Genomic DNA, 56,880 nt, shown 5'->3' with positions numbered 1-56,880 from the left:
GCATGGCAACTGTTTATTGTGTGCTGCGCCTTTGGCTGGGTTCAGAAAGGGTCGAAGCTTCGACGATTTCGCGAGGTTTACACGGAGATACCGCGTAAAAATGGGAAATCAGCTATTTCGGCAGGTGTGGCGCTGTACTGTTTTACCTGTGATAACGAGTTTGGCGCTGAAGTATATTCCGGGGCCACAACTGAAAAACAGGCGTGGGAAGTATTCAGACCAGCTCGTCTGATGTGTAAGCGCACCCCGATGCTGGTGGACGCGTTCGGGATTGAAGTTAATGCGTCCAACCTGAACCGGCCAGAAGATGGCGCGCGTTTTGAGCCGCTGATTGGTAACCCTGGGGACGGCGCTTCACCGCACTGTGCGATTGTTGACGAGTATCACGAACATCCCACAGATTCGCTCTACACCACTATGCTGACGGGTATGGGGGCGCGGCGACAACCACTAATGTGGGCGATCACGACGGCGGGTTACAACATTGAGGGTCCATGCTACGACAAACGGCGTGAAGTGATTGAGATGCTGAACGGCACAGTACCGAATGAGGAATTGTTCGGCGTGATATACACCGTCGACGAGGGGGATGACTGGACCGATCCTAAAGTGCTGGAAAAAGCTAACCCGAATATGGGCGTGTCGGTCTATCGTGACTTTCTCCTCAGCCAGCAACAGAGAGCTATTAATAACGCCCGTCAGGCTGGTGTATTTAAAACTAAACACCTCAACATCTGGGTTGCAGCCCGTGCCGCTTTCTACAACCTGGTTTCCTGGCAGAACTGTGAGGATAAGACACTTACGCTGGAGCAATTCGAAGGACAGCCATGTGTTCTGTCTTTCGACCTGGCACGCAAGCTGGATATGAACAGTATGGCGCGGTTGTTCACCAGGGAAATTGACGGCAAGACACATTACTACAGCGTTGCTCCCCGCTTCTGGGTTCCCTACGACGCAGTATTCAGCGTTGAAAAGAACGAAGATCGTCGTACTGCGGAGCGATTTCAGAAATGGGTTGAAATGGGACTGCTTACAGTTACTGATGGCGCTGAAGTTGATTACCGCTACATCCTTGAAGAGGCCAAGGCGGCAAACAAGCTCAACCCAGTCAGTGAGTCACCGATTGACCCGTTCGGCGCGACGGGGCTTTCACATGATCTGGCTGATGAAAGCCTTAATCCGATCACTATCGTTCAGAACTACACCAATATGTCTGATCCGACGAAGGAGCTGGAAGCCGCCATTGAGTCAGGCCGCTTTCATCACGACGGGAACCCGATTATGAGCTGGTGTATCAGCAACGTCGTCGGGAAGTATTTGCCCGGTAATGACGATGTGGTTAAACCCATCAAAGAGCAGAACGAAAACAAAATCGATGGCGCGGTTTCGCTGATTATGGCAATCGGACGGGCAATGTTGAATAGCCGGGCGAGTAATTCATCCGTTTACGACGAGGAAGATGTAGCATGCTAATGACGTTTTTAAGTTTTTTTATCGGCCTCGCCGGAGCCGCATTACTGTCTGCCGGTGCCTGGCTTATTTCACCTGCAGCCGGGCTTATTACTGGCGGTTCAATCTGCCTGCTGTGGTCATTTTTAATCGCGAAATCAATGTCTGCCAGCGTAATTAAATCAGGGGGTGAATAATGTTCATTCCCCAGATGTTTCGGGGTAAATCTCAGTCTGGTGGTAGTTTCTGGCAGGCGATGCTGGGTGGTGTGAGTTCCAGCCAGAGCAAGGCGGGGATCATTATCACTTCTGAAACCGCAATGGCGCTATCGGCGGTCCGCGCATGTGTAACACTTCTGGCAGAATCGGTGGCGCAGCTGCCGTGTGAACTTTACAGGCGAGGTGCTAACGGAGGCCGTGAACGGGCGACTGACCACCCTGTTTATGATCTGATTCATTCCCAGCCCAACAAAAAAGACACCTCGTTTGAATACTTTGAACAGCAGCAGGGCCTGCTCGGGCTGGAGGGAAATTGCTACTCGATCATCGACAGGGACGGGAAAGGGTATCCCCGCGAATTAATCCCGGTTAATCCCAAAAAGGTCATTGTCCTGAAAGGGCCTGACGGGATGCCCTATTATGAACTCCCCGAAATTGGCGAAACGTTGCCAATGCGCATGATTCATCATGTGAAGGTTTTCTCGCTGGATGGTTATATCGGCAGCTCTCCAATCCAGACGAACGCGGACGTTCTTGGGTTAAGCCTGGCGGTGGAAGAGCATGCTTCTCAGGTTTTTCGCCGTGGCTGTACGATGAGCGGCGTTATTGAGCGACCAAAAGAAGCCGCGACAATCAAAAGCCAGGATGCTATTGACCGACTGTTAGCAAAGTGGACGGACAGGTATTCCGGCGTCAGGAACGCCTTCTCTGTTGCATTGCTTCAGGAAGGGATGAGCTACAAACAGCTATCTCAGGATAATGAGAAAGCGCAGCTGTTGCAGTCCCGTCAATGGGGTGTGGAGGAAGTGTGTCGGCTCTATAAAATCCCGCCTCATATGGTGCAGATGCTGGCGAAAGCCACGAATAACAACATTGAGCACCAGGGGCTGCAGTTTGTGATGTACACGCTGTTGGCCTGGCTGAAGCGTCATGAAGGCGCATTAATGCGCGATCTGCTTTTACCCAGCGAGCGCAGTGATCTGTACATTGAATTCAATGTTTCTGGCCTGCTGCGCGGTGATCAGAAGTCACGCTATGAATCTTATGCACTAGGCCGCCAGTGGGGCTGGTTATCGGTTAACGACATTCGCCGCATGGAGAACCTTCCACCCATCGCCGGAGGGGACAAATACCTGACGCCTCTGAATATGGTCGACAGTAAACAAATCTTACCTGGCGATAACACGCCAACAGCAAAACAACTGGCAGAAATCAACTCTATTCTGTCCAGAAACTGAATATCACCCGCAGTGCGGGCTGACCTGGTAAACATCATGACAAAAAATTTAATTAATCTGCCGCATCTGGCGGCTATGGTCTTTGGTGTTCCACATTACGTGACACGACAGACAATGGATTCTGTAAAAGCTGTGCTGGTTCCCCGTATTCAGGGATTATCAGAAGAGGCTGGAATTCACATGACACAGGATCCTGATAACAATCAGGCGCCAGATTTGGTTCAACCAGCTGGTGGAATGGCTGTTATTCCTGTTCACGGCATTCTGGTTCCACGTCGTGGGCAAATTACTGCAATGTGTTCTGAACTTATCAGCTATGAGCGCATACGTAGCCAGGTGCATGCTGCATTAAATGACCCTTCCATCAGTGAAATTGTGCTGGATATAAATTCTGGTGGTGGTGCGGCGGTTGGATGCAAGGAACTGGCCGATTATATTTTCCAGTCACGTCAAACTAAGCCTATTACTGCAATTGTGAACTACAGCGCCTATTCTGCGGCTTACTTTATCGCTTCGGCCTGCAGCAAAATTGTAGTCAGCCAGACCAGTGGAGTCGGCTCGATTGGAGTGATCATGGAACACCTGGATACTTCCAGGATGGAAGAGCAAATGGGGTTAACATTCACCACGATTTTTCGGGGAGATAACAAAAATAACGGTACACAACATGAGCCGCTGAGTGAAGACGCTCGGGGAATGTTCCAGAGGATGATAGACGATATGTACGAGACGTTTATTACCTCCGTAGCGGAATACCGGAATCTTGCCCCTCAGACGGTGATTAACACGCAGGCCGGAATCTATTTCGGCGCTGATGCCATTTCTGCTGGTCTTGCCGATGAAGTTTCGGATCCTCAGTCCGCAATTAATGCCATTGCGGCAAAGTACAAACAACCTCAAAGAACCACTTCCATAAAGTTGCAGGCAGCAGCGATGGACCTGCAAACCAGAATGTAACCCGGCGCTAACGCGTCATTACCAGAAAGCAGCCTGTTGGCTGCTTTTTTTATGCCAAAAAGAGAGAAAACTATGCCACAGATTGAAGAATTACGTCGTCAGCGTGCGGGTATTAATGAACAGGTACAGGTCCTGGCCACGATTGAAACTACCGGTGGAACGCTGACAGCGGAGCAGTTAACCGAATTTGCCAGCCTGCAGCAGCAGTTCACGGATATCAGCGCCAAGATTGAGCGTCTGGAAGCGGCTGAACGTGCTGCAGCGCTTGTCGCCAAACCGGTTAAAGCCACACAGCAGGCTCCTGGTATCAGCATTAAGGCAGAGCCAAAGCAATATACCGGCGCAGGCATGACCCGTCTGGTGATGTCGATTGCGGCAGCACAGGGTAACGTCCAGGGCGCTGCAAAATTTGCAGCTGAAGAACTGAATGACCAGTCTGTCTCGATGGCCATCAATACTGCCGCCGCGTCAGGTGGCGTTCTTATTCCACAAAACCTCCACAGCGAGGTGATCGAGCTGCTGCGCGATCGCACTATCGTTCGTAAGCTGGGCGCGCGCTCCATTCCGCTGCCGAACGGCAATATGGCGCTGCCGCGTCTGGCCGGTGGTGCGACGGCGAGCTACACCGGGGAAGGCAAGGATGCGAAAGTATCAGAAGCCCGCTTTGATGATGTGAAACTCACTGCGAAAACCATGATTGCGATGGTGCCAATCTCCAACCAGTTGATTGGTCGTGCTGGCTACAACGTGGAGCAGCTGGTCCTGCAGGATATTCTGACCGCGATTTCTGTTCGTGAAGATAAAGCCTTTATGCGCGATGACGGTACCGGTGATACGCCTGTCGGTATGAAAGCGCGGGCAACTGAGTGGAACCGCCTGCTGCCGTGGGAAGCTGCTGCAGAGGTTAATCTGCAGACGATTGATACCTATCTCGACAGCATCATCCTGATGGCGATGGACGGCAACAGCAACATGATCAGCTGCGGCTGGGGTATGTCGAACCGTACCTACATGAAACTGTTCGGTCTGCGCGACGGTAACGGTAACAAGGTCTACCCGGAAATGGCCCAGGGGATCCTGAAGGGATTTCAGATTCAGCGTACCAGCGCTATCCCGGCAAACCTCGGTGACGCAGGCAAAGAGTCGGAAATTTACTTCGCTGACTTTAATGATGTGGTTATCGGTGAAGACGGCAACATGAAGGTGTCGTTCTCGCAGGAAGCCTCCTACCAGGACGGGGATGGCAATCTGGTTTCCGCATTCTCCCGTAACCAGTCGTTGATCCGTGTGGTGACGGAGCACGATATTGGCTTCCGTCATCCGGAAGGTCTTGTTCTCGGGACAAAAGTACTGTTTTAACCGGTCCTGCACGCTGTGCGACCACGATCGCACAGAGTAAAAGCACGTAATCCCCCAGGCCCGCAGCAGCGGGTTTTTTCTTTTCAGGAGCAAAACGATGACAACGAAAGCGGCAAAAGCAGCGGCAGCGGCGGCTGCTGCCGGGGATGTGAAAAAGCCGGATGAACTGACGCCGGAAAATACAGTGGACGGGAATGACGGTCAGAATACTGCAGCGGGTTCAGGTGATGCCGGTGTTGATCTGACCGGAAGTGAAACAAACGGGGCCACGGGCCTGAAGGGAGCAGAAGTGACGCGGAAAGCGGTTTTTTTCCTGGGACCCTATCATCGTTATTCACGCGGTGATACGGCCTGTTTTGATGCTGAGTACGCAGAAAAACTGGTTGAACGCCATATTGCGGTATGGCCAGAAGATGCGGAAAAGGCGCTGAGTCCCCGCAAGGGAGCCGATGACCATGATACTGACATTGGATGATGTGAAAACCCAGCTCCGTCTGGAGCCGGATTTCACGGAGCATGACGACATGCTCACTAAAATGGTGGCGGCAGCGCAGAAGAGTATTGAGCGTGACTACTACTGCAAACTGGTGGGAAGCGATGACGAACTGCAGGCGCTGCCGGAAGGGGTACGCGGTTTTGTGGCGGATGAAGATATCCAGCTGGCCATGCAGTATCTGGTCGGGGATGCGTATCTGAATGGTTTCACTGGTCAGTGGCTGGAGACGGCTGCGGTCCGGCACCTTCTTTTCCCGTTGCAGGAGAACACGGTATGAGCCTGAAGCCGGAAGAAATGACCTGCCGTCTTTCGATTGGGTATATGCAATCCGGCCGGGGGCCGCTGGGTGAACATCTGCCGGAACAACTGGTCGCGACCGGGAAAGCCTGGGCGAAGCGCGAGCTGGTATCGGGCAGAAAGGTCCGCACACTGGATCAACAGCAGGTTGTTGAAACGTGTCTTTTTACCACTCATCCGAACCTGAATATTGATATCGACTGGAAAATAACGACGTCTGACCGGGTTTATACCGTTCGTAACGTCGAACGTCTTGCGGACCGCATCATCATCACAGGGGAGGCAGACGCACGTCATGATCGAGCTGGCATTAAAGACAGCACTTGAACGCCTGACCGGGCTGGATGTTTATCCTCTGCTCCTGCCTGATGAGCTGCAGGAGGGGATTACTTACCAGTGTATTTCCGATCCGGAGCTGTACGCCGGACTGTTGCGCACAGGCCTGATTGCGGGGCGCTTCCAGATAGCGATTCATCTGCTTAATGACTACACCCGTCTGTTACAGCTGGATAAGAAAATCAGCGCGGAATGGACCGCTATCGTGCATGGCCAACTGGAGGGCTTTCCCGTACAGAATGTGGTCCGGGGGGGAATACAGCAGAGTAAATTGGTACTGACCAGCGGCAATATTCAGTACCGGCTCGTCCGGGATTTTACCTTTCACTACCGGGAAGCTTCACCATGATCACTATGGACGTAAAAGGGCTGGACGAGCTGGAGCGGCAGCTTACCGCGCTCGGTGAAAAGGTCGGCATGAAGGTGTTACGTGATGCAGGGCGTGAGGCGCTGAAAGTGGTTGAAGAAGACATGAAACAACATGCCGGCTTCGACGATGCGTCCTCTGCAGAGCATATGCGTGATTCCATCAAAATTCGTTCATCCCCCCGGAAAGGTCGCGGAAATACGGTGGTCATCCTTCGGGTTGGCCCCAGCAAAAAGCATTACATGAAAGCGCTGGCCCAGGAGTTCGGTACGGTGAAACAGGTTGCCGATCCGTTCATCCGTCCGGCGCTGGATTACAACGTCCGGCAGGTTCTGCGCATTCTGACCGTAGAAATCCGCAATGGCATTCAGAACAGGTAGCAACCGCTGCCCACGATTTAAGAGAGAATCATTATGGCTGATGAAAATAACACGCCAAAATCATCCCCTGAGTACGCAATGCTTCCTGCCGGGACGGTGGTGAAGTTTGGGGAGGTAGGAGCCGCTGTAGCGGCGTTGAAACCGCTGATTAACTGCAAGGCGCTGGGCGCGACAGGTCAGACGGGAGGATTTGTCGACTGTACCACCCTGCTGGACAAGAGTAAGCAGTCGGTGTCAGACCTGCCTGAAGGTCCGGAGAAATCGCTGGGATTCATTGACGACCCGGAAAACGAAGATTTCACCGCGTTCCTCAATGCTGCAGAACAGCGTAAGACCGTTCAGTTTTATGTTGAGTTGCCGAACAAACGAACGGCTTCAATGATCCTTGCGCTTTCAGGCTGGCAGATGAACGAAATCACAGCGCCTGCCAGTGAAGTTATCCAGATTACGGTGCAGGGTAAGCAAAACAACATTAAATGGGGAATAGCCGCCCCGGCGCCAGATGCCGGAGCGTAATCCGTTTCCCGTAACACACCGCCTCCGGGCGTTTTTTTTTCGTCTGAAAAACAGGATACACCATGTCTGAATTTAGCCTCTCCGCACTGAAAAATGCACTGCTCAAAACGAAATCCACGCCTACTGAAACTGAAATTTTAGGCACAAAGGTTTACCTGCGTCGGCTGACGGCGGCTGAGCTTATTGATCATGAAGATGCACTCATCGAGGCGCAGGCCTCTGGCAATATCCGCAAGGTGGCCGAGCTGAACGTACAGATTGTTATCGACAGCCTGGTCCAGCCTGACGGCTCCACTATTAAAGCCAAAGACAAACCCACAGCCCAGGAGCTGCTGGCGGCACACGATAACCCTGCGCTTCTGGATGCCATCGACAGGGTTAAGAAGCATGCCCTCGGTAATCTGGAAGCCGCCGAAAAAAACTGAGTGACTCGCCCTGGCTGGAGCTGATTTTCTGGCTGGCCGACCGCTGGGGCGAGCCTGACCCGTCAAAAATTGCGGCGCTTCCGGCTGACACGCTTTTCCACTGGCGTGCTTTCTTCCTCAAACAGGGCATTTTCAAAAAGCCTTCGCCAGAAGGTTCTGACAATAACCCGCCCCCTGTTAAATCACCCGCAGCAGCGAACCAGAGTCTGGATGCGCAGTGTGCGGCAGTCATGAAGGTATTAATGTAATGGGTGACGTTGCCTCTCTTGCCGTTGGGCTGCATCTGAATGCAGCGAACTTTAAATCGCAGCTGATGAGCGCCTACGGCAGCGCTGAGAGTCAGTCACGCCAGTTTAACCGCAATGCCCAGGCTGATGCGAAAAAGACGGAGGATGCCTATAAGCGTGTTTCTGCTTCGGTATCAGGGCTGGCTGGCAGGCTGGCAGGTTTTGCCGGGGCGGGGTTATCGCTGGGCACCATTATCAGCACCACGCGGCAGTACAGCCAGTCGTTGTCGGATTTGCAGGCCATCACCGGTGCCACCAGTGTGCAGATGAAACTGTATGATCAGGCGGCGCAGGAAATGGGCCGCACAACGGAATACAGCGCATCACAGGCCGCCGAGGCCATTAAACTGATGGCTTCGGCAAAGCCTGAACTGCTGAGTACCTCTGCGGGGCTGACGGCGGCGACCAAAAGCGCGTTAACGCTGGCCCAGGCGGCAGGGACGACGCTTCCGGATGCCACCCGAACGCTGGCCCTGTCATTAAACCAGTTTGGGGCGGGAGCCAGTGAAGCCGACCGGTATATCAACGTGCTGGCTGCTGGCGCGAAACTTGGCTCGTCGGAGATAGCCGATACTGCTGCCGCGATTAAAAATGGCGGGGTGGCAGCGGCACAGGCTGGCGTGGGTTTTGAAACCCTCAATGCCGCCATACAGGTACTGGCAGAGCGCGAAGTGAAAGGTGGCGAAGCCGGGACCGCGCTGCGTAACGTGATCCTGAATCTGGAGAAGGGAACCGATAAAACCCTGAAGCCTTCTGTTGTCGGGCTGAGTCAGGCGCTGGAGAACCTTGCGGGAAAAAACCTGTCAACCAGGCAGGCCGTGAAGCTGTTCGGGGTGGAAAACCTCAGCGCAGCATCCATCCTGGTGCAGAACCGCGAGAAGGTGGAGTCGCTGACCGCCGCCCTGACCGGTACGCAGACCGCGCATGAGCAGGCCGAAATCAGGGTAAATAACCTCAACGGAGATCTTCTCAGCCTGACTTCGGCTTTTGAAGGTCTGATCATTAAGGTAGGACAGAGCGGAAACGGCCCGCTGCGCAGTGGTGTTCAGACCGTTACCGATGCCATTAATGGCCTGACGGATAATTTTAATACGGTCGCCAGCGTTGCGCTGTATACACTGATTCCTGTTCTGGCGACAAAACTGACGGCAGGTATCAGGGGGAACATCGGTGCCTGGGTTGAGCAGCAGCAGGCAGTCAGGGCCAGCGCGATGGCGCAGGCCGATATGGCGCGAAAAACGCTGGAAAGTACCGCCGCCACGCTGGCACAGAATAACGCAGAATTCGGGCGTTATCGGGAAATGGAGAAAAGCGCCAGACAATTTGGCCTTAACGTGAGTTACCAGAGCGAGTTTAACCGCTTAATCCGCCAGGAAACCGAGCAGACACTGCTTTCCACCCAGGCAAAGAGCCAGCTGAATGCAGCCAATAAACAGCTTTCCTTTTCAGCCCGCTCAGTCTCTGCAGCAGTAGGTATGGCCAGAGGGGCGCTGGCACTGGTGGGCGGTCCTGTGGGCGCAGCGATGCTCGCCGGTTCGGCGTTGCTCTATTTCCATAATCAGGCGAAAAATGCCCGTCAGTCAGCGATTGACCTGAAAAATGCTGTTGTTGAAACGAATGAAGAGCTAAAAAAACTGTCGCTTAACCAGCTCAACGTGAAGCAGCTGGACATTGATGAACAGTTTGAGAATCAGGTTATTCAGCGAAATAAACTGATTAAAGAAATTCAGGATGCGGAAAGCCGTATTGATGGATTGAGTGGCTTCGATCCGTTCGGACAACTTAAAGGCGTACAGAACGATAAAACCCGCTACAAAGGGGATCTGGATGCCGTTGAGCAGGGGTTAAAACTCCTCAAAGAACGGCAAAAAATTGTCAAAGAGGCCATAGAACACGCTAAATCAGGGAAAACCGATCCCACACCGAAGCCGGATAAACCAGGGAATGAAACAGGGAGCGATAAACCTGATACCCCCTGGACCGGGGAAGGCGGGGATACTGATAAGGGGCAAAAGTCGAAGGTTAGCCAGTACGAGCAACTGCGGCGTGAAATCGAAGCGGCGCATGCCTCCAGTCTCGGACGAATCAACCTGCAGGAGCAGGAAAGCGCCAGAAAACTTCTTGAAGCCGCCCGTGCTGACGGAGCCAGCGAGGCTGATATTCAGAAGACTTTGCTGCTGAATGCTGAAAACTATCAGAAACAGCGCCTCGAACTGGCAGAACAGTATGCGCCAGCCAGAGCAACTCTTACGAAAGAGCGTGAAGCGAGCCAGGAGCTGAAGTCTCTTTTTGATGGACGTTTTCTGGATGAAAAGGAATACCAGACGGCGAGAATCACGCTGGCACAAAGTACGACCCGCGAACTGTTACAGGCACAGGCAGCGGCAATGTCTGCCCCTCTGATTGATATCGCCGGGACGGTTGATCCGCTGGCAGAACTGCGCAATCAACTGGCCGAGCGTCAGTCACTGCTGCAGGCGTTTTACCAGAACGATGCGATCAATAAAGAGCAGTACGAACTGTTGAAGCAAAAGGCGGATAAGGATTCCGCGGATGCGCAGTACCAGACGGCGGTGGAGCTTTATAAGTCGCAGGGAAATCTGAACAGCCTCGCCATTGACCTGATGGAAACTACCCAGGAGCGAACCTCCAACATGCTGACCGGCATGCTGAACGGGACACAGACACTCCGGGACGGGATGATTGGGTTATTTTCCTCCCTGACACAGTCGGTGATTAAAAACCTTGTCGATATGGCAGCGCAGGCGCTGATTACCAACACCATCCTGAAATCCATCATGGGTATCGGCGGCAGTTTTTTTGGCGGTGCAGCTACCGCGAGTACCGGCACGGCCATCAGCAGTTTTGGCAGCAGTTTTAGCTTTAATGCGAAAGGCGGTGTTTATGACTCACCTTCATTAAGTGCCTACAGCAACGGCATCTATGACAGCCCGACCCTGTTTGCTTTTGCAAAGGGGGCAGGCGTGTTTGGTGAAGCTGGTCCGGAAGCCATTATGCCTCTGGCGAAAACGACTGACGGTACGCTGGGTGTCAGGGCGCTGGGTGACCCGGGTTCTTCTGGTGGTGGTATGAATGGGGGAATTGCTTATTCACCTGTGTATCACATTGCCATCCAGAATGACGGGCAAAACGGGGAGATAGGACCGCAGGCATCGCAGATGCTGGTCAAAATGATCGATACGCGTGTCATGAGTATCCTGAGAACTCAGGGACGTGATGGCGGCATGCTGGCGGGAGGATAAGTGAAAACCTTTCATTGGGCACCCAGGGAGGGGATGCAGTCTTCTGTTTCCCCTTCGGTAACAACCATAAAATTTGGGGATGGCTATGAGCAACGTCGCCCGACCGGACTCAACCATCAGTTAATTAACTTCCAGCCTGTTTTCCGTATAACGTCGGACAATTCCCGCACCGCACTTGAAGCGTTTCTGGCCGAGCACGGGGGGTATAAAGCCTTTCTGTGGCGACCGCCAAAATACAACCGCACGATTAAAGTTGTCTGCCGGGAGTGGTCTGTTACGGACAACGTCACGTATTCCGATTTTAGCTGTAAATTTGAGCAGGTCATTGCTTAAGGATCCTTATGCAGGATATTCCTCAGAACACCCTCAACGAAACCACGAAAACCGAACAGTCGGCCCGCATTGATTTGTGGGAAATCGACCTGACGGCCTTTGGTGACCAGCGTTACTATTTTTCAAATGAAGCGAACGAGAAGGGCGAGCCGGTCACCTGGCAGGGCCGGAAGTATGACGTTTACCCGATACAGGGAACCGGGTTCGACCTGGTAGGGAAAGGGACTACCGCCCGCCCGACGCTGGCGGTGTCGAACCTGTTTGGCATGGTTACGGGACTTGCGGCAGATATGCAGAGCCTCGTCGGGGCCACGGTGGTAAGGCATGTTGTGTACGCCCGTTTTCTCGATGCGGTGAACTTTACAGGCGGCAATCCGGAGGCCAACCCGGAACAGGAAGTGGTCAGCCGCTGGGTGATTGAACAGTTGTCTGAGCTGAAAGCCACCACGGCGACCTTCGTACTGGCCACACCGACCGAAACGGACGGCAGCGTGTTTCCGGCGCGGATCATGCTGGCTGATGTCTGCAACTGGACCTACCGTTCTGAGGAGTGTGGTTACATCGGGCCGCCTGTGGCGGATGAGTTTGATAAGCCCACGGCAGACCCGGCAAAAGATGCCTGCAGCAAATGCCGTACTGGCTGCGAGCTGCGTGATAACCTGCCGCGCATCGGCTGCTTCCTCTCGATTAACCGTCTTTTCTGATGGATACACCCATGAACAAAAATATCCTGGCGCATGCCGCTGCGTGTGCGCCGGCTGAATCGTGCGGCTATGTGGTGAAGACGTCTGCCGGGGAGCGGTATTTTCCCTGCCAGAATCTTTCCGCTGAACCGACAATGTATTTTCGCATGGATCCGGCAGATTACCTTCAGGCGCAGGTGGCGGGCGATGTGGTGGCCCTGGTCCACAGCCATCCCGATGGCCTGCCGAATCTCAGCGATGTTGATCGCCGCCTGCAGGTGCAGAGTGGCCTGCCGTGGTGGCTGGTCTGCGATGACCGGATATACAAATTTCGCTGCATGCCGTTCCTCACCGGGCGGGCATTTGAGCATGGCGTGACGGACTGTTACACCCTGTTCCGTGATGCGTACCATCTGGCGGGGATTGAGATGCCGGATTTTGCGCGGAGGGAGGACTGGTGGAAGCAGGGGGATAATCTGTATCTGGATAACCTGGAGGCGACAGGCTTTTACCGGGTGAATGCCGCAGAGGCACAGCCCGGAGACATTCTGATTTGTTGTTTTGGTTCATCGGTTGCCAACCATGCCGCGATTTACTGCGGCGACGGGGAACTGTTGCACCATATTCCTGACCAGCTCAGTAAACGCGAGAGGTATACCGACAAATGGCAACGCCGCACACACTCCATATGGCGACACCGGGCATGGCACGAGTCTGCCTTCACGGGGATTTACAACGATTTGGCCGCCGCTTCAGCCTCAGTATAAAAACGGGGGCCGAGGCCATTTACGCGCTGGCCATGCAGATACCGGGCTTCCGGCAGAAAATGAATGATGGCTGGTATCAGATACGCATTGCAGGCCTGGATGTGAATGAAACCAGCCTGTCAGCCCGTCTGCACGAGCCGCTGCCAGACGGTGCCATTATTCATATTGTCCCACGCATGGCTGGGGCTAAATCCGGTGGTCTGTTCCAGGTGGTGCTGGGAGCAGTGGCAATAGCCGCGTCCTTTTTTACAGCAGGAGCTTCACTGGCAGCCTGGGGAGCAGCGTTATCTGCCGGTGCTATTTCAGCATCTTCAGTCCTGTTTTCTATGGGAGCGGCCATGATGCTGGGGGGGGTAGCGCAGATGCTGACACCCCAGGCAAAAATCCCCTCATCCCGGCAGACCGACAACGGCAAACAGAACACTTATTTTTCGTCGCTGGACAATCTGGTGGCGCAGGGTAATGCCCTGCCGGTGTTGTACGGTGAAATGCTGGTCGGCTCCCGCACAATTTCCCAGGAAATCAGCACACGGGATGAAGGTGGTGGGGGGCAGGTGGTGATCATCGGTCGCTGACATTCTTGCAGCATATTTGTATTTGCAAAGAACCGCCTCCGGGCGGTTTTGTCGTTTCAGAGGGAACAGATTATGGGTAAGGGTGGTGGCAGCAGTAAAACGCCGCATGAGGCTCCTGACGACCTGAAATCCAGCCAGATGCTGACCGTTGTTGACGCGATCTGCGAGGGGCCGATTGAAGGTCCTGTGGACGGGCTGAAAAGTGTCAGAATTAACAAAACGCCAGTCCTCGACAGCGACGGTAATGCGATGGTTCACGGTGTCACTGTGGTTTATCGCGTGGGGGAGGATGAGCAGACCGCGATGGAGGGGTTCGAAGACTCCGGCGCTGAAACCCTGCTGGGTGTGGAGGTGAAGAAGTCAGAGCCAGTGACCCGCACCATTACCACCAAAACGCTGGACCGTCTGCGCTTTACCTTTGGTGTTCAGTCGCTGGTCAGCACCAGTACCAAAGGTGACCGCAACCCGACCAGCGTACAGATGCTGATCCAGTTTCGGCGGGATGGGCTGTGGCGAACGGAACGGGATATCACCATTACGGGGAAAACGACCACGCAGTTTCTGGCATCCGTGGTGATTGATGATTTACCGCCCCGGCCTTTTGAAGTCCGCATGCTGCGCCTCACTGATGACAGTACGACAGACCTGCTGCAGAACAAAACGGTGTGGTCAGGCTTTACCGAAATCATCGATGTGAAACAGTGCTACCCGAACACCGCCGTTATCGGGGTAAAAGTGGATGCGGAGCAGTTTGGCAGCCAGCAGGTCACGCGAAACTATCACCTGCGCGGGCGTATTGTGCCGGTACCATCGAATTACGATCCGTTAAAACAGACCTGTACGGGAATATGGGACGGGACGTTTAAACCCGCCTGGACAGATAATCCGGCCTGGTGTGTGCTGGATATGCTGACTCACCCGCGCTATGGCATGGGAAGCCGCATTGGTGTTGCCGATGTGGACAAGTGGGCGCTGTATGCCATTGCACAGTACTGTGATCAGCCTGTTCCTGACGGTTTTGGCGGGACAGAGCCGCGTATCACCTGCAATGCGTATCTGACGGACCAGCGTAAAGCATGGGATGTGCTGGGGGACTTCTGTTCCCTGATGCGCTGCATGCCGGTCTGGAACGGCAGCACCCTGACGTTTGTGCAGGACCGGCCCGCCGATAAAGTCTGGACCTATACACAAAGTAATGTGGTCATGCCCGCTGACGGTGCGCCATTCATCTACAGCTTCAGCGCACTGAAAGAGCGCCACAATGCTGCCGAGGTCCGTTACACCGACCCGAACAACGGCTGGGAAACGTCCACCGAACTGGTGGAAAACGACGCTGCCATCCGGCGCTACGGTCGCAACGTTCTGAAGATGGATGCATTCGCCTGTACCAGCCGTGGGCAGGCGCACCGCGCCGGACTGTGGGCCATCACCACTGAATTGCTGGAAACGCAGACGGTGGATTTTTCCGTAGGGGCTGAGGGGCTGCGACATGTTCCCGGAGATATCATTGAGATCTGCGACAGTGATTATGCCGGTGTGACCGTGGGCGGACGAATCCTGTCGGTCGACAGCCTTACGCGCACGCTCACGCTGGACCGTGAGGTGGAGATACCGCCAGGCGGCAATGTGGTGCTGAACCTGGTGGGCCGCGATGGTCAGCCTGTTACCGTCGCAGTTACCGCGCACCCCGCCCCGGACTCCGTGACCGTCAGCCAGTTACCCGATGGCGTGGCGGAGTACAGCGTGTGGGGGCTGAAACTGCCGGACCTGCGCCAGCGCCTGTTTCGCTGTGTGGCCATACGGGAAAACGATGACGGCACGTATGCCATTACCGCCGTACAGCATGTCCCGGAGAAAGCGAGCATCGTGGACAACGGGGCGACGTTTGATCCGTTACCGGACACCGGTATCACGAATACGCTGCCTGCCGTGCAGCACCTGACCACAGAGATTCTGGCAGAGGAGGGGCAGTATCAGGCGCGGGCGCGATGGGATACCCCGCGTGTGGTTAAGGGGGTTAACTTCTCCCTGCGCCTGACGGTGAAAGCGGAAGATAACAGCGACCGGCTGGCCAGCAGCCTGATCCTGACAAAAACGGATCATACTTTCCGTAACCTGACGCCGGGACGTTACACCCTGACGGTGCGGGCGGTGAACAGCCAGGGCCAGCAGGGCGATCCGGCCAGCACGGATTTCAGCATCGCCGCGCCGGCAGTACCGTCTTATGTTGAGCTGACTCCCGGCTATTTTCAGATAACCGCCACCCCGCGCCAGGCGGTATATGACCCCACGGTGCAGTATGAATTCTGGTTTACAGATACGCAGATTGCCGATACCCGCCAGGTGGAAACCGATGCGCGTTATCTCGGCACCGCGCTGTACTGGATTGCGGCCAGCAGCAGTATCAAACCCGGCAAGGATTATTACTTCTATATCCGGGCCGTGAACCAGGTCGGGAAATCGGCGTTCGTGGAGGCTAAAGGGCAGGCCAGCAACGATGCGGCGGGCTACCTGGATTTCTTCAAAGGGAAAATCACCGAAAGCCACCTGGGGAAAGAGCTGCTGGAGAAGGTGGAGCTGACGGAAGACAACGCCAGCAGGCTGGATCAGTTTTCGGAAGAATGGCAGGACGCGAACGGCAAATGGAATGCCATGTGGGGTGTGAAGATAGAGCAGACCAAAGACGGGAAGCACTATGTGGCTGGTCTGGGCCTGAGCATGGAAGACACGGAAGAAGGGAAGGTAAGCCAGTTCCTGGTGGCAGCAAACCGTATCGCGTTTATCGACCCGGCAAACGGCAATGAGACCCCGATGTTTGTGGCTCAGGGTAATCAGATATTTATGAACGAGGTGTTCCTCAAATATCTGACGGCTCCCACTATCACCAGTGGCGGGAACCCGCCGACCTTTATGCTGACACCTGACGGAAAACTGACTGCCCGTAATGCGGATATCAGCGGCCATATCAGTGCGAATTCTGGTGCTCTCAACAATGTGACGATTGAGGAAAACTGCACCATAAAGGGGACGCTCCGGGCCGAGCGTATTCTTGGGGATATTGTTAAGGCAGCGGGCAGGGAGTTTCCTTACTTCATAACCAGTAACGGTGAAAAACGGTATGCCAACGGGACACTGACAGTCGTGATTGAAGATGACCAGTCTTTTGACCGACAGATTTCCATTCCTGCGATTATCTTTCAGGGTGCAGCGTATGACAGCCAGACCAGTAATGACGTATGGGATGACTGTACACTGACTGTCAGGAAAAACGGGGTGGAGATATACAAGCAGACAAGCAGAGGTGTATCGGCCGTTTTTACGCGAACACTGGATATGCCTGCCGGGAGCGGACGGATGACGCTGAGTTTCAGCGTCAGTACACACGGTAACAGCAGCGGCTATCCATTTTCCCGAATCAGTGACCTGCTGGTTATTGTGACGAAAAAATCATCAGCCGGGATAACAATCAGTTAATGACAGAAACCGCCTCCGGGCGGTTTTTTTATGGAGGTAGTATGCCGGTACTCATATCAGGCATTCTCAGAGATGGCGCGGGAAAACCCGTACAGGACTGCACCATTCTGCTGAGCGCCAGGAAAACCAGCCCGACCGTTGTGGTTGAGGTGACCTCATCCTCGGTTACGGATGCGAATGGCCACTACAGCATTGAGGCTGAACCGGGTTATTACAGTGTGTCACTGCTGCGGGAAGGTTTTCCTCCCTCCGTGGCCGGTGATATTTACGTGGTCCCGACCGATGCGCCGGATACCCTGAATGCATTTCTCGATGCACCAAAGGATGCAGACCTGCGTCCGGAGGTGATGAAACGTTTTGAGGAAATGGTCAACCGCACGGCAGCGCTGTGCCAGGAGGCAGAGAAGGATCGGGAGCGTGCGGAAAACGCAGCACAGTCAGCGGAACAAAGTAAGGATTCAGCGGCATTGTCTGCAACGGCAGCGGCAGAGTCACAACGTCAGGCGGCACTCTCTGCAGATGCTGCTGATGTGTCTGCCCGCTCTGCTGATGATAATGCCCGACAGACCGCGCAGGACGTTCTGGCCAGTGCAGCGGATGCGGACAGTGCGGCAAAGTCTGCACAGACAGCGACGGAGCAGGCCGGTCAGGCTAAAACCGCCGCTGAGACGGCACAGAAAGCGCAGGAGGAAGCGGGAGTTTCGGCACAGTCTGCTGCGGGAAGTGCCGGCAGCGCAGCAGCGTCAGCACAAACAGCAGGTGAGCATGCCGGCAATGCAGCCGCATCTGAAACCTCAGCGCGTGAAAGCGCCCTCACAGCCACGCAGGCTGCAGAGCAGGGTGATAACAGCGCGGCAGCTGCGGCCCTGAGTGAAAAGCATGCCAGGGAGTCCAGCGAAAAGGCTGCTAAATCAGAGGCTGCGGCATCAGCCAGTGCAGAATCGGCATCTTCCAGTGATGCTTCAGCCCGGCAGTCAGCCGAAACGGCTGAGAAACAGAAAAATGCAGCCGCTGAGAGTGCCACCCGCGCAGAACAGGCCAGAGATGAGGCGCTGACATCCCGGAACGAGGCAGTGGAAGCCGCTGAAACAGCGGCGACAGACGCTGCAGAGAAAGCTGCCAGCAAGGTTTCGGAGCAACTGAAAGCTGCTGTAGCCGATGATACTCAGCGCGCAGAAGCCGCGATGGCTGGCGCTGAAAGAGCAGCTGAAGCCTCACAGGGATACCGTGATGAAGCGCGGGATATTGCTGAAGGTCTGAAGCTGGGAGACGCCAGCACAACGCAGAAAGGGCTTGTGCAGTTAAGCAGCGATGACGACAGCGACAGTGAAGCCCTTGCAGCGACACCGAAAGCCGTTAAAAAAGTCAAAGACCTGACGAACCTGAAAGCCCCTCTGGACAGTCCTGAACTGACGGGAACGCCAACCACTCCCACTCCACCACTGACTATTAACAACCAACAAATTGTTAATGCTGAGTTTGTTCACGCAGCTGTTGCAGCGCTTGTTGGCTCATCTCCTGAAGCCCTGGACACCCTGGCTGAGTTAGCTGATGCATTAGGCAATGATCCCAACTTTGCAACGACGATGCTCAATGCGTTAGCGGGTAAACAGCCGCTTAACGAAACGTTGACTAATCTGAGTGGGAAAGATGTAACGGGCCTGCTCCAATACCTTGGTTTAGTAGACACGATAAAACTTGCTGCCGGAGCGCTGCCGATAACAGGAGGTAATTTAAAGGGACAAATTACCTTTTCATTATCGCAACCCAGAAATGGTTCCAACCACCTAATATACAATGGTGACGATAAGGGAATACTGGCTTGCGGATATGGTTATTATCAGGGCAGATTTGATATTCATTTTTATGACGAAAAAGGCGCATGGGCATCAAATCCAGTAGCTATCTGGCCAAATGGGAATTGTCAGTTTGGAAATGTTTTTGATAATGGAAAGAGAGTTTATTCACCAAATAATCCCCCTCCTGACTCCTACCCTGTAGGTGCGCCAATTCCCTGGCCTTCAGACACGCCACCTGCTAACCATGCGATTATGCAGGGACAACCATTTGATAAGTCTGCCTATCCACTACTGGCTGTAGCTTATCCTTCTGGGATTATCCCTGATATGAGAGGGCAGACGATAAAGGGCAAACCTGATGGTCGTGCTGTATTGTCTCAGGAACTTGACGGTATTAAGTCACACGACCATGGTGCGACGGTCGCAGCTACCGACCTCGGAAACCGTGACACCACCGGATTTGATTACGGAAATAAAGAAACAACAGGTTTTGATTACGGTACAAAAACAACCGATGTTCAGGGTGCTCACGCGCACAATTACTCATTCCTGGCATGGCAAGCAGGTTGGGGATATCCAGCCGGAAACCAAAACATGGGGGCTGTCACGCAAACGACCTCCACTGACGGCGCTCATGCACACAACGTTTATATAGGTGCACATAGTCATATTGTTGGCATTGGGGCACATGCCCACTCTGTCTATATTGGCGCGCACAGCCACGGTGTGACTGTTTCTCCGTCAGGTCATGCTGAAAACACCGTAAAAAATACCGCATTTAACTATATTGTGAGACTTGCATAATGACTTTTAAAATGACTAACACCAATCGCACTATTACTATTTATAACCTGTCATCTTCTACTAATGAATTTATTGGTAAAGGTGATGGATATATCCCGGCGAACACGGGTTTGCCTGCATACAGTACTGATATTGCACCGCCAACTACAAAGGATGGATTTGCCGCTGTATTTAATTTTGATTCAGGTAAATGGTCACTCGTCGAAGACCATCGTGGGAAAGTTGTCTACAATATTCACACGGGGGAATCCACCACAATTAACCAGTTAGGTAAGTTGCCTGATGATGTCGTTTCTGTTGCTCCTGAAGGCCATTTTGTTAAATGGGACGGTAAAAAGTGGGTGCATGATGCTAACGCAGAAAAAATAGCGCAGATTACGCAGGCGACACAACAAAAAGAAAGCCTACTGGCTCTGGCCGCCTCAAAAATCGCTCCCTTACAGGACGCAGTTGATCTTGTTATTGCAACAGAAGCGGAAGCGGCACTTTTACTGGCATGGAAAAAATACCGTGTTTTACTTAACCGAATAAATCCAAATGATACACCTGATGTTAACTGGCCTGAGCAACCTGCAGAACGAAGTATAAGTGGTTAAATCATAGTTGAATGGTGGGCTTAGGGATGCTGAATCCTTCAGAAAGCAGCCCAAAATAGGCTGCATATTGTTTATACTTTGGTTCGATCAGATCTAAGCTGATATTTAATCTTCTTTATGAGGCAGTATTCTCGAATAAATAACAAATTAATTCTCTTGCTAAGTTTTTGTGTGCCAGAGAATGGGGTAACTGCCTTTTTTATATAATGGATTTGTTCTTCGTTAAAGGAGCAATAACCATTAATTTTTGTGCTTATTCTTTTGGCTAGACTATATGTCTGATGAACAGAGGGCGCTATAGTCTCTATTTCGCTCTTGCCTTTTTTATTAAGTAATTCATTGAAAACTCCCATGGCACATATTATATCATCGATATCTTTTTTTCGAGGTGCGTTAGTTATGCTATTTTTTCGTACTCGATATAAAACAAGAGTATCGGTCATACGTTTGATTTTTTTTGATAGAAGATATGTTTTGGGTATTAATGCTATATCTTCGTAATGTCTGCCAACTGGAAATCTTAACGTATTAAATATATATCTTTTGTAAACTCTTGCCCATGGGAACCATTCATTTTTTAAAAATGTTTCACGAAGATTACTTATTGAATCTATTGTCAAAGTCTCGTTTGTAGATACGATTGACACTTCTGTTACTTTTTCCTTGTTGTCGTCATAAAATCTATTCGCATTAAACTCAATTAAATCAATATCATTAAGCTTTAGCGTTGGGTTGATCTTTTCCCAGAATGTTGAATCCCAAAGATCATCACCATCTAAAAATGCTAAATACTTACCTGAACATACATCAATACCTGCATTTCTGGCTGCAGACACCCCTTGGTTTGTTTGGGTTATTAATTTAATCGATTTGTTTTTATTTTCACTTATGAATAATTCTATTTCTTTAAGGGAATTATCCGCCGACCCATCATTAATCACAATGATCTCAACACTATCATCTATTTGTGATGATACAGATTGCAAACATTCATAAATGTAATCTTGGCAGTTGTAGCAGGGGATTATGACGCTTAACAAGAAAGGGGTATCCATTAAATGCATCCTTGAGTTAAAAAATTAATCCAATTTAAACTTCTTACGAGGCTGATGACCTTCTTCGGCATTTTATTTTACCATGCTGGAGTAGGAAATCATCGTGTAATTGCATACAGTCCAAGAGGATTTCCAGTAACAACGGGCTGTTCTTGTCCAGTATGGCGACTTAATATGTTTAATCTGAAACCAGCCACATATCAGCCTCTTCAAACATTTCCTGAACAGTACGGCTTATCAGTTCCTTCTCATGCTTGCTGGCGTCAGTGTTGATCGCCGGCAGTGTCATCATCGGTTTAACCCGAACATCAGCATCGGGGAAGATCCGGTGAACCCTCTTAGTCAATTCTCCCAGAATGATATCTTTTGCTCCGGGCAAACCATCAAAATTCCTTTTGTCATAAACGAGTTCCACGAACATTTCTTGTAGCCTCTTTACTGTATGGATATGCAGTGTTTATGCTGTGTTTTTATCCGGTATTCAAGAGGGGTTAATTGATGCCACGACCCAGCGATATTGAAATGGCCTGGCATGCTTCGATACAGCAAGAACCTAATGGCCATAAGACCGTCACCACACAGCGGTTTGTCCAGGAACTGAGCAAGGTTAACTGGAACTGGACGATGAAGCAGGCTAACGAATGGATCGAGTGGTATGTGACAACATTCCGCGATGTATCAACGTATCAACGCAGGAAGGGGAGAACCGTACCTTTCAGCTTTTCAATCCAAACGGAGGACTATAGCCATGGGCTTCCTTTCACCTGCCAGTGATTACGTTGAAACAAGGATTTCCCTCGATCAACACCTAATCAGCCAGCCCGCAGCGACTTATTTCATGCGGGCATCGTGTTCACATTTCAGGGAAGGGATAATCCAGGGGGCACTACTTGTTGTGGACGCGTCGCTTTCAGCCTGTGATGGCTCGCTGCTGATATGCGCGATAGATGGGGAATTCAGGATCAAGCGATACCGAACTCACCCTCAGCCCCACCTGATAAATCTGGATAACGGGAGAAGAGAAGTGCTGCCAGAAGACGGTGATGGCTACAATTCTTCACACGCAATATTTGGTGTTATCACGTACATCATTAATGATGCCAGGAACGCGGAGTTTGATGACTGCCCAGTGATGTGAATAGCTGAAACTTTACGGTAAAGTCGATGTTTTGTGTCGGGGTTTTTCCCCAATTATTCCCCGTTGCTTCCCCGTTCATAAAACAGGCATAAAAAACCAGCCGTAACAGGCTGGTTCTTCGAGGATTTTTGGTCGGCACGAGAGGATTTGAACCTCCGACCCCCGACACCCCATGACGGCGCGTACACATTCGTAATGATCTGGTAGTAAAGCCAGATCTCGCCGTAAAGGTTTAAAAGACGTTTCCAGTTTTCCAGACTCGCTCAGCTTCGACCCTACCTAACTGTTTTTAATGCCTCCCATCACCGATATCCATCCCTTGCCATGTCATTATCTTCCCGACGATAATAAGGTACCGGCATACCGGTCTGATAAGCTGAAGCGACAATATCCCCGGCGTGACCGTAAACTTATATTATTTCTGGCAGGAGCCTCACTTGAAATACAAATGGCATTTATTCTGGGCAATCATCATTCTTTGCGTCATTGGAACCGGGGGGCTTGCCGCGATTGCGTATACCAGTCTCCCCCCTTCAGGCAGTAGTGTATTTATTGAAGTTACGAAAACCGTCTCCCTGTGTCTAGGTGGACTCGGTGTCATACTGCCGCTGTATATAAATGCTACAAATTCAGTGGAAAGCCGGATGGCAGAAAAAATCGAGAATACGTTTTGCCTGATTGAAAAATGGGATGACCCTCATCTGTTCTCAGCCAGAAAATTGACTCGGGAAATAAAAGAAGCTAGGTCATCATTAAGTGATGACGATCTGGTCAAAAGAATCAAAGAAGATGAGGAGCTCAAACAGTCGGTTATCTTGGTCTCAAACTATTTTGAACAGGTCCGTTTCTCTGTGGTGAATAACCGTATTGATGTCGTTCAGTTCAGATCAGTTCTGGGGCCAGTAATCACGGACATTATCACGCGTTTTGAACCTTATTTTAAATTGTTCGGAAATCTATATATGGATGATTTAAGGCAACTCAAAACGCTGATGAAGGGCTGATGCACTAACCCCACATCCGGCGCACAGCTTCCCGACATTATCTGTATATCATGGTTTCATTGTCGAAAGCATGTTTATCCTTTTGGGGTGGCAAACAGAATTTGGCTACCTGAACGGAGGTGATATGCTCACCTCCGTTAAATATAGGTGTTCCAATGAAAAAATGAAATGAATGACTATATTTTGCTCATAGCAGACGCTTACATCAATTATGGCTAAAAGGCTGGCATGAGGGTATGTTGACAGGCCACGGTGAAAGAAAAGTGGGTCGTTGTCTGTGGTCGCATTGAGCCTGGAGAATGAGCGGAAACATAAAAGCCCGCATATAAGCGGGCTTTTATGTCACTTGGGAGCCGCGGCTCCTTAGCGTATCCTTTTTTGTCTCCTCACCGTCTGGTCGGTGTCTTGCTGATACTGCTAACTTCATGTTTTTGCTAGTGCCGTCCTGGCACTGTCCAATCATGATTGGTGGGCTGGCGGGAGTTGAATCCACGGTTTTTTCAGAATTATGAGCGATTTAGTTCATTACTTCGACGGCCGTCTGCGCCAAAGCGGACATATTATTACTAATGTAAATCAACCAACCGGGGACAGATCACCTGGCCTTGCTATTTTTACAATGCGCTATGAATAGCTGTAACAAGCTCTTCAACAGAAACATTTTGTAAGCTTAGTGAAACTGCATTTTTACTCTGCATAATTAATGAATTATCTAGAGGAATTGATGTACCAAAAATTGCCACAAGGTCTTTTGCTGGCACATCACTCATCTGGATTGAGTAGTTTTGGGTTAAATCGAGGTCAAGGGTTGCACCATTGGCGCACATGGTGCGGCAAGGACCATTCGGTTCATAATAGATAGCAATACACCCGTTTGGACAAGATATAGAACAAGATGGATGGCCAGGAGCAGTACAAGTTGTCATTGTTGTTTCCTCATTAAGTGATGGTTCTTCTTTCAAGGTTAAGTTGAGAGAGTCGGGAGCTCAGCTAAAATAACTGTCTGAAAAGATATTAACGACCTCTTTTATATATTCAAGAGGTAGCAAGTATTGTTGAATTTATTGTTTTTATACCCCCCCCTCGCTCATTAAAAACCTTATGTGTGAAATCCAAAAAAAGTAACGTCATATCAAAACTCATGGTTCAGGAATGGAATGCTTTTCCATCAGAATAGGGGGGTGAAGTTATTATCTCTTACTAAATAAGACTCGGAAAAGTCTCATGGTTTAATTATGCAAGCCAAAGATAAAAGTTTGTATCCCTTTAATTAAATTGCCTATAGAGATTGATAATCTTCAAGCATTATTTACGGCTAGCTCATATGTTTTAATATAACCCTTCGTGATGAATTTTCATCACACCTATTAATGAAAAATTATTTTCGCGATAGTACTATAAGGTGATTGAGCGTAGCGGCTAACAATTAGCTGTATCATTCCTTATTTAGGTACTTGTCTGAGCATTACTCTTTAATAAGGTGGGGTTTTACAACAATTTTTCTATAATGCATTCAAGGGATGCGGTCTCGTGGCAAAGCTGATTTAGAAGTTAATGTCCGCGCCTCTCGCATAGCGGTCTCAGCGAATATAAAAACTTCACCATCGAGGTTTGCCAATAGCGGTAGCGTGTTGCATGTGCTGGCGTGAAAAACTTGGATTCTTGGCGAAAACTCTACCCCAAAACTAAAATCAAAATTTATATAATCAACGAGTTGTAAAAGGTAACTACTAGCGGTTTTTGAAAGTAAAAAGTATAATAATTTCCATTTTATCAAATGGTTACTATGATTTTAGCAATGTTATGCTGCGTCATATTGGCTGGATTAACTGTGAGCTCTGATTTTTCACATTCCCAACGGCACGTGTCACGGCGTGCCATATAAATTTATCAGCCGGCATGGAACCGTCGGTCGCAATTTCCGCAGCTTCTTTCCCTCCAATGTCCTGCCTCATCCACTCGCGAGCAGCATCTGGTGACAGTACCAACGGTCGCCTGTCGTGAATATCTACCAGTCCTTTATCGGCAGCAGCCGTCACTATCAGAAAACCTTCTGCTTCATCTCCACGTTCAAATGGTGTGCTGCCAATTGCCGCCATGAATATTGGCTGACCATCGGCTTGATGAATGAAGTAGGGTTGCTTCTTGTCACCTACCTTTTTCCACTCAAACCAGCCATCAGCAAAGCAAATTGCGCGACCATGTTGCCAGAGTGGTTTAAACATTCTGCTGTTAGCCGCAGTTTCAGAGCGTGCGTTAATTAGCGGTGGTTTATCCCACCACCCGGGGGCGTATCCCCAGATAACTGGATCAAGATGAAGTTTCTCGTCACGTTCGCTCAGCAGCAGAACTTTGGTGCCTGGCGCCACGTTGAATCGCCCGATCGGTTCAGGGTCATATGGGATATCACGTTCAGCTTCTTCAGCGAGCAGGGCGAGATAGTCCTCACGTGTCATTGACTGTGAAAAGCGTCCACACATAGAAACCTCCAGCCAACTGTCAGACTGAAAGTATAGGATATTGAGTAGAACGATAGGATTTGAAGCTCCACACCACCAATATTCCATTATGGCTTTTAGCTTCTCGAGGTTGCTAAATGGCAGATAGACCACTACCCATTTTTACTTTTTTGGGGGCAAATTTGGGGGCAAAATTGAGCTGGGGGCATGATTTGGGGCGTTAAAATGACCTATATTGTCCGATAAAGTCCACATAGTGGTTTTTTTAAGTTACTGATTTATAATTAAGTTACTGATTTTATGGTGAGTGTGATTTCTACCAAACAGTCTAACGCTGATTATGTGGCTGTGGGGATAAACATTTAATAAACCGGGCAAAGGGATAATCTCGCAGGCAATAAAAAAGCCGGAGGCGCTGATGCTTTCCGGCTTACTACGATATGAACGGAAGGCCGGAACAGGCGCAAGCACGCTCCGGCATCAAACAGATTACTTCAGTTCATCAACCATGGTGATGGCGCGACCAATATAATTGGCAGGCGTCATTGCTTTCAGGCGAGTTTTCTCTTCTTCCGGCAGCGCCAGACCGTCGATAAACTGCTTCATACCTTCGGCGTCAACGCGCTTACCGCGGGTCAGCTCTTTCAGCTTTTCGTACGGCTTCTCAATACCGTAGCGACGCATCACGGTCTGAATCGGCTCTGCCAGAACTTCCCAGTTATGATCCAGTTCATCCAGCAGATGATCGCGGTTCACTTCCAGTTTGCTCACGCCTTTCAGCGTGGACTGATACGCGATCAGCGCATAGCCAATGCCTACGCCCAGGTTACGCAGAACGGTAGAGTCAGTCAGGTCACGCTGCCAGCGGGAGACCGGCAGTTTGCTCGCCAGGTGCTGCAGAACCGCGTTAGACAGACCCAGGTTACCCTCGGAGTTTTCGAAATCGATGGGGTTAACTTTGTGCGGCATGGTGGAAGAGCCGATTTCACCCGCGATGGTTTTCTGTTTGAAATGGTTCAGCGCCACGTAACCCCAGACATCGCGGTCAAAGTCGATCAGGATGGTGTTGAAACGGGCGATGCAGTCAAACAGCTCGGCAATGTAGTCGTGCGGCTCAATCTGCGTGGTGTACGGGTTCCACTGGATGCCCAGCGAGGTGACAAACTCTTCGCTGAACTGATGCCAGTCAACTTCCGGGTAAGCAGCGATGTGGGCATTATAGTTACCGACTGCACCATTGATCTTACCAAGAATTTCAACCTGGTTGAGCTGACGATACTGACGCTCCATACGGTAAGCCACGTTAGCCATTTCTTTGCCTAGCGTAGACGGGGTGGCTGGCTGACCGTGGGTACGGGAGAGCAGAGGAATATCGCGATACTGAACAGACAGATCTTTCACCGCGTCGATAAGCTTACGCCAGTACGGCAGAACCACTTCGTCGCGTGCGGTTTTCAGCATCAGCGCGTGAGACAGGTTGTTGATGTCTTCTGAGGTACACGCAAAGTGGATAAATTCGGAAACGGCATGCAGTTCCGGGATATCCGCCACTTTCTCTTTCAGGAAATACTCAACTGCCTTCACATCATGGTTGGTCGTTCGCTCAATGGTTTTGATGCGCGCAGCATCTTCTTCATTGAAGTTAGCGACGATCGCATCAAGGAAACCGATTGCGTCGGCAGCAAAAGCAGGAACTTCCTTGATCGCTGCGTGCGCGGCCAGTTTTTGCAGCCAGCGTACTTCAACCTGTACACGGAATTTCAGCAAACCGTATTCGCTGAAAATCCCGCGCAGCGCGCTGACTTTATCGCCGTAGCGTCCATCGACAGGGGAAACGGCGGTCAGTGAGGATAATTCCATAGATCACAACTCCGGGGTTAAATGAGCAAGAATTTGTTTTGCCTGAGTCGTCAGGCGATTACGAGAAAACATGAGTTGCAGACGGCCTCCACCAACCTGATGCCAGAGCACGGCAGCACGGATGCCAGCCAGCAGCGAAGCGCGTACTTTAGCCTGTACCTGTGGGCTCTGAAGGATGGCCGGAGAACCCGTGACCTGAATACGCGGGCCGAGTGGGCTGATGACGTCAACATAAATGCCAGCCATCGCACTCATCAACGTTTCTGACTGCAAATCAAAATGGTCCAGCTGGCGCTGCAAGCCGCTAATACGGTCTCCCAGCGTGTCCATAGCGCCCTTAGCCGCTGACAGCTTACGCTCCAGCACCATCAGGCTTAGCGTATAGCGGGTGAGTTCCGCGTTCAGTCCCTGACGACTACTGGCGTTCAGCACGCCAAGCAGCGTTTCGAGGCCAAGGCGCAGGTTGGCTTCGCTGCCGCCAAACACGCCCAGCGTAGAGCTGGGATTCATGTCGATGACACTGTTCAGTGAAACGTGTAATGCATCGGCATCACAATGCCCCTGGTGCGCCAGTTCCTGCACCAGGCGTGCCGACTGACAAATGCCTGCCAGGGCGAGGGTGATGTCATAATAATTCTTTGCCACGTTCACTGCTTCCTTGTATCAAATGTGTAAGTAATTATACCGGCAGAGGCAATCGTTGTTCGATAATGCCGCCGCCGAGGCACACTTCGCCATTGTAAAAGACAGCCGACTGACCCGGCGTGACCGCCGCGACTGGCTCGTCGAAAATGACTTCAATACGCTCAGCATCCAGTGCCTTAACGGTGCACGGAATGTCGGTCTGACGATAGCGGGTTTTCACCGTGCAGCGCATGGTGCCGGTGAACGGTTCGCGATCGACCCAATGCAGCTGTTGCGCCACCAGGCCAACGGACATCAGACGTGGATGTTCATGACCCTGAGCGACAACCAGAATGTTGTTCTCAACGTCTTTATCCACCACATACCATGGATCTTCTGTCCCTTCTTTCGTTCCGCCAATACCCAGACCTTTACGTTGACCCAGAGTGTGGTACATCAGCCCCTGATGCTGGCCAATCTCTTCGCCGTCAACGGTGATGATTTTGCCAGGCTGAGCGGGCAGGTAGCGACCAAGAAATTCACGGAACTTACGTTCGCCGATGAAGCAGATACCCGTGGAGTCTTTTTTCTTGGCCGTAATCAGACCGAGATCTTCGGCAATTTTACGCACCTGTGGTTTTTCCAGTTCACCGACCGGGAACAGGCTTTGCGCGATTTGCTCATGGCCGAGCGTATAGAGGAAATAACTCTGGTCTTTATTGCCATCGAGCCCACGCAGCAGGCGGCTTTTGCCGTCGACATCCGCGCGACGCACGTAGTGACCGGTGGCGATGTAATCGGCACCTAAATCTTCGGCGGCAAACTCAAGGAAGGCTTTAAACTTAATTTCTTTATTGCACAGAATATCCGGGTTTGGTGTACGGCCCGCTTTGTACTCTTCAAGGAACAGTTCAAAGACGTTGTCCCAGTATTCTGCGGCAAAGTTGACGGTATGCAGTTCAATGCCGAGTTTGTCACAGACAGCCTGCGCATCCGCAAGGTCGGCGGCCGCTGTGCAGTATTCCTCGCCATCGTCCTCTTCCCAGTTCTTCATGAACAGGCCTTCTACCTGATAGCCCTGTTGTTGTAACAGCCAGGCAGAAACGGAGGAATCGACACCGCCGGACATGCCGACGATCACTTTTTTTGGGCTTTCAGACATAGGAATACTCACGACATTGAACTTCAAGGCGGCATATTCTAGCACGCAGCCCTTTACTTGACACCCTCTGTAAACGGCCAGTTAAATTCGCCGATCATGGCCAGTGGGTAGCGCTGTCCGCTCAGATAACAGCGAATACTCTCCGCAACCAACGGCGAACGCAGGTTTGGCGCAGAGAAAATCTCTTCTGCGCTGACCCAACGACAGCAATCTATATCGCTGTCATGGGGTTCTGTAGCGCACATATTGGCAAGCTCGATAGAGAAAAGAAAACGCAAAAAGGGCGTTCTGTCTGGCGCAATCCATTGATGCATACGAATGAAATGCTGTGGCTGCGCTTTAATGCCCGTTTCTTCCCACAGTTCGCGTGCTGCGGCTTGCACCAGCGTTTCATCGGCTTCCAGGTGTCCTGCAGGCTGATTCCACAAGGCTTTGCCATTGATCGTTTCTTCAACGACTAAGAATTTATCTTCTGCATGCACAATGCAGGCGACCGTGACGTGCGGTTTGAACATGTTTTCCCCTTATTCCTCAGCAAAACCTTCGGTAACATCTGGCCAGCTAATTTCACCGCTGGCCTTGTCGATACTGATATAAGCCACGGGAGGTGACGTTTGTGGGTCGGCCCCTCCTCGGCACAATGCGGTTTGATGATCCTCGCGCACGATAATCTCAATGGCCTTTTTAGCATTCCAGCTTTCATAAAAGATACATTGGTGGTCGTGACGTAGCCCAAGGGTGGCGACTCTCGTTGCCTTTTCTGTCGACAGCGGGTTGATGTCGTCGCGATAGTGGTCACCGCTGTTTATAGCCTGTAACTGCGACTTTTTTAACCAACCGCGTATGATTTGGCGATCGGTGGTGTAGTAGACCGCTTCCATAAAATCATCGTTGGATTGTTCTTGTACAGAGACGAGGTCGCCGGGCACTAAAAATACGGACGGGCTGCGACACTGTTCGGTTGGCATCGCATAGAACCATGCGCGGGTGTCTCCTGTTACCTGATAGTGGTTTGCGAAGGAGGAGGGTAAGAACCCGCGCTGCGACATCGCTTTATTTGCCCATGTCTGGCAAGACGCGCTTACTGCAAGCGGACTGGATAACGGCGTTAATCCATCTACCGAGATCCAGCCGGTGGCGAAGGTTCCTTTAGCGTCCCGATAACGTACGTAACGATAAGGCTCATCTTTGGAAAGCATGCCCGTGCTTTTGTAGCGCTGTGAACTCCTGAGTACCTCGACGGTGTCGCCATTGACCATGAACGCGGGGAGTTGACACTCTGTTGCTGGTGCAGAATAGAAATGCAGGCGTGAGTCGGTTTTTACTTTGGCAGACTCATAAAGGTAGTTTGCCTCTCCGGCTGCTGTTCCGGCAATTGTCTCACAGTCCAGTTTTGCTGAACAAAACGGTGACACGCCGAGCAGGATGAATGCTGCAAAAAGCTGCTTATCCATTTTTTTTCATTCTTCCCTGTTAACACTCACGTTAAATCGTACGGTTACGATTTCAGTTCCCGCCACTCGCCGTTAGCAAGATTTTCCAGCGTGTAATCCCCCATGGCATAGCGGATGAGGCGCAGCGTAGGAAATCCAACATGCGCTGTCATACGACGTACCTGACGGTTGCGACCTTCATATAAGGTAACTTTCAACCAGCTGGTGGGAATGTTTTTCCGTTCCCGAATCGGTGGATTTCTCGGCCACAGCCATACGGGTTCCCCCACTACTTCAATGCCTGCGGGTAGCGTGGGGCCATCATTGAGCGTTACTCCGTTACGCAGGGCGTCCAGCGCTTCTGCTGTCGGCTCACCTTCAACCTGGACGTAATAAATTTTCCCGGTACGCTTACCGGGTTGCGTTAACCGCGCCTGCAGAGCGCCGTCATTGGTCAGCACCAAAAGCCCTTCGCTGTCCCGGTCGAGTCGGCCCGCCGCATAAATTCCCGGCACGGGAATAAAATCTTTTAACGTGCTTCTGCCAGCCTCGTCAGTAAATTGTGGCAAAACATCGTAGGGTTTATTGAACAAAACCACGCGTTTTGGCTGGTTTTCTTTACGCTGCTTAGTGACTTGTCGTGAGCTGAATCGCTCAACCCGGTGATTTCTAAAAGAAGTTTTTTGCATGGTATTTTCAGATTATATCAATTGCCGCATTATAGCCTAAGAACGAGTGTCTTTCATGGCGGCGAACAATAGGGTAGTATTGACACGCTCATTACAAATCATTAACAAAAAGTTGCTCTAACGCATCCGTGTAGCAGGACGCAAACGCACATGCAGCGTGATGACAGACGAGCAGAACCAGAAGCGCTCGAAGGAGAGGTGAATGGAAAGCAAAGTAGTTGTTCCGGCGGAAGGTAAGAAGATCACCCTGCAAAACGGCAAACTCAACGTTCCTGAAAATCCGATTATCCCGTTCATTGAAGGCGACGGTATCGGCGTTGATGTAACCCCACCGATGATCAAAGTTGTCGATGCTGCTGTCGAGAAAGCCTATAAAGGCGAGCGTAAAATCTCCTGGATGGAAATCTACACCGGCGAGAAATCCACTCAGGTTTATGGCCAGGACGTCTGGCTGCCTGCTGAAACCTTAGATCTGATTCGTGAATATCGTGTTGCCATTAAAGGCCCTCTGACCACCCCTGTTGGCGGCGGTATTCGCTCTCTGAACGTAGCTCTGCGTCAGGAACTTGACCTGTATGTCTGCCTGCGTCCGGTGCGTTATTATCAGGGCACACCAAGCCCGGTTAAACACCCTGAACTGACCGACATGGTCATCTTCCGCGAAAACTCCGAAGACATCTACGCGGGTATCGAGTGGAAAGCTGACTCTGCCGATGCTGAGAAAGTGATTAAATTTCTGCGCGAAGAGATGGGCGTGAAGAAAATCCGCTTCCCGGAACATTGCGGCATTGGTATCAAACCGTGTTCTGAAGAAGGGACTAAACGTCTGGTACGTGCAGCGATTGAATACGCCATCGCCAACGATCGTGATTCAGTTACCCTGGTACACAAAGGCAACATCATGAAGTTCACCGAAGGCGCGTTCAAAGACTGGGGTTACCAGTTAGCGCGTGAAGAATTCGGTGGTGAACTGATCGACGGCGGTCCATGGGTGAAAATCAAGAACCCGAAAACCGGTAAAGAGATCGTGGTTAAGGACGTTATCGCCGATGCGTTCCTGCAACAGATCCTGCTGCGCCCGGCTGAGTATGACGTGATTGCCTGTATGAACCTGAACGGTGACTACATCTCCGATGCGCTGGCCGCACAGGTTGGTGGTATTGGTATCGCGCCGGGTGCAAACATCGGTGACGAATGCGCTCTGTTTGAAGCAACCCACGGTACTGCACCGAAGTATGCAGGTCAGGATAAAGTGAACCCAGGTTCCATCATTCTGTCTGCTGAAATGATGCTGCGCCACATGGGTTGGACCGAAGCGGCTGATTTAATTGTTAAAGGTATGGAAGGCGCGATCAACGCCAAGACCGTAACTTACGATTTCGAACGTCTGATGGATGGCGCTAAGCTGCTGAAATGTAGCGAATTTGGCGACGCAATCATCGAAAACATGTAATACGGTAATTTGTTAAATTCATTAACGGGAGCGAAACGCTCCCGTTGTTTTTTATTAGGCTGCTAACGGTTATCAAAATTTTATCAAAATAAGTTATCAAAACCCCCTAGTAGTTTGGCGCGCAGTGGTGGGGTGGCAGAAGATGTCACTATGCAGAGTTGTATTTTGCACCCTTATGTTGTTCGCAGTTATTTTGTAATGTGCGCCATAATATTTATGACTAGTATGTGTCTGAGACATACATTTCTATTTTATGTTTTAAGTACGAAGTAATAGGTTGTCAGTCAACAAAAAATGAATCAGCATGGTTTATGGGATACGATTAAACTTTTTATCTGATGTGAATTCTAGACGAAGCGACATGTTAGACTATTAAAACATGAGAGTGGTACGGGACTAATTTTTAATGGAGAAAATGTATCCACATGAGCGTTAATCAAAATACCACCATTGGTGAATCTTGGGGGCTCGTATCGCTTACTCCGGAGTATATTGAGGCAGAACATGTTGGTTACGTTGCGGCTATTGAAGAAGCCCTTTCTGATGAACAAATCCGCAATATTGCGTTATCCGGAAATTACGGTGTTGGAAAGAGCAGCATCTTGCAAGAGGTTGCTAGGCGGCAAGATGGTAGGGTAGTTGAGATTTCTCTGTCAACGCTATCGCCGATCGAGGTATCAAAGCTTGATGATTCAGTGCCAAAGCAAGCAACTACTCCGACAAACCGTATACAGCAGGAAATAGTAAAACAGCTGCTCTATCGTGAGGAGCCGAGTAAAACCCCCGGTTCCCGCTTTCGGCGGATTGAACGCTTTCGATGGGAAAGGGAAATTTGGTTAGCTGCATTGATGGGATTTGTAGTTTGTATCATTTTCTTGTTGACTGGGTGGACAGTTAAAATTGTTTCGTCGATTCCTCCCCTGAAAGACATAGGTGCTTGGAAGCATGCACTCATTTTTGCAGCGGCGACAGGGAGTGCATTTTTTGTTCGCTGGCGTTTTTATGGGAAGCTTCATATCAAGCAGTTTTCAGCGGGCTCGGCTACGGTTACCTTAGACGACAACTCTGTAACATACTTCGATCAGTATCTTGATGAGATAGTCTATTTCTTTGAGGTATCAGAGCGTAATATTGTTATTTTTGAAGATATTGATCGCTTCAATGACTCACATATTTTTGAGACGCTTCGCGCTTTGAATACTTTGCTTAATGCGTCGCCACAGATTACAAAACCTATCCGTTTTATCTATGCCATTAAAGACAGTATTTTCGATTATATTACCTTGAAAGATGAAGGTCGTAGACTTGAAGAGGACATCCTTGCTATTGACGATCCTGCATTAGTTGAGGTAGTACGCGCCAACCGAACTAAATTCTTTGACTTGATTATTCCGGTGGTTCCTTTCATTACACACCGGAGCGCTAGAAATCTAGCAGTGCAGCAACTTGGCCAAATGGAATATGAAGTAGCAACTGAACTTATAGACTTAGCGGCTCAATATGTCCCAGATATGCGGTTGCTTAAGAATGTTCGTAACGAGTTTGTTATATTCCGAGACAGAATTTTTTCTGGTGATGGCGAAGAGCTTAACCTTAATAAAACAGATTTATTCGCGATGGTGCTCTATAAAAACACTCATCTTACGGACTTTGAGTCGATTAGACTTGGTAAGAGTAAGCTGGATATTCTATACAAAGTTAGTCGCGAGATGGTGAGCGAGAATATCAAGAAGCTAGAAGATGAACGCACAGTACTTCGTCAACAGCTTGATAAAATAAATGGAGCGGTCCTACGCAGCGAACAATTGGGTGTGCGACTAATTGCTCATATTGAGCGAACAGCAAATGCAGTTAATTACCAATTCTATAATGCATCGTATTCGTTTGAGGGGGTTGCATTATCTAAAGATGAACTCAGCGGAGTGCGGTTCTGGACAGATTTTGTATCAGCCAAAGATAACCCTATTCTTCACTTTCGTAACCGCCAGCATCAAGTGATGGATTTTACCCGTGATAACCTTGCATCCGCCCTTGGTGACCCACTAGATTCAAAACTATGGGATGCAAAAGAACGAGAGAGCATTATTGACGAAATTGAAGAAAAAAATGCGGATATTAAATTTTTACGCAGTGCAGATCTCGGTGATTTAGTTAAACATCCAGAATTCTTGGTTACATATAAAGAAATTAAACAGCCCCTCGAAACAATAGCATTGCTGTTGCTGAAACCGGGATTAGCTTACCAGCTCGTGCGTGCTGGATACATCAATAGAAACTTCACCTTATATACATCAACGTTCCATGGTGATCGGGTGAGCCCTGCTGCCACTAACTTTATTATTCATCATGTTGAAAGTGATCTGATGGATGTGTACTTCGAGCTTACTCCAGAAGATGTTGATGCAGTTGTACGTGAGAGAGGCAAGGAGGCCCTGAAAGAATCAGCTATGTATAATATTGCTATTCTTGATCACTTGTTGGCGTGTGACATAGGCTTGGCTGACATTATGATCCGTTCTTTGTTAGATTTTCGGGAGAACTCTGAACGGTTTATAAAGGCATATCTCGCGACAGGAGAACAGTGCCAGCGATTCATTGAGCGCTTTACGATTGTCTATTCGAGAATAATATCCTATCTTGTGAACCATACTGATCTAGATGACGTGTCTCGCCTGCAGTTTGTGAATATTGCATTAAACTCATTACCACCCCTAAAACAGCGCACAGATTCAGCAGCATCACAGTATCTAAAGGTTCACTATACCGAGTTCGACGTGCTTACTTCTGAAGCAACTACGCAACTCAAGGCTGAGCGCATTGGAATGCTTTTCGCGGAATCACATATTATTGTTCCCCATCTTCAGCCGTTGAATCGACAGATTCGTTTGTCATTTGTTTCGCATAATTTGTATGAAGTCTCGTATGAGAACCTTGTAATTGCCATTAATAACACAAAAACTGTAGCGCTTGACGTTATCAATGCGAGAAATAAGACCGTATACGGTTATGTGCTTGGGCATTTGAGTAAATATTTGGAGGCAATTGCTGGAGTATCGGTGACAATCGATGCAACTGAGAACTTTATTGCTGTAATCGAAGATGTGATCGAACAGGAACCATCTCTTCTTAGTATCGTGATCGAGCATGCAGCTTCAAGTTGTGAGGTTGTGGATCTCGTTGAGATCTCCAAGGAAGCATGGAATGCATTGGCCGACCATCGCCGTTTCCCAGCAACATTCAGTAATGTTAGCCGTTACGTCGAATCATTTGGTTGCGTAGACGTTCAACTGGCTAAAGTACTGGCTACATCAGGAAAGATTGCTGAGGTTAATACAGCTGAAGATGAGTCAAAAGCTATATTAGCCGTAGCAATTTTAGCGGCTAAAGAGCAACTTCCGAGCGCAACTCTGCGTGTAGAATTAGTTACGAGTTTGGATTTGCATTATTTCCTCGATACTAGAGATGTAATGGTTGAAGTCGGCGCTCTCTTCTCGCTACTGCTCAAGTACAACATCATTGCGGATGAAGCTGAATCATATGAGCTTCTTTCTGCAACTGATTGGCCGACGCGAAGGGATTACATTCTTGAGTCGAAGAAGTTTGCAGAGTATATGACACCTCAGTTGGTGCACACCGACTTGGCTGAGCTTTTGGAAGATCATGCAATTGACATCGCAATTAAAAATCTAATTGTTGAACAAGCTGCAGAATACATAGAAGATGCAAATCTTGAAGGTATTAAAAAACTTGCACGATTCGCTTCGTTGCATGGAAAGGTTTGCCAACCATCTATTGTGTATAAAATGGCGCAAGAGGGAGTTTCAGCACAACTGATTATATTGCTGTTGGAACCTCATTTGGGATCGATTAGCCGTGAACAGCTTTTTTCAATCTTAAAGTTACTTGGCGGTGATTATGCAAGGCTGACTGAGGTTGGTTACGACAAACCGCGCATCCCAAATACTCCTGCCGATCTTTCACTGCTTGAGCGTCTCAAACAGGACGGAATTGTTGGAAAATATGATGAGAATGAATCACTGATTAAGGTGAACAAAAAATACAAATAGTATCGTTTTGTTCAAAAACGAATTCTAATTCTATTAGAGCTGTTTCCGAACAGAGACAGATTGTTTGTCCTCCTCAGCCACGGCATTACAATATGTGTACGTGGCTTGAAACACGATGATATTTTCAGCCCAGTAAGTTGGGGAATAAATTTGCCATGCTAGAGATTACAATTTTATAACGCCACCTTTACCCAGCTTTTACCTCGATTGTCATGATAGCGGTCAGTTTGCTGTTGTGTTTTATGACCAAGCAGTTTTTGAGTATCTAATCCCTGTTCTTTATAAAGACGCTCAGATAGAGAGCGTTGTTCATGAAACGTAGCGGGGGTACCTTCACCCCAGTCGATCCCAGCCAGATCTCTTGCCTTACTAAAATTCATTGTTAATGTATTCGATTTAACTTGAGCACCGCGTTCTGCCTGTGAAGTTGACCGGAAAAAATGTACTAAGTATGGGCTGATTGCATAGTCACGGCAGCGGGCTACTACATCGCGTAAACTCCAGTTAATCGCATTGAGACGAAGAGAAAGCGGGATGGCGATTTTGCTCCCGGTTTTTTCCTGGATGATGTGAAGATGATCATCCCAAATATCGCTAAATTTCATACGTGAGATATCACCTAATCGCTGACCGGTAACCAGTGCTAACAGCATGGCATTCCCCATATAACGATGACTCGCATCTGCGATATCAAAGATTTTTTGCCATTCTTCAAGACTTAACCGTTGTCGGGTAATTTTTCTTCTGGGCTGTTTGGTGGCTAATGCAGGGTTATAACCAGGGGGGACTTCCCCGTAGTGTTGTGCCTCTTTGAATACATCAATTAGAACGGAGCGGACTACTTGCGCCATTCTCGGTTGCCCGGCAGCGATATACTCGTCAAGCAATTGTGCGATATCCCTTACATCAACGGCTGAAATCAACTTCATTCCTGCTCGTTCCCTGAGCAAGGATACTGGTTTGGCTTTCTGCTTATAGGTGTTGAGTCTTATATCACCACTTTTCAGCCTGTCATCCTGGATCGCTTGGTAGCGATCTAACCAAGTTGACGTTGTGATCGCTTTTCCTTTGCTGGTTGCGATCCTGTCACTGATAGCAAGAATCTGCCGAGTCCTTTGCTCGGCAAGTCGCGTGTTAGCTTCAGTAGCTATAGCGATGGCTTCTGCTTCGTTCGTTCCCAGCGCATGAAATTTTCCTGTTACTGGATGCTTATATCGCCAATAGACTTTATTTACCTTTCTGCTGTAAAGGGGATATAAGTTTGGGACTGAAACATTATTCTTACGCGGTCTGGCTGCCATCACTCAAAATCCGTTGCAAAAGTAATGAGTCATTTTTCTTGATTACTGGAGTTACCAACTCCCCAACTAACTCGGCGTCCTCGCGCACTCGCCATAACCGACCTTGTTTCATGGCCGGTGGACAAAATAAATTCTGCTTAGCATAACGACGCAATGTGGACACGCTTGGAGGATTGCTTCTGTATTTTTCAGTAGCCCATTCTTCAAGAGTTAACATTTGAAGCATATGCGATCACCTTATTACTTCACTAACTGTTCAGTCTCTGCATATCGACCCTGCACGGTCGGTTAGTTTCTCCACAAAACAGAGAAGAGCACCTGTGGCCACAACTATTAGGATGGATCGGGTTATGACACCGTCATCCGGGGATACTCTTCTCTGTTTTGTAAAAAGGGCGGTACCAGAAAGGACTAAGGAAAAAACTGGTACCGCCAAAGCAGCGGCTGTTGTTACTGGATTATTAGCAACGCTAAAGGCTCTCATTCCTGAAAACACTTAGCTGTTGTGTGCCTGCTTTTAGCCACATCAGGCAAGGTGGACCTGGTTATTCCCCAACAACAAGGATTCGGTTAATCTGGATATCCCCAACAACGAGCAGAGTATTCAACGTGATAGCTGAACTGTCTGCGGCTATGGCCGCTATAAAGGAGACTGCTGGTCTCGCTAAGGTTATTAATGACGCGAAAACGGATGCAGAAGTTAAAGCTGCAACCATTGAACTCCAGAACAAACTAATCACGCTTCAGGCGGAGTGCTTCTCTCTTGGTGATGTGATCCGTCTTCGTGACGAAGAGGCTGCGCGTCTTAAAGCAAAAATCGCAGAATTTGAAGATTTCGAAAACAAGGCTGAAGGATATGTCTTGAATCAGCTTGAATCCGGTTCTTTTGTTTACTCGAAGGAGCAAATAGTGGGTGGTGCGGAGATTACTGTGCACCTTTGCCCTAATTGTTTTACAAACCAGAAAATATCAATATTGCAGCCTACGAGCACATCATGGGCAGAACGTTACACACACTCTGTGTGCCCATCATGTAAGACAGATCTAAAAATGAATCGGAAACCAAACCCACCAGATAATCGAACTATAGGTCTGTGAGCGGGATATCCAGATTGTTAAAGAGCGAAGCGTCCGATAGGGCGCTTTATGGTTACTAACGAATCATCCCGACTTCGTATTCCCAGGTGGCCACTTCGTCGGCGTCCTGCTTGTGTGCTATCAATGTGACTTAAATCTAATTTAACTTAGCTTTAATGGCAAGTGGTAACACCAAACTTTTCTTAGCTTGGTGTTATAAGATGAAGAGAGGGGGATTAGAGTTCGTATTGAACGCCTTTGACTACACCAATAATTTGGCAGTTACCATTGATAGGGATGTTGGGGTAACGGGGATTCAATGGAACTAAAAACTTTTGAGGGCCATCAATAACCAATTTTTTGACAGTGGCTTCGTTTGTTCCATCAAGTCGTGCTATGACGATTTTTCCATGACGAGGTTCTGCATCAGGATCAACAATCACTGTTGCACCTTCTGGAATTGTTGGAAGCCCATTAGGGTTTGTCATGGAATCCCCTTTAACCTCTAATGCAAATGAGCTATCACCGATTTTTAAAGATGTCTCTACCCACTTGTCTACTTCACCAAACACTTCTGCTGCCTTGCATTCTGTAAACTGACCGGCTTGAACCCAAGAGATTACCGGAAGCCTACGCATGTTCGTAATAAGCTTGCCTTCAAACTCGGCACCATAAAGGATGTAATCTATTGACGTATTGAAGAACTTTGCCAGTTTTGAAAGGGCCTCTCCGCCGGGGGCATTAATGTCCTTCTCCCAGTACCCCACAGCAACATCACTTACACCACAAAATTTACCCAACTCTTTTTGGGAGGTTCGGGTCATTTTTCTTAGGGTTTTTATACGCTGACCAACCGTTTCCATAGGGGCACCATTATTATTAAGAGCTAAGTAATCTTAGATTTTATTGACCTAAGATAAATTGATTATTAGTATCTAATAAAACTTAGTTTTTGGGGGCGATATGACAACTGACGATATTGAAAACTACTTCGGTAGCATTGAAAAAGTTGCTGCCTTTTTCGGCATTACAACTGAGGCTGTATATCAGTGGAGAAACCGACCTGGTCAGTTAATTCCAAAAGGGCGCGCAGCTGAAGCTGCGTACAGAACGTGTGGGCGATTGCCATTTCGACCAGAACTTTATGAACAATCTAATGGATAAGTTGAATAACGGTAACCACAAAAGAATGGAGCCTACCGTGGGTAAACATCACTGGAAAGTAGAAAAACAGCCTGAGTGGTATGTGAAGGCTGTCAGGAAAACTATCGCGGCGCTGCCAGGGGGATATGCAGAAGCCGCTGACTGGCTGGATGTAACAGAGAACGCGCTCTTTAATCGCCTCCGCGCAGACGGCGATCAGATCTTCCCACTTGGTTGGGCAATGGTTTTACAACGTGCTGGTGGTACTCACCATATTGCTGATGCTGTAGCGCAATCTGCGAATGGTGTCTTTGTATCACTTCCGGAAATTGAGGAAGTGGAGAACGCTGATATCAACCAGCGTCTGCTGGAAGCAATCGAACAGGTTGGAAGCTACTCAAAGCAAATACGTTTAGCAATCGAAGATGGGGTGGTGGAGCTTCATGAACGGATAGCCATCAACGATGAGCTTTTCCGGGCTATTACGAAGCTGCAGGAACACGCCACGCTGGTCTACAAGATTTTTTGTGCCCCAGAAAGTAATGACGCCCACGAGTGTGCAGCTCTGGGCGCCGTGGCGTGTCGTGACTGTGGAGAAACTAACGCATGAACAGTTTAACGGCAAATAACTTTGTGTCGCAACAGCTGGTGGTCGGCATGGCTGTACACCAGTTGTTACGGCATGAATGCAGATTATCAAATGGCCAGGTCATTAGTAACCACAGAGGACACGGTCAGGCTGTGGGCCAGAATCATCTGTATGACTGCATCAATGACGCTACGGCGCGTGCCCGTCTCATCAATCTATTACCGAACCCTTCCGAGGTAAGGGGACGCAAATGATCAGGAAGATTATTAACCGTTTCACCAGTCAGTATCGTGATTGTCCTTGTGAAGGACAGTGGTATGCCACAAGCCGTGGTCAAGTTATGCGTGTCAGTCTTGTTGATACTGAAAGCCAAAAGGTGGTTTGCGAACTATTGGGACGCGATTACACCCTCAGCTATCCGCTCATTGCGTTTCTTTCCGGGAGGAACTTTAAACGTATTGGAGGTGCAGCGTGAGTAGCAAGCTGCATGGCCTCGTATGGGAGGGATGTGCCTTTACGGGCATGATTTTGTCCAGGGTTGCGGTGATGGCTCGTCTTGCTGATTACAGTAATGACGAGGGCTTGTCATGGCCTGCTGTGGAAACTATCCGCCGCCAGATTGGCGCAAAAAGTGAATCAACCGTTAAGTCGGCGATAGCAGAGCTTGAGAAAGACGGCTGGCTCACAAAGAGGGTGCGTAAAGCAGGTGGCCGCAATCTGAGCAATATCTATCAAATCAATGTCGAGAAGCTCGAAGCTGCGGCGGCGGCTGCACGTGAAGCATACAGACCGAAAAGAAAAGTTAACCGGGTAAAAACTGACCCGTCAAATTTTGACCCCTCAATGATTAGCCCGTCAAAAATTGACCCCTCAAATTTTGATGGGTCAACGGTTGATAAAAATGCCCGGGTTAGGGGGGCAATGGTTGACCCCGATCCGTCAGTATTAAAACCAGATCCGTCAGATAAAAACACTTCTCGTCCGGACGCTTCGCTACCGGACCAGCAGACGGCTGACCAGGCGTTTTTAACCCGGCATCCGGACGCTGTCGTGTTCAGCCCCAAAAAGCGCCAGTGGGGAACGCACGCTGATTTGACCTGCGCGCAGTGGCTCTGGAAAAAAATCATCGCCCTGTACGAACAGGCCGCCGAGAGTGACGGTGAACTGGTTCGTCCGAAAGAACCGAACTGGACAGCCTGGGCAAACGAAATCCGCCTGATGTGCGTTCAGGACGGGCGTACTCACAAGCAAATCTGCGAGATGTACAGCAGGGTCAGCCGTGACCCGTTCTGGTGCCGTAACGTGCTTAGCCCGTCTAAGTTGCGAGAAAAGTGGGACGAGTTATCTCTGCGCTTGTCGCCAGCCAACGTTGCTCGCGGTGAACACCGTGAAGATCCGTTTTTCAAGTCCAACTACGACAGCGTGGATTACAGCCAGGTCCCAGCAGGGTTCAGGGGGTGAGTATGAGTCTAATGGCAGATGTTCAAAAATTTATTGAGGAAAACCCGGGCTGCACTTCCAGCGACATCGCAAACGCTTTTGAAAGTTATCCGCGGCGGTGCGTTTTGCAGACCGCAAGCAAGTTACGCCAGAGCGGGCGCGTTGCTCATCGCTACGAAGGTGAGACACACAGGCATTATGCACTGCACGAGGAACCAATCGCTGCAACCAAACCGGTGCGGAATTGCTATACCGGCACCAATGACCCCCGGGTGATTTTGCGGCTGACCCGTAAGGCCGAAGAGCTTGAGTCGAAGGGGCTCTACCGACGCGCAGCAACGGTCTGGATGGAGGCATTCTGCGAGAGCCATTCTCAGCCGGAGCGAAACAAATTCCTGCAACGCCGTGAGCGGTGTTTACGTAAAAGCAAAAGGATCGTTGTGTCGGCTGATGGATGGTATCTGTCAGGGAACTATGTGGGGGCCGAATGACTGTGTTAACCCAACGCCAGCAGCAGGTGCTGGATATGCTGATTTCTTACCAGAAAGAGCGTGGTTTTCCGCCAACCAATCAGGAACTCGCCACCATGCTGGGTTGCCGCTCGGTGAATGCTGCTGTGGAACAGCTCCGCGCACTGGAGAAAAAAGGCGTCATCACGATAAAGCGTGGTGTGGCGCGGGGAATAACGCTTCACACAGCAGCGGTAGAAGACAACGAAGCTGCCGGGATTATCCGCGCATTACTTGCCAACGAAGAGAACGCGAAATTACGTGCGATCCATTGGCTACATGAACGGGGAGTGAAGGTATGAAACTGACTTTGCCATTTCCGCCCAGCGTGAACACTTACTGGCGGCATCCCAATAAAGGACCGTTTGCAGGACGAAACCTGATAAGTGCGGTAGGGCGTAAATTCCAGAGTGCAGCGTGCGAAGCCATCATTGAGCAATTACGTCGTCTACCGAAACCAACGACAGCACCAGCATCAGTGGAAATCGTGTTGTTTCCTCCGGACAACCGGATCCGCGATCTGGACAACTATAACAAAGCGCTGTTTGACGCGCTGACCCACGCGGGTGTGTGGGAGGACGACAGCCAGGTGAAAAGAATGCTGGTGGAGTGGGGGCCGGTTATCCCGAAAGGGAAGGTTGAGATAACTATCAGCAGGTTCGAAAAAACGGCGGGTGCAGCCGCCAGATAGTAGGAGAAACAAAGCATGAATAATTTGATGATCATTGATGGTATCGAAGTTCGTCGTGATGCTTATGGTCGATACAGTCTTAATGATCTGCACCGCGCAGCTGGCTCTCTGGATAAACATAAACCTACGTTCTGGCTCCGTAATGAGCAAACAGGACGCTTAATTAGCGAGTTGCAAATTAGCAACTTGGTCAACATGGACCCGGTTAGCGTTATTCATGGCGGAAATAACCGGGGGACGTATGTCTGCAAAGAACTGGTGTACTCCTATGCAATGTGGATCAGCCCGTCATTCCATTTAAAGGTGATTCGCACCTTCGACCAGGTAACGAGTGCTCCGGAAAAGTCATCGGGTATGGCAGCCGATAAGATACAGGCGGGGGTGATTCTGCTGGGTTTTATGCGCAAAGAGTTAAACCTGTCCAATTCATCGGTACTGGGCGCATGCCAGAAACTCCAGGATGCTGCTGGCCTGCCAAATCTGACTCCGCAGTATGCCATTGATGTTCCTGTTGGCGCGCCGGATGGCTCCAGCCGTCCAACTCTTTCACTGAGCGCGCTGCTGAAACAGCACGGTATTCGCATAACGGCAAACCAGGTATATCACCAGTTGGCGAAGCTGGGGATTGTTGAACATCGTGAGCGATACAGCCGAACAGGAATCAACGGCATTAAAAAATTTTGGTCACTGACGGCGAAGGGCTGCATGTTCGGCAAGAACATCACCAGTCCGGCAAACCCGCGCGAGACTCAGCCGCATTTCTTCGAGTCCAGATTCCCTGAGCTGTTAAAGCTGCTTGAGACCGTTCATTGAGGTAATCGTGAGAGCGTTACTGACTCCTGAAATTGCCCCGCGTATGGAGATTGTATTGTTCAGGCCCGGTTCAGAGCTGATGCCCCTGTTTATGCAGGGGCGTGTCCTGCTGGAGCCAGAGCCGGAGCGTTATTCATCTTTTGCCAGTGGTGCCGTTCCGGCGGCATCACAACCATTAGCTGAGGATCCCGTTATTCGGGAGGTTTTCCGCAATGAATCTGTTATTCGTCGAGCTGGTGGAGTAGAGAGCCTTGAAAGCTGGTTGCTTCGGGAGAAAGGTTGTCAGTGGCCGCATTCTGACTGGCACAGTGGGCACGTGACAACAATGCGTCACGCTCCAGGGGCGCTCCGATTGTGCTGGCATTGCGATAACCAGCTGCGCGATCAGTTCACCGAACGGCTGGAATCAATGGCAACGGATAACTGTGCTCGCTGGGTGCTGTCTGTTGTTCGTCGGGATCTCGGTTTTGATGATAACCATGTCGTTACGCTACCGGAACTGTGCTGGTGGCTGGTTCGTTATGAACTGGCTGATGTTCTGCCGGAAAGCGCAGCCTGTAAGGCCCTCAGAATGCCAGAGCCAGTAGTTCAATCGGTAACCCGTGAAAGTGACCTGGTGCCCTCGGTCCCTGCCACCAGCATTGTCCAGGATAAAGCGAAAAAGGTTCTGGCGCTGAAGGTTGCTCCTGAGTCACCAGAGTCATTTATGTTACGCCCAAAACGTCGCCGTTGGGTTAACGAGAAGTACACGCGCTGGGTTAAGACTCAGCCGTGTGCATGTTGCGGAAAGCCCGCCGATGATCCCCACCACCTGATAGGCCACGGTCATGGGGGGATGGGAACAAAAGCGCATGATCTCTTTGTGATGCCTTTGTGCAGAAAGCATCACGACGAACTGCATGCGGACACTGTGGCATTTGAAGAGAAGTATGGCTCCCAACTGGAGCTGATATTTCGTTTTATTGATCGCGCGCTGGCGATTGGCGTGTTGGCCTGATTTTGTGGAGAAAATTGATGCGTGATATGTATGAAGTGATGGATCGTTGGGGAGCCTGGGCGGCTTCAGAGAACAGCGGGGTGGACTGGCAGCCGATAGCGGCAGGTTTCAAGGGACTTTTACCACATGGTAAAAAGTCACGCCTCAAGTGTGATGATGATGAAGGCATCATGATAGACGGCTGTGTTGCCTGCCTGCGGAAATATAAGCCAGACGAATATGAGCTGATCATTGCCCACTTTGTGATTGGTATTTCACTCCGTACAATCGCGAAGAAGCGGAAATGTTCAGATGGTACTATAAGGAAAGAACTGCAAACTGCACTAGGATTTTTGAATGGAACTTTATTATTATTAAGTTAATATTAAAGCAAGCCCTCATTTTTGAGGGCCTTATTTATTTTTTGGATAAAAATCTTTGGGTTACATTAGCTAAAACTATTATTGATAGTAATAGTTGCACGCAAACTAAAAATCTGATACATCTTGAGTTTGCTAATAAATCACCAAAGGTTGTCGTTGTAGATATTCCTATGCTATAAAATAAAAAATCAAAAAAATTAAGCTCATCTTTTTTGAGTTTATCCAACATGGATTGAGATTTATTTCTTATTTCCATTATTTTTGTTTCGTTGTTTATTATTTTTTCTCTTGTTCTCTCAATTTCTTTAGTGGTCGCATCAAATTCTTTACTGATTGCCGGATCGTTAAAATTGCCGAAATTAGATAAGATATAGACATTAGCATCATTCTCTTTATACGCTATTTCAAGATTTATTTTGGCTATTTCTACATCTTTGTCGGCCAGCATAATGTTAATCTGACTTTCATTTGTTTTGTTTTTTAAAGAAGATATGGTAGCACGTTCATTATTTTTAATGACAAGCGTTTCGTGTAAATCTTTCAAACGGTCTTCTTTGTATTTTTCTGTGTTCTTGCCCCGCGCTATTGATTGCTTTTCACTAATTTCTTTTAATTTTTTTTGCTGTTGAGATAATGTTTGTTCAAGTTCTAAATTTTCAATATTTATCTTATTGAATTGATTTGTAAGTGTTAAGATTTGCTCTGAAAATACTTCTCTTGAAACACTGGCTGTGGCTTCTTTTTTCACCTCATTGTTCGCATATGCTAAACTAATAGCATCATATACAGGTGTAGAGTTGAGTGCATTGTTTTTTACGAAAGAATCTGGACTGACAATCCAAGCAACATTATATATTAAGGCAAAAACTATAATAATTACTGTATAAGCTATTGCTGGATGTTTTTGGATGAATTTCATTGTATTGGTAACATAATGGTTTGATTACGTTTTTATACTTTAACAAAAATGCTAACGCGTACGCAAAAACTATTGTATCGTGTTAAGAGTGGTTCCTTTGCCGCACAGCTTAAACCCGCCGCCAGGCGGGCTTTTTTGGGTCTGAAAAGTAGCGCAGTACGGTAAATTTGCGGGTTGATGCAGATAGGTGAGATTAGCGCGAGCGCTTCAGAATGTAAGAAGCCCCGGTAATCCGGGGCCATAAAATCATTATTGCTTCAGTTCGTGTCGGGCAGCTTCAGCGATGAAGTGACTGCGGTCGCGATAAACGTTGCTGCTCTTCACTGCATTATCGATTCGCTTAATCAGCGTATCAGGTAATGAAATGTTTATGCGCTGCGGCTTGCCTTCGAATTCTGACAAATCAACGTCGACCATAACCCAGCTGTCGAAGTCTTTATATTCTGGGTTAAGCGAATAAACCAGATAACCTGCATCCTTGATGTCTTCGACAGAAATATTTTCGTTCTGAATCAAATCTTCTACGACCATCAGGATGGCCTCTTTCACCATTGGGGCAATCTGATCCTGTGTGTCAGCGGCGGAAAAGCAGCCGTAATCGTAAGCTGAAAACGCAGGAACAATCATGCCGTAGGCGGTGTTTTCATCTTTCGGCGTCTCGACGCCCACTGAGAAGAACATATCAACCTCCAGAGAGGGCAGGGATTAGATCCCCGCCAGTTTTTTAATGGATTTGACTGTGCCGAGAGGTAAATCCTTTTTGGGATGCGGTACCGGAAAAGTTTTTCCTGTTATGGGTGACCACCATATCTGGTGGCTCCCTCCGTTATGCCTTTTAAGTTCACATCCGGCAGCGGTCAATTCCTTTATCAGGTCAGTAGATTTCATATTTCCTCCTGGCCTGAAAATTATTATACACACGAATACACACGACGCAATATTTTGTGTGTATTCGTGTGTGTTATTGATGGGCCACAGGCGGTCCTTTTATTTACAGGAGAACATTATGTCTGAACCTTTATCCGGGACGGGCACGGCTGCGGCGCTTGGAGGGGCGACGGCATTCGGTCTGTTTACCAATACGGATTTCGGGATCGTGTTTGGTGCGTTTGCCGGGGCGCTGTTTGTGGCCACGATGCCACAGGCACTTTCTGCCTGGCGGGTGGCCGCTCATTTTCTGGTGTCATTCATCATTGGCGTGCTGGGGGCAAAGGCGCTGGCGTCATATCTTGCAACGAAAACAGGTTATGACGGTTCCTCAACTGAAGCATTGTGTGCGGTACTGGTATCGGTGGTGTCAGTAAAAATTCTGTCGTTTATCCACCAGCAGGATATCGGTTCGTTGATATCGGGGCTGTTTTCCCGCCTGCGGGGAGGTGGTAATGGCAGGTAATATTCCAGGACTGCTGAATGTGGCGTTATGCACGGTCATCGTGCTGACGCTTTTTTTTTACCGCAGAAAAGACGCGACACATAAACCGCTGGTGTCGTGGCTGGCCTGGCTGCTGATGCTTGTTTATGCGGTAGCGCCGCTCAGTTATCTGTGTGGTCTTCCTCTTCCAGATAGCTGGGGGATGGCGCTGGGTAATCTACTGTTCTGTGTGCTGGTGGTATGGGCGCGCGGGAATGTATCAAAAATCCTTTCATTACTGAGGAACTGAGATGAAATCAAAGGACATAATTTTCGATGAAATCCTCGGAAAAGAGGGTGGCTACGTAAACCATCCCGATGATAAGGGTGGCCCGACAAAATGGGGCATAACTGAAAAAGCTGCCCGGGCTCACGGATACAAGGGCAATATGCGCGACCTGACTCGAGGACAGGCGCTGGAAATTCTCGAGGCTGATTACTGGTACGGACCCCGTTTCGATCAGGTTTCCGCATTATCCCCCGATATTGCCGCCGAGCTGTGTGATACGGGCGTGAATATGGGACCGTCAGTAGCAACAAAGATGCTTCAGCGCTGGCTGAACGTATTCAACCAAGGCGGGAAGCTGTATCCGGATATGGATACGGATGGACGCATTGGCCCACGGACCATTAATGCGTTACGGGGTTATCTGCAAAAACGAGGCAAAGACGGCGAACGGGTGATGCTGATGGCGCTGAACTGCACGCAGGGCGAGCGTTATCTTGAACTGGCAGAAAAACGCGAGGCCAATGAGTCGTTTGTCTATGGCTGGATGAAAGAGCGCGTATCAATATGAAACGAAAGCACTGGACACACCGAACGCCACGAGCGGCGGCAAGATGGGCACTGGTAGCGATACTGGTGCCTTTTTTGTTAGTGGGCTGTGTCAGCCTGGAAAAAGCGCGTCAGCTTTTAGATACCGCATCTCAGGTCTGCCAGCTTATTGATGGCGTTCGACAGTGTGCGCAGAATTGATCACTCATTCTGACAGAATATTTTGCTGAAAAATGATGTAGGTTAGGTTATCCGGAAAGCATGAAATCCTGCCGTATGCGATATTGTTAAATAATTGATTCTGATTCTGGCTATTGCAAATCAGATATCGATCACTTGCATTATTGTAGGAATTCCCTGAGCAACTGACAAAATAACAAAAAAAAGATAATCTCCTTCTAGTCTTTAATGGAATGAAGGTAATGGTATGAAGAATAAATTTATTATTGCGATGTTGGCTTTTCTTCCGCTGGCGGTTAGTGCAGAAGGAAATCCATACCTTTTCGATTTTGTACAAGGTAAAGAAACCGGGAAGGCTTATAAGAGCCTAATTGCCAAACGTAATTTACCATTGTGGGTGCAAGATGGTGGCACAAGCACCCCAGCGAACGAAATTACTATCCGTGGTAGTAAGTATCTTGCACTTTCTGGTTGCATGCCGCATAACTGTCCGGCTCAAGCCATAGCAATATTGTACTCTCCGGAAAAGGGAGATATTCATGGTGTCTTCTCTGAATACGATTTTACAGAAGATCGTCAGAAGCTCACATGGATGAATCTTGACCCTATAGATTCTGATGATATGCGAAATATCTTGTTCAAAAGATTGCATGGTGATGTTTCAAACTAAAATTCAAGAGTTATATCAAACCGCCTTCGGGCGGTTTTTTGTTGGTCTTACAACAGCCCTTCGGTGAAGGCTTCGATAATGCTGGTTGCCATGGTGTGGATGATGGTTTTTCTCATTTTTACGGGTCCTTTCCGGCAATCCGGAGAGTTACGGGGCGGAAGCGTCGCGGGTTTTCGCTATTTATGAAAATTTTCCGGTTTCAAGCGTTTCCGTTCTTCTTCGCCGTAACTTAATGTTTTTATTTAAAACACCCTCTGAAAAGAAAGGAAACGACAGGTGCTGAAAACGAGCTTTTTGGCCTCTGTCGTTTCCTTTCTCTGTTTTTGTCCATGGAATGAACAATGGAAGTCAACAAAAAACAGCTGGCTGACATTTTTGGTACGAGTATCCGAACCATTCAGAACTGGCAGGAGCAGGGAATGCCCGTTCTGCGAGGTGGTGGCAAGGGTAATGAGGTGCTTTATGACTCTGCCGCCGTCATAAAATGGTATGCCGAAAGGGATGCTGAAATTGAGAACGAAAAGCTGCGCCGGGAGGTGGAAGAACTGCGACAGGCCAGTGAGGCAGATCTCCAGCCGGGGACTATTGAGTACGAACGCCATCGACTCACGCGTGCGCAGGCCGATGCACAGGAGCTAAAAAATGCCAGAGACTCCGCTGAAGTGGTGGAAACGGCATTCTGTACTTTCGTGCTTTCGCGGATCGCAGGTGAAATTGCCAGTATTCTCGACGGGATACCCCTGTCGGTGCAGCGGCGTTTTCCGGAGCTGGAAAACCGACATGTTGATTTCCTGAAACGGGATATCATCAAAGCCATGAACAAAGCAGCCGCGCTGGATGAACTGATACCGGGGTTGCTGAGTGAATATATCGAACAGTCAGGTTAACAGGATGCGGCATTTTGTCCGCGCCGGGCTTCGCTCACTGTTCAGACCGGAGCCACAGACCGCCGTTGAATGGGCGGATGCCAATCACTATCTACCGAAAGAATCCGCATACCAGGAAGGGCGCTGGGAAACACTGCCCTTTCAGCGGGCCATCATGAATGCGATGGGCAGCGACTACATCCGCGAGGTGAATGTGGTGAAGTCTGCCCGTGTCGGTTATTCCAAAATGCTGTTGGGTGTTTATGCCTACTTCATAGAGCATAAGCAGCGCAACACCCTTATCTGGTTGCCGACGGATGGCGATGCCGAGAACTTTATGAAAACCCATGTTGAGCCGACCATCCGTGATATTCCGTCGCTGCTGGCGCTGGCTCCGTGGTATGGCAAAAAACACCGGGATAACACGCTCACCATGAAGCGTTTTACTAATGGTCGTGGCTTCTGGTGCCTGGGCGGTAAAGCGGCAAAAAACTACCGTGAAAAGTCGGTAGATGTGGCGGGTTATGATGAACTTGCTGCGTTTGATGATGATATTGAACAGGAAGGCTCCCCGACGTTCCTGGGTGACAAGCGTATTGAAGGCTCAGTCTGGCCAAAGTCCATTCGTGGCTCCACTCCCAAAGTGAGAGGCACCTGCCAGATTGAACGTGCTGCCAGTGAATCCCCGCATTTTATGCGTTTTATGTTGCCTGCCCGCACTGCGGGGAGGAGCAGTATCTTAAATTTGGCGATAAAGAGACGCCGTTTGGCCTCAAATGGACGCCGGATGATCCCTCCAGTGTGTTTTATCTCTGCGAGCATAATGCCTGCGTCATCCGGCAGCAGGAACTCGACTTCACTGATGCCCGTTATATCTGCGAAAAGACCGGGATCTGGACCCGTGATGGCATTCGCTGGTTTTCGTCTACCGGTGAAGAAATGGAACCGCCGGACAGTGTGACCTTCCACATATGGACAGCGTACAGCCCGTTCACCACTTGGGTGCAGATTGTCAAAGACTGGATGAAAACGAAAGGGGATACGGGAAAACGTAAAACCTTCGTGAACACCACTCTAGGTGAAACGTGGGAAGCGAAAATAGGCGAACGTCCAGATGCTGAACTGATGGCAGAGCGGAAAGAGCATTATTCAGCGCCCGTTCCTGATCGCGTTGCTTACCTGACCGCCGGTATCGACTCTCAGCTGGACCGCTACGAAATGCGCGTATGGGGATGGGGGCCGGGCGAGGAAAGCTGGCTGATTGACCGTCAGATTATGATGGGCCGCCATGATGATGAGCAGACGCTGCTGCGTATGGATGAGGCCATAAATAAAACCTATACCCGCCGTAATGGTGCAGAGATGTCGATATCCCGTATCTGCTGGGATATCGGTGGGATTGACCCGACTATCGTGTATGAACGCTCGAAAAAGCATGGTCTGTTCCGGGTGATCCCCATCAAAGGGGCATCCGTCTACGGCAAGCCGGTGGCCAGCATGCCACGTAAGCGAAATAAAAACGGGGTTTACCTTACCGAAATCGGTACGGATACCGCGAAAGAGCAGATTTATAACCGCTTCACACTGACGCCGGAAGGGGGTGAACCGCTTCCCGGTGCCGTTCACTTCCCAAATAACCCCGATATTTTTGATTTGACCGAAGCGCAGCAGCTGACTGCCGAAGAGCAGGTCGAAAAATGGGTGGATGGCAGAAAAAAATATTGTGGGACAGCAAAAAGCGACGCAATGAGGCACTCGACTGCTTCGTTTATGCGCTGGCGGCGCTGCGCATCAGTATTTCCCGCTGGCAGTTGAATCTCAGCGCACTGCTGGCGAGCCTGCAAGAAGAGGATGGTGCAGCAACCAACAAGAAAACACTGGCAGATTACGCCCGTGCCTTATCCGGAGAGGATGAATGACGCGACAGGAAGAACTTGCCGCTGCCCGTGCGGCACTGCATGACCTGATGACAGGTAAACGGGTGGCAACAGTACAGAAAGATGGGCGGAGAGTGGAGTTTACTGCCACTTCCGTGTCTGACCTGAAAAAATACATTGCTGAACTGGAAGTGCAGACTGGCATGACACAGCGACGCAGGGGACCAGCAGGATTTTATGTATGAAAACATCCACCATCTCCACCCTTCTTGGACCGGACGGCAGGACATCGCTGCGTGAATTTGCCGGTTATCACGGCGGTGGCAGCGGATTTGGTGGTCAGCTGCGGGCGTGGAATCCACCGAGTGAAAGTGTGGATGCAGCCCTGCTGCCAAACTTTACCCGTGGCAATGCTCGTGCAGACGATCTGGTGCGCAATAACGGCTATGCCGCCAACGCCATTTAGCTGCATCAGGATCATATCGTCGGGTCTTTTTTCCGGCTCAGTCATCGCCCCAGCTGGCGCTATCTTGGCATCGGGGAAGAAGAAGCCCGTGCTTTTTCCCGCGATGTTGAAGCAGCCTGGAAAGAGTTTGCTGAGGATGACTGTTGCTGCATTGACGTTGAGCGAAAACGCACGTTTACCATGATGATTCGTGAAGGTGTGGCCATGCACGCCTTTAACGGTGAACTGTTCGTTCAGGCTACCTGGGACACCAGTTCGTCGCGGCTGTTCCGGACACAGTTCCGGATGGTCAGCCCGAAGCGCATCAGCAATCCGAACAATACCGGCGACAGCCGGAACTGTCGTGCCGGTGTGCGGATTAATGACAGCGGTGCGGCGCTGGGATATTACGTCAGCGAGGACGGGTATCCGGGCTGGATGCCGCAGAAATGGACATGGATACCCCGTGAGTTACCCGGCGGGCGCGCCGCCTTCATTCACGTCTTTGAACCCGTGGAGGACGGGCAGACCCGCGGTGCAAATGTGTTTTACAGCGTGATGGAGCAGATGAAGATGCTCGATACGCTGCAGAACACGCAACTGCAAAGCGCCATTGTGAAGGCGATGTATGCCGCCACCATTGAGAGTGAGCTGGATACGCAGTCAGCGATGGATTTTATTCTTGGCGCGAACAGTCAGGAGCAGCGGGACAAGCTGACTGGCTGGATTGGTGAAATTGCCGCGTATTACTCAGCGGCGCCAGTCCGTCTTGGGGGCGCAAAAGTGCCGCATCTGATGCCCGGTGACTCACTGAACCTGCAAACTGCCCAGGATACGGATAACGGCTACTCAGTTTTTGAGCAGTCATTGCTGCGGTATATCGCTGCCGGGCTGGGTGTCTCGTATGAGCAGCTTTCCCGAAATTACGCCCAGATGAGCTATTCCACGGCACGGGCCAGCGCGAACGAGTCATGGGCGCACTTTATGGGGCGGCGAAAATTCGTCGCATCCCGTCAGGCGAGCCAGATGTTTCTGTGCTGGCTGGAAGAGGCCATCGTTCGCCGCGTGGTTACGTTACCTTCAAAAGCGCGCTTCAGCTTTCAGGAGGCCCGCAGTGCCTGGGGAAACTGCGACTGGATAGGCTCCGGTCGTATGGCCATTGATGGTCTGAAAGAAGTACAGGAAGCGGTGATGCTGATAGAAGCCGGACTGAGCACCTACGAGAAAGAGTGCGCAAAACGCGGCGACGACTATCAGGAAATTTTTGCCCAGCAGGTCCGTGAAACGATGGAGCGTCGGGCTGCCGGTCTTAAACCGCCCGCCTGGGCGGCGGCGGCATTTGAATCCGGACTGCGAAAATCAACAGAGGAGGAGAAGAGTGACAGCAGAGCTGCGTAATCTCCCGCATATTGCCAGCATGGCCTTTAATGAGCCGCTGATGCTTGAACCCGCCTATGCGCGGGTTTTCTTTTGTGCGCTTGCTGGCCAGCTTGGTATCAGCCGCCTGACAGATGCGGTGTCCGGCGACAGTCTGACTGCCGGAGAGGCACTCGCGACGCTGGCGATATCCGGTGATGATGACGGGCCACGACAGGCCCGCAGTTATCAGGTCATGAACGGCATCGCCGTGCTGCCGGTCTCCGGTACGTTGGTCAGCCGAACGCGGGCGCTGCAGCCGTATTCGGGGATGACCGGTTACAACGGCATTATCGCCCGTCTGCAACAGGCTGCCAGCGACCCGATGGTGGACGGCATTCTGCTGGATATGGATACGCCTGGCGGGATGGTGGCGGGAGCATTTGATTGCGCTGACATCATCGTCCGTGTGCGTGACATTAAACCGGTATGGGCGCTGGCCAACGACATGAACTGCAGTGCAGGTCAGCTGCTTGCCAGTGCCGCAACCCGGCGTCTGGTCACGCAGACTGCACGTACAGGCTCCATCGGCGTCATGATGGCTCACAGTAATTACGGTGCTGCGCTGGAGAAACAGGGTGTGGAAATCACGCTGATTTACAGCGGCAGCCATAAGGTGGATGGCAACCCCTACAGCCATCTTCCGGATGACGTCCGGGAAGCACTGCAGTCCCGGATGGATACTACCCGCCAGATGTTTGCGCAGAAGGTGTCGGCATATACCGGCCTGTCTGTGCAGACCGTGCTGGATACCGAAGCTGCAGTATACAGCGGTCAGGAGGCCATTGATGCCGGACTGGCTGATGAACTTGTCAACAGCACCGATGCAATCACCATCATGCGTGATGCACTGGATGCACGTAAATCCCGACTCTCAGGAGGGCGAATGACCAAAGAGACTAAACCGACAGCTGTTTCAGTCACAGCTTCGCAGGCTGACGTCACTGACGTGGTGCCAGCGAAGGAGGGCGAAAATGCCAGCGCAGCGCAGCCGGACGTGAACGCGCAGATCACCGCAGCGGTTGCGGCAGAAAACAGCCGCATTATGGGGATCCTCAACTGTGAGGAGGCCCGCGGACGCGAAGAACAGGCGCGCGTACTGGCAGAAACCCCCGGCATGACCGTGGAAACGGCCCGCCGCATTCTGGCCGCGGCACCACAGAGTGCGCAGGCGCGCAGTGACACTGCGCTGGATCGTCTGATGCAGGGGGCACCGGCACCGCTGGCTGCAGGTAACCCGGTATCTGATGCCGTTAACGATTTGCTGAACACACCAGTGTAAGGGATGTTTATGACGAGCAAAGAAACCTTTACCCATTACCAGCCGCTGGGCAACAGTGACCCGGCTCATACAGCAACCGCACCTGGCGGATTGAGTGCGAAAACGCCTGCAATGACCCCGCTGATGCCTGATACCTCCACCCGGAAGCTGATTGCGTGGGATGGTACCACCGACGGTGCAGCCGTTGGCATTCTGGCGGTTGCTGCCGATCAGACCAGCACCACGCTGACGTTCTACAAGTCCGGCACGTTCCGTTATGAGGATGTGCTCTGGCCGGAGGCTGCCAGCGACGAGACTAAAAAACGGACCGCGTTTGCCGGAACGGCAATCAGCATCGTTTAACCTTACCCTTCATCACTAAAGGCCGCCTGTGCGGCTTTTTTTACGGGATTTTTTTATGTCGATGTACACAACCGCCCAGCTGCTGGCGGCAAATGAGCAGAAATTTAAGTTTGATCCACTGTTTCTGCGTCTCTTTTTCCGCGAGAGCTATCCCTTCACCACGGAGAAAGTCTATCTCTCACAAATTCCGGGACTGGTAAACATGGCGCTGT

61 protein-coding genes and 4 pseudogenes (2 of these 65 only partly in view) are annotated in these 56,880 nt (G+C 50.1%); 48 read left to right on the top strand and 17 right to left on the bottom strand.

Annotated features, from left to right (window positions below; translation table 11 throughout):
* From SK38_RS08200 to SK38_RS08105, 20 genes are all read left to right on the top strand, one after another.
* Positions 1-1,473, top strand: the 3' portion of a protein-coding gene (locus SK38_RS08200; RefSeq protein WP_048235601.1) for a terminase large subunit. It extends 255 nt beyond the left edge of the window; the window shows 1,473 of its 1,728 coding nt (coding positions 256-1,728); its start codon lies beyond the left edge, outside the window; its stop codon occupies positions 1,471-1,473.
* Positions 1,467-1,646: a hypothetical protein gene (locus SK38_RS08195; RefSeq protein WP_003832363.1), complete on the top strand. Its 180-nt coding sequence runs from the start codon at positions 1,467-1,469 to the stop codon at positions 1,644-1,646. Before SK38_RS08200 ends, SK38_RS08195 begins: the two co-directional genes overlap by 7 nt.
* Entirely contained in the window at positions 1,646-2,905 is a 1,260-nt protein-coding gene (locus tag SK38_RS08190; RefSeq protein WP_048235600.1) for a phage portal protein, read from the top strand. Before SK38_RS08195 ends, SK38_RS08190 begins: the two co-directional genes overlap by 1 nt.
* 36 nt (positions 2,906-2,941) lie before the next feature.
* Positions 2,942-3,862 (top strand): S49 family peptidase, encoded by a 921-nt coding sequence (locus SK38_RS08185; protein ID WP_048235599.1) that lies wholly within the window; start codon positions 2,942-2,944, stop codon positions 3,860-3,862.
* A gap of 72 nt (positions 3,863-3,934) precedes the next feature.
* Complete coding sequence (locus SK38_RS08180; protein WP_048235598.1) at positions 3,935-5,221, top strand: phage major capsid protein; 1,287 nt, start codon at positions 3,935-3,937, stop codon at positions 5,219-5,221.
* A gap of 97 nt (positions 5,222-5,318) precedes the next feature.
* Complete coding sequence (locus SK38_RS08175; protein WP_048235597.1) at positions 5,319-5,696, top strand: hypothetical protein; 378 nt, start codon at positions 5,319-5,321, stop codon at positions 5,694-5,696.
* Complete coding sequence (locus tag SK38_RS08170) at positions 5,677-5,994, top strand: head-tail connector protein (RefSeq protein ID WP_003832371.1); 318 nt, start codon at positions 5,677-5,679, stop codon at positions 5,992-5,994. The genes SK38_RS08175 and SK38_RS08170 overlap by 20 nt, the downstream gene beginning before the upstream one ends.
* On the top strand, positions 5,991-6,341 hold the full coding sequence (locus tag SK38_RS08165; protein WP_003832373.1) for a phage head closure protein: 351 nt from the start codon (positions 5,991-5,993) through the stop codon (positions 6,339-6,341). Before SK38_RS08170 ends, SK38_RS08165 begins: the two co-directional genes overlap by 4 nt.
* Positions 6,310-6,699, top strand: a complete 390-nt coding sequence (locus SK38_RS08160; RefSeq protein ID WP_048235596.1) for a hypothetical protein — start codon at positions 6,310-6,312, stop codon at positions 6,697-6,699. The genes SK38_RS08165 and SK38_RS08160 overlap by 32 nt, the downstream gene beginning before the upstream one ends.
* Complete coding sequence (locus tag SK38_RS08155; protein ID WP_048235595.1) at positions 6,696-7,097, top strand: HK97-gp10 family putative phage morphogenesis protein; 402 nt, start codon at positions 6,696-6,698, stop codon at positions 7,095-7,097. The genes SK38_RS08160 and SK38_RS08155 overlap by 4 nt, the downstream gene beginning before the upstream one ends.
* 33 nt (positions 7,098-7,130) lie before the next feature.
* Positions 7,131-7,613 (top strand): major tail shaft subunit, encoded by a 483-nt coding sequence (locus tag SK38_RS08150; protein ID WP_044700555.1) that lies wholly within the window; start codon positions 7,131-7,133, stop codon positions 7,611-7,613.
* Positions 7,614-7,675: 62 nt separating this feature from the next.
* Positions 7,676-8,038, top strand: coding sequence for a phage tail protein (locus SK38_RS08145; protein ID WP_048235594.1), 363 nt, complete (start codon positions 7,676-7,678; stop codon positions 8,036-8,038).
* A gap of 247 nt (positions 8,039-8,285) precedes the next feature.
* Positions 8,286-11,588, top strand: a complete 3,303-nt coding sequence (locus SK38_RS08140) for a phage tail tape measure protein (RefSeq protein WP_048235593.1) — start codon at positions 8,286-8,288, stop codon at positions 11,586-11,588.
* Positions 11,589-11,921 carry a phage tail protein gene (locus SK38_RS08135; RefSeq protein ID WP_032949490.1) on the top strand — a complete coding sequence of 111 codons (333 nt, stop codon included), beginning with the start codon at positions 11,589-11,591 and terminating at the stop codon, positions 11,919-11,921.
* An 8-nt stretch (positions 11,922-11,929) separates the two neighbouring features.
* On the top strand, positions 11,930-12,625 hold the full coding sequence (locus tag SK38_RS08130) for a phage minor tail protein L (RefSeq protein WP_048235592.1): 696 nt from the start codon (positions 11,930-11,932) through the stop codon (positions 12,623-12,625).
* 11 nt (positions 12,626-12,636) lie between these two features.
* Positions 12,637-13,371 (top strand): C40 family peptidase, encoded by a 735-nt coding sequence (locus SK38_RS08125; RefSeq protein WP_044700545.1) that lies wholly within the window; start codon positions 12,637-12,639, stop codon positions 13,369-13,371.
* Entirely contained in the window at positions 13,269-13,946 is a 678-nt protein-coding gene (locus SK38_RS08120) for a tail assembly protein (protein WP_071681833.1), read from the top strand. Before SK38_RS08125 ends, SK38_RS08120 begins: the two co-directional genes overlap by 103 nt.
* Positions 13,947-14,018: 72 nt before the next feature.
* Positions 14,019-17,420: a phage attachment tail tip protein J gene (gpJ, locus tag SK38_RS08115; protein ID WP_048235591.1), complete on the top strand. Its 3,402-nt coding sequence runs from the start codon at positions 14,019-14,021 to the stop codon at positions 17,418-17,420.
* A 41-nt stretch (positions 17,421-17,461) separates the two neighbouring features.
* Positions 17,462-20,023, top strand: a complete 2,562-nt coding sequence (locus SK38_RS08110) for a phage tail protein (protein WP_048235590.1) — start codon at positions 17,462-17,464, stop codon at positions 20,021-20,023.
* On the top strand, positions 20,023-20,619 hold the full coding sequence (locus tag SK38_RS08105; protein WP_048235589.1) for a tail fiber assembly protein: 597 nt from the start codon (positions 20,023-20,025) through the stop codon (positions 20,617-20,619). Before SK38_RS08110 ends, SK38_RS08105 begins: the two co-directional genes overlap by 1 nt.
* Positions 20,620-20,690: 71 nt before the next feature.
* Here the strand turns inward: SK38_RS08105 and SK38_RS08100 are convergent, their stop codons facing one another.
* Both SK38_RS08100 and SK38_RS08095 read right to left on the bottom strand, forming a co-directional pair.
* Entirely contained in the window at positions 20,691-21,674 is a 984-nt protein-coding gene (locus SK38_RS08100; RefSeq protein ID WP_053069335.1) for a glycosyltransferase family 2 protein, read from the bottom strand.
* A 178-nt stretch (positions 21,675-21,852) separates the two neighbouring features.
* Positions 21,853-22,095, bottom strand: a complete 243-nt coding sequence (locus SK38_RS08095; RefSeq protein ID WP_048235588.1) for a DinI family protein — start codon at positions 22,093-22,095, stop codon at positions 21,853-21,855.
* Between the two features lie 77 nt (positions 22,096-22,172).
* Between SK38_RS08095 and SK38_RS25405 the strand changes: the two are divergent.
* From SK38_RS25405 to SK38_RS08080, 3 genes and pseudogenes are all read left to right on the top strand, one after another.
* Positions 22,173-22,420: pseudogene (locus tag SK38_RS25405) on the top strand (DNA polymerase V).
* 2 nt (positions 22,421-22,422) lie between these two features.
* Entirely contained in the window at positions 22,423-22,812 is a 390-nt protein-coding gene (locus tag SK38_RS08085; RefSeq protein ID WP_048235587.1) for a HumD family translesion DNA polymerase, read from the top strand.
* Positions 22,813-23,249: 437 nt separating this feature from the next.
* A complete protein-coding gene (locus SK38_RS08080; protein ID WP_231587312.1) occupies positions 23,250-23,816 on the top strand; it encodes a DUF4760 domain-containing protein in 567 nt (188 codons plus the stop codon).
* 614 nt (positions 23,817-24,430) lie between these two features.
* Here the strand turns inward: SK38_RS08080 and SK38_RS24960 are convergent.
* The 8 genes from SK38_RS24960 to rluE all read right to left on the bottom strand — a co-directional run bounded on the left by SK38_RS24960 (position 24,431) and on the right by rluE (position 32,043).
* A complete protein-coding gene (locus SK38_RS24960; protein ID WP_127649098.1) occupies positions 24,431-24,742 on the bottom strand; it encodes a hypothetical protein in 312 nt (103 codons plus the stop codon).
* Between the two features lie 885 nt (positions 24,743-25,627).
* A complete protein-coding gene (locus SK38_RS08075; RefSeq protein ID WP_048235586.1) occupies positions 25,628-26,296 on the bottom strand; it encodes an SOS response-associated peptidase in 669 nt (222 codons plus the stop codon).
* Positions 26,297-26,764: 468 nt separating this feature from the next.
* A complete protein-coding gene (gene purB / locus SK38_RS08070; RefSeq protein ID WP_003832400.1) occupies positions 26,765-28,135 on the bottom strand; it encodes an adenylosuccinate lyase in 1,371 nt (456 codons plus the stop codon).
* A gap of 3 nt (positions 28,136-28,138) precedes the next feature.
* Positions 28,139-28,780, bottom strand: coding sequence for a high frequency lysogenization protein HflD (gene hflD / locus SK38_RS08065; protein WP_003832401.1), 642 nt, complete (start codon positions 28,778-28,780; stop codon positions 28,139-28,141).
* Positions 28,781-28,814: 34 nt separating this feature from the next.
* The gene (gene mnmA, locus SK38_RS08060; RefSeq protein ID WP_003832402.1) at positions 28,815-29,921 is read right to left on the bottom strand and encodes a tRNA 2-thiouridine(34) synthase MnmA; all 1,107 of its coding nucleotides are present in this window, start codon (positions 29,919-29,921) and stop codon (positions 28,815-28,817) included.
* A gap of 53 nt (positions 29,922-29,974) precedes the next feature.
* Positions 29,975-30,436, bottom strand: coding sequence for an NUDIX hydrolase (locus SK38_RS08055; protein ID WP_048235585.1), 462 nt, complete (start codon positions 30,434-30,436; stop codon positions 29,975-29,977).
* A 9-nt stretch (positions 30,437-30,445) separates the two neighbouring features.
* Positions 30,446-31,375, bottom strand: a complete 930-nt coding sequence (locus SK38_RS08050; RefSeq protein ID WP_053069334.1) for a hypothetical protein — start codon at positions 31,373-31,375, stop codon at positions 30,446-30,448.
* 44 nt (positions 31,376-31,419) lie between these two features.
* Positions 31,420-32,043: a 23S rRNA pseudouridine(2457) synthase RluE gene (gene rluE, locus SK38_RS08045; RefSeq protein WP_048235584.1), complete on the bottom strand. Its 624-nt coding sequence runs from the start codon at positions 32,041-32,043 to the stop codon at positions 31,420-31,422.
* A gap of 202 nt (positions 32,044-32,245) precedes the next feature.
* Between rluE and icd the strand changes: the two genes are divergently transcribed.
* Together icd and SK38_RS08035 are read left to right on the top strand one after the other, a co-directional pair.
* Positions 32,246-33,496: an NADP-dependent isocitrate dehydrogenase gene (gene icd / locus SK38_RS08040; protein WP_003841892.1), complete on the top strand. Its 1,251-nt coding sequence runs from the start codon at positions 32,246-32,248 to the stop codon at positions 33,494-33,496.
* Positions 33,497-33,921: 425 nt separating this feature from the next.
* Positions 33,922-37,563 carry a YobI family P-loop NTPase gene (locus SK38_RS08035; protein ID WP_048235583.1) on the top strand — a complete coding sequence of 1,214 codons (3,642 nt, stop codon included), beginning with the start codon at positions 33,922-33,924 and terminating at the stop codon, positions 37,561-37,563.
* Between the two features lie 173 nt (positions 37,564-37,736).
* Here SK38_RS08035 and SK38_RS08030 read toward each other — a convergent pair whose 3' ends face one another.
* From SK38_RS08030 to SK38_RS24705, 3 genes and pseudogenes are all read right to left on the bottom strand, one after another.
* Complete coding sequence (locus SK38_RS08030; protein ID WP_048216592.1) at positions 37,737-38,864, bottom strand: site-specific integrase; 1,128 nt, start codon at positions 38,862-38,864, stop codon at positions 37,737-37,739.
* Positions 38,845-39,090: an excisionase gene (locus SK38_RS08025; RefSeq protein ID WP_048216591.1), complete on the bottom strand. Its 246-nt coding sequence runs from the start codon at positions 39,088-39,090 to the stop codon at positions 38,845-38,847. Before SK38_RS08025 ends, SK38_RS08030 begins: the two co-directional genes overlap by 20 nt.
* A gap of 30 nt (positions 39,091-39,120) precedes the next feature.
* Positions 39,121-39,300 (bottom strand): annotated as a pseudogene (locus SK38_RS24705) (hypothetical protein); the annotation flags it as partial.
* A 173-nt stretch (positions 39,301-39,473) separates the two neighbouring features.
* Between SK38_RS24705 and SK38_RS24955 the strand changes: the two are divergent.
* Positions 39,474-39,962, top strand: a complete 489-nt coding sequence (locus SK38_RS24955) for a hypothetical protein (protein ID WP_231587311.1) — start codon at positions 39,474-39,476, stop codon at positions 39,960-39,962.
* A 215-nt stretch (positions 39,963-40,177) separates the two neighbouring features.
* On the opposite strand, the gene SK38_RS08015 is transcribed toward SK38_RS24955, so the two are convergent.
* Positions 40,178-40,804 carry a LexA family protein gene (locus SK38_RS08015; RefSeq protein WP_048235582.1) on the bottom strand — a complete coding sequence of 209 codons (627 nt, stop codon included), beginning with the start codon at positions 40,802-40,804 and terminating at the stop codon, positions 40,178-40,180.
* A gap of 100 nt (positions 40,805-40,904) precedes the next feature.
* Between SK38_RS08015 and SK38_RS23815 the strand changes: the two genes are divergently transcribed.
* From SK38_RS23815 to SK38_RS07965, 10 genes are all read left to right on the top strand, one after another.
* Positions 40,905-41,105 (top strand): Cro/CI family transcriptional regulator, encoded by a 201-nt coding sequence (locus SK38_RS23815; protein WP_075553040.1) that lies wholly within the window; start codon positions 40,905-40,907, stop codon positions 41,103-41,105.
* A gap of 37 nt (positions 41,106-41,142) precedes the next feature.
* Positions 41,143-41,694, top strand: a complete 552-nt coding sequence (locus SK38_RS08010) for a YmfL family putative regulatory protein (protein ID WP_156183267.1) — start codon at positions 41,143-41,145, stop codon at positions 41,692-41,694.
* 229 nt (positions 41,695-41,923) lie between these two features.
* Positions 41,924-42,148, top strand: coding sequence for a hypothetical protein (locus SK38_RS25185; protein ID WP_048235579.1), 225 nt, complete (start codon positions 41,924-41,926; stop codon positions 42,146-42,148).
* Positions 42,145-43,134 carry a helix-turn-helix domain-containing protein gene (locus SK38_RS07995; protein ID WP_075553039.1) on the top strand — a complete coding sequence of 330 codons (990 nt, stop codon included), beginning with the start codon at positions 42,145-42,147 and terminating at the stop codon, positions 43,132-43,134. Before SK38_RS25185 ends, SK38_RS07995 begins: the two co-directional genes overlap by 4 nt.
* 2 nt (positions 43,135-43,136) lie before the next feature.
* Complete coding sequence (locus tag SK38_RS07990) at positions 43,137-43,604, top strand: PerC family transcriptional regulator (RefSeq protein ID WP_048235577.1); 468 nt, start codon at positions 43,137-43,139, stop codon at positions 43,602-43,604.
* Complete coding sequence (locus SK38_RS07985; protein ID WP_048235576.1) at positions 43,601-43,924, top strand: LexA family protein; 324 nt, start codon at positions 43,601-43,603, stop codon at positions 43,922-43,924. Before SK38_RS07990 ends, SK38_RS07985 begins: the two co-directional genes overlap by 4 nt.
* A complete protein-coding gene (locus SK38_RS07980; protein ID WP_048235575.1) occupies positions 43,921-44,313 on the top strand; it encodes a RusA family crossover junction endodeoxyribonuclease in 393 nt (130 codons plus the stop codon). The genes SK38_RS07985 and SK38_RS07980 overlap by 4 nt, the downstream gene beginning before the upstream one ends.
* Before the next feature lie 15 nt (positions 44,314-44,328).
* Positions 44,329-45,126: a KilA-N domain-containing protein gene (locus SK38_RS07975; protein WP_048235574.1), complete on the top strand. Its 798-nt coding sequence runs from the start codon at positions 44,329-44,331 to the stop codon at positions 45,124-45,126.
* Between the two features lie 7 nt (positions 45,127-45,133).
* Positions 45,134-46,123, top strand: coding sequence for a DUF968 domain-containing protein (locus SK38_RS07970; RefSeq protein ID WP_075553038.1), 990 nt, complete (start codon positions 45,134-45,136; stop codon positions 46,121-46,123).
* 17 nt (positions 46,124-46,140) lie between these two features.
* The gene (locus tag SK38_RS07965) at positions 46,141-46,485 is read left to right on the top strand and encodes an antiterminator Q family protein (RefSeq protein WP_048235572.1); all 345 of its coding nucleotides are present in this window, start codon (positions 46,141-46,143) and stop codon (positions 46,483-46,485) included.
* 34 nt (positions 46,486-46,519) lie between these two features.
* Here the strand turns inward: SK38_RS07965 and SK38_RS07960 are convergent, their stop codons facing one another.
* The 3 genes from SK38_RS07960 to SK38_RS07950 all read right to left on the bottom strand — a co-directional run bounded on the left by SK38_RS07960 (position 46,520) and on the right by SK38_RS07950 (position 48,292).
* On the bottom strand, positions 46,520-47,404 hold the full coding sequence (locus SK38_RS07960; protein ID WP_048235571.1) for an ion channel: 885 nt from the start codon (positions 47,402-47,404) through the stop codon (positions 46,520-46,522).
* 249 nt (positions 47,405-47,653) lie between these two features.
* Positions 47,654-48,085, bottom strand: coding sequence for a type II toxin-antitoxin system HicB family antitoxin (locus tag SK38_RS07955; protein ID WP_048235570.1), 432 nt, complete (start codon positions 48,083-48,085; stop codon positions 47,654-47,656).
* A 24-nt stretch (positions 48,086-48,109) separates the two neighbouring features.
* Positions 48,110-48,292: a type II toxin-antitoxin system HicA family toxin gene (locus SK38_RS07950; protein ID WP_019077450.1), complete on the bottom strand. Its 183-nt coding sequence runs from the start codon at positions 48,290-48,292 to the stop codon at positions 48,110-48,112.
* A 118-nt stretch (positions 48,293-48,410) separates the two neighbouring features.
* Here SK38_RS07950 and SK38_RS07945 point away from each other — a divergent pair, with 118 nt between their 5' ends.
* The 12 genes and pseudogenes from SK38_RS07945 to SK38_RS07895 all read left to right on the top strand — a co-directional run.
* Complete coding sequence (locus tag SK38_RS07945) at positions 48,411-48,797, top strand: putative holin (protein ID WP_048235569.1); 387 nt, start codon at positions 48,411-48,413, stop codon at positions 48,795-48,797.
* Complete coding sequence (locus tag SK38_RS07940) at positions 48,787-49,065, top strand: phage holin family protein (protein WP_048235568.1); 279 nt, start codon at positions 48,787-48,789, stop codon at positions 49,063-49,065. The genes SK38_RS07945 and SK38_RS07940 overlap by 11 nt, the downstream gene beginning before the upstream one ends.
* 1 nt (position 49,066) lies before the next feature.
* Positions 49,067-49,612 carry a glycoside hydrolase family 108 protein gene (locus SK38_RS07935; RefSeq protein ID WP_048235567.1) on the top strand — a complete coding sequence of 182 codons (546 nt, stop codon included), beginning with the start codon at positions 49,067-49,069 and terminating at the stop codon, positions 49,610-49,612.
* On the top strand, positions 49,609-49,791 hold the full coding sequence (locus SK38_RS23810; RefSeq protein ID WP_075553037.1) for a hypothetical protein: 183 nt from the start codon (positions 49,609-49,611) through the stop codon (positions 49,789-49,791). Before SK38_RS07935 ends, SK38_RS23810 begins: the two co-directional genes overlap by 4 nt.
* 226 nt (positions 49,792-50,017) lie before the next feature.
* Positions 50,018-50,440, top strand: a complete 423-nt coding sequence (locus SK38_RS07930; protein ID WP_048235566.1) for an Ivy family c-type lysozyme inhibitor — start codon at positions 50,018-50,020, stop codon at positions 50,438-50,440.
* Positions 50,441-50,781: 341 nt separating this feature from the next.
* On the top strand, positions 50,782-51,327 hold the full coding sequence (locus tag SK38_RS07925) for a DNA-packaging protein (RefSeq protein WP_048235565.1): 546 nt from the start codon (positions 50,782-50,784) through the stop codon (positions 51,325-51,327).
* A pseudogene (locus SK38_RS25105) lies at positions 51,302-53,225 on the top strand (phage terminase large subunit family protein). The gene SK38_RS07925 and the pseudogene SK38_RS25105 overlap by 26 nt, the downstream one beginning before the upstream one ends.
* A complete protein-coding gene (locus tag SK38_RS07915) occupies positions 53,222-53,428 on the top strand; it encodes a phage head-tail joining protein (RefSeq protein ID WP_000198149.1) in 207 nt (68 codons plus the stop codon). Before SK38_RS25105 ends, SK38_RS07915 begins: the two are co-directional and overlap by 4 nt.
* A pseudogene (locus SK38_RS07910) lies at positions 53,425-55,026 on the top strand (phage portal protein). The gene SK38_RS07915 and the pseudogene SK38_RS07910 overlap by 4 nt, the downstream one beginning before the upstream one ends.
* A complete protein-coding gene (locus SK38_RS07905; RefSeq protein ID WP_048235564.1) occupies positions 55,007-56,326 on the top strand; it encodes a S49 family peptidase in 1,320 nt (439 codons plus the stop codon). Before SK38_RS07910 ends, SK38_RS07905 begins: the two are co-directional and overlap by 20 nt.
* Before the next feature lie 9 nt (positions 56,327-56,335).
* Positions 56,336-56,668, top strand: a complete 333-nt coding sequence (locus SK38_RS07900) for a head decoration protein (protein WP_048235563.1) — start codon at positions 56,336-56,338, stop codon at positions 56,666-56,668.
* A 55-nt stretch (positions 56,669-56,723) separates the two neighbouring features.
* Positions 56,724-56,880, top strand: partial view of a major capsid protein gene (locus tag SK38_RS07895; RefSeq protein WP_048235562.1) — the beginning only. It continues 869 nt past the right edge of the window; the window shows 157 of its 1,026 coding nt (coding positions 1-157); its start codon is at positions 56,724-56,726; its stop codon lies off the right edge, out of view.

The organism is Citrobacter sp. MGH110 (assembly GCF_001037515.1).
GTDB lineage: Bacteria > Pseudomonadota > Gammaproteobacteria > Enterobacterales > Enterobacteriaceae > Citrobacter > Citrobacter portucalensis.
Note: the sequence above shows the minus strand (reverse complement) of the source record. Positions and strands in the feature narration are given on the sequence as shown.

Bases quoted from the DNA above. Each gene is read 5' to 3' on its own strand.
- SK38_RS08195 (WP_003832363.1), top strand. From the start codon at position 1,467: ATGCTAATGACGTTTTTAAGTTTTTTTATCGGCCTCGCCGGAGCCGCA.
- SK38_RS08190 (WP_048235600.1), top strand. From the start codon at position 1,646: ATGTTCATTCCCCAGATGTTTCGGGGTAAATCTCAGTCTGGTGGTAGT.
- SK38_RS08185 (WP_048235599.1), top strand. From the start codon at position 2,942: ATGACAAAAAATTTAATTAATCTGCCGCATCTGGCGGCTATGGTCTTT.
- SK38_RS08180 (WP_048235598.1), top strand. From the start codon at position 3,935: ATGCCACAGATTGAAGAATTACGTCGTCAGCGTGCGGGTATTAATGAA.
- SK38_RS08175 (WP_048235597.1), top strand. From the start codon at position 5,319: ATGACAACGAAAGCGGCAAAAGCAGCGGCAGCGGCGGCTGCTGCCGGG.
- SK38_RS08170 (WP_003832371.1), top strand. From the start codon at position 5,677: ATGATACTGACATTGGATGATGTGAAAACCCAGCTCCGTCTGGAGCCG.
- SK38_RS08165 (WP_003832373.1), top strand. From the start codon at position 5,991: ATGAGCCTGAAGCCGGAAGAAATGACCTGCCGTCTTTCGATTGGGTAT.
- SK38_RS08160 (WP_048235596.1), top strand. From the start codon at position 6,310: ATGATCGAGCTGGCATTAAAGACAGCACTTGAACGCCTGACCGGGCTG.
- SK38_RS08155 (WP_048235595.1), top strand. From the start codon at position 6,696: ATGATCACTATGGACGTAAAAGGGCTGGACGAGCTGGAGCGGCAGCTT.
- SK38_RS08150 (WP_044700555.1), top strand. From the start codon at position 7,131: ATGGCTGATGAAAATAACACGCCAAAATCATCCCCTGAGTACGCAATG.
- SK38_RS08145 (WP_048235594.1), top strand. From the start codon at position 7,676: ATGTCTGAATTTAGCCTCTCCGCACTGAAAAATGCACTGCTCAAAACG.
- SK38_RS08140 (WP_048235593.1), top strand. From the start codon at position 8,286: ATGGGTGACGTTGCCTCTCTTGCCGTTGGGCTGCATCTGAATGCAGCG.
- SK38_RS08130 (WP_048235592.1), top strand. From the start codon at position 11,930: ATGCAGGATATTCCTCAGAACACCCTCAACGAAACCACGAAAACCGAA.
- SK38_RS08125 (WP_044700545.1), top strand. From the start codon at position 12,637: ATGAACAAAAATATCCTGGCGCATGCCGCTGCGTGTGCGCCGGCTGAA.
- SK38_RS08120 (WP_071681833.1), top strand. From the start codon at position 13,269: ATGGCAACGCCGCACACACTCCATATGGCGACACCGGGCATGGCACGA.
- gpJ (WP_048235591.1), top strand. From the start codon at position 14,019: ATGGGTAAGGGTGGTGGCAGCAGTAAAACGCCGCATGAGGCTCCTGAC.
- SK38_RS08110 (WP_048235590.1), top strand. From the start codon at position 17,462: ATGCCGGTACTCATATCAGGCATTCTCAGAGATGGCGCGGGAAAACCC.
- SK38_RS08105 (WP_048235589.1), top strand. From the start codon at position 20,023: ATGACTTTTAAAATGACTAACACCAATCGCACTATTACTATTTATAAC.
- SK38_RS08100 (WP_053069335.1), bottom strand. From the start codon at position 21,674: ATGGATACCCCTTTCTTGTTAAGCGTCATAATCCCCTGCTACAACTGC.
- SK38_RS08095 (WP_048235588.1), bottom strand. From the start codon at position 22,095: ATGTTCGTGGAACTCGTTTATGACAAAAGGAATTTTGATGGTTTGCCC.
- SK38_RS08085 (WP_048235587.1), top strand. From the start codon at position 22,423: ATGGGCTTCCTTTCACCTGCCAGTGATTACGTTGAAACAAGGATTTCC.
- SK38_RS24960 (WP_127649098.1), bottom strand. From the start codon at position 24,742: ATGACAACTTGTACTGCTCCTGGCCATCCATCTTGTTCTATATCTTGT.
- SK38_RS08075 (WP_048235586.1), bottom strand. From the start codon at position 26,296: ATGTGTGGACGCTTTTCACAGTCAATGACACGTGAGGACTATCTCGCC.
- purB (WP_003832400.1), bottom strand. From the start codon at position 28,135: ATGGAATTATCCTCACTGACCGCCGTTTCCCCTGTCGATGGACGCTAC.
- mnmA (WP_003832402.1), bottom strand. From the start codon at position 29,921: ATGTCTGAAAGCCCAAAAAAAGTGATCGTCGGCATGTCCGGCGGTGTC.
- SK38_RS08055 (WP_048235585.1), bottom strand. From the start codon at position 30,436: ATGTTCAAACCGCACGTCACGGTCGCCTGCATTGTGCATGCAGAAGAT.
- SK38_RS08050 (WP_053069334.1), bottom strand. From the start codon at position 31,375: ATGGATAAGCAGCTTTTTGCAGCATTCATCCTGCTCGGCGTGTCACCG.
- rluE (WP_048235584.1), bottom strand. From the start codon at position 32,043: ATGCAAAAAACTTCTTTTAGAAATCACCGGGTTGAGCGATTCAGCTCA.
- icd (WP_003841892.1), top strand. From the start codon at position 32,246: ATGGAAAGCAAAGTAGTTGTTCCGGCGGAAGGTAAGAAGATCACCCTG.
- SK38_RS08035 (WP_048235583.1), top strand. From the start codon at position 33,922: ATGAGCGTTAATCAAAATACCACCATTGGTGAATCTTGGGGGCTCGTA.
- SK38_RS08030 (WP_048216592.1), bottom strand. From the start codon at position 38,864: ATGGCAGCCAGACCGCGTAAGAATAATGTTTCAGTCCCAAACTTATAT.
- SK38_RS08025 (WP_048216591.1), bottom strand. From the start codon at position 39,090: ATGCTTCAAATGTTAACTCTTGAAGAATGGGCTACTGAAAAATACAGA.
- SK38_RS08015 (WP_048235582.1), bottom strand. From the start codon at position 40,804: ATGGAAACGGTTGGTCAGCGTATAAAAACCCTAAGAAAAATGACCCGA.
- SK38_RS23815 (WP_075553040.1), top strand. From the start codon at position 40,905: ATGACAACTGACGATATTGAAAACTACTTCGGTAGCATTGAAAAAGTT.
- SK38_RS25185 (WP_048235579.1), top strand. From the start codon at position 41,924: ATGATCAGGAAGATTATTAACCGTTTCACCAGTCAGTATCGTGATTGT.
- SK38_RS07990 (WP_048235577.1), top strand. From the start codon at position 43,137: ATGAGTCTAATGGCAGATGTTCAAAAATTTATTGAGGAAAACCCGGGC.
- SK38_RS07985 (WP_048235576.1), top strand. From the start codon at position 43,601: ATGACTGTGTTAACCCAACGCCAGCAGCAGGTGCTGGATATGCTGATT.
- SK38_RS07980 (WP_048235575.1), top strand. From the start codon at position 43,921: ATGAAACTGACTTTGCCATTTCCGCCCAGCGTGAACACTTACTGGCGG.
- SK38_RS07975 (WP_048235574.1), top strand. From the start codon at position 44,329: ATGAATAATTTGATGATCATTGATGGTATCGAAGTTCGTCGTGATGCT.
- SK38_RS07965 (WP_048235572.1), top strand. From the start codon at position 46,141: ATGCGTGATATGTATGAAGTGATGGATCGTTGGGGAGCCTGGGCGGCT.
- SK38_RS07960 (WP_048235571.1), bottom strand. From the start codon at position 47,404: ATGAAATTCATCCAAAAACATCCAGCAATAGCTTATACAGTAATTATT.
- SK38_RS07955 (WP_048235570.1), bottom strand. From the start codon at position 48,085: ATGTTCTTCTCAGTGGGCGTCGAGACGCCGAAAGATGAAAACACCGCC.
- SK38_RS07950 (WP_019077450.1), bottom strand. From the start codon at position 48,292: ATGAAATCTACTGACCTGATAAAGGAATTGACCGCTGCCGGATGTGAA.
- SK38_RS07945 (WP_048235569.1), top strand. From the start codon at position 48,411: ATGTCTGAACCTTTATCCGGGACGGGCACGGCTGCGGCGCTTGGAGGG.
- SK38_RS07940 (WP_048235568.1), top strand. From the start codon at position 48,787: ATGGCAGGTAATATTCCAGGACTGCTGAATGTGGCGTTATGCACGGTC.
- SK38_RS07935 (WP_048235567.1), top strand. From the start codon at position 49,067: ATGAAATCAAAGGACATAATTTTCGATGAAATCCTCGGAAAAGAGGGT.
- SK38_RS23810 (WP_075553037.1), top strand. From the start codon at position 49,609: ATGAAACGAAAGCACTGGACACACCGAACGCCACGAGCGGCGGCAAGA.
- SK38_RS07930 (WP_048235566.1), top strand. From the start codon at position 50,018: ATGAAGAATAAATTTATTATTGCGATGTTGGCTTTTCTTCCGCTGGCG.
- SK38_RS07925 (WP_048235565.1), top strand. From the start codon at position 50,782: ATGGAAGTCAACAAAAAACAGCTGGCTGACATTTTTGGTACGAGTATC.
- SK38_RS07915 (WP_000198149.1), top strand. From the start codon at position 53,222: ATGACGCGACAGGAAGAACTTGCCGCTGCCCGTGCGGCACTGCATGAC.
- SK38_RS07900 (WP_048235563.1), top strand. From the start codon at position 56,336: ATGACGAGCAAAGAAACCTTTACCCATTACCAGCCGCTGGGCAACAGT.